This window comes from Methanobrevibacter sp. UBA212 (genome assembly GCF_905233225.1).
Lineage (GTDB): Archaea > Methanobacteriota > Methanobacteria > Methanobacteriales > Methanobacteriaceae > Methanocatella.
On record NZ_CAJODJ010000015.1, the window covers coordinates 1 to 52,290 of the forward strand.

The window sequence follows — 52,290 nt, forward strand, 5'->3', positions numbered from 1 at the left end:
TTCAGTATCAGTTTCAGGAAGTGTCAATGACAATTTGAGTTGAGGTTCAGGTAACTTTTTCAAGTCTGTTTTTCCGTTTGGAGTTTGCGGCATCTCATCTATTTGCATGAAAACCGTTGGAATCATGTATTTTGTAAGCTTATTTTTAAGATATCTTCTCAAGAGATTAATATCGATTTCATCTTCAGCTGTCAAATAGGCACACAGGTGTTCGTTGTTGTTGATTTCCTTGATTACAACAACGTTTTGTCTGATATGCGGGAATTTAGCGATATTTGCTTCAATTTCACCAATCTCAATTCTTAAACCTCTTAATTTGATTTGGTTATCGATTCTTCCCTTGATGTCGATTTCACCGTTTGGAAGCTCAATTGCATAATCTCCACTCTTATAATAAGGAATATCATTGATGGTAACGAATACCTCTTTGGTTTTATCATCTAGATTATAGTATCCTCTACTTACACCAACACCGCCAATGTATAACTCACCCATTACACCTTTAGGCAGCAGTTTACCGTCTATATCGCGAACATCAGTAACGTAGTTGTGCAATGCTTTTCCTACAGTAATATTGTCCGGACTGGTAATGTTTATTGAGTTACATGTTACTGTGGTTTCTGTCGGTCCGTAAATGTTGAATATGTCAGTATCTGCATTATCCAAAATTTTGGATACAACATCCTGCGGCAATATTTCACCGCCGACTGCAATATATGAAAATGTGGACAATTCTTCTGCAAACTTGTCATATTCAAGGTATTGCCTTATTCTTGATGGAGTTGTAAATGTAAGAGCATCCGGCTTTTGCCTGCGGATTAATTTAGTCAGCTCCCCAATATTTTTAACTTCACTATCATCCGCAAGAACCAATTCCAAACCAAACGTCAAACTCATAAAATCAAGCAGGAATGTATCAAAGGACACTGTAGTTATTGCCAATGCCTTCTTCATTTTTGAATATGCATTATAGATGATATTATCGTCACTTTTGGCAAATAAATTAGTAATGTTTTTATGACTGATCATTACACCCTTAGGATTACCGGTAGAACCTGAAGTATAAATCATATAAGCCAAATCATCCGCTCCAACATCAACATTAGGATTTTTGGCATTACCTCCACTAACCAGCTCATCAATGTCCAGGAAGTTTTCTCCTGATTCATTGGAAATGATATAATCAGCCTGACTATTTTCAAAGATATAATTTATCCTGCCCTGAGGATATTCAGAATCAATCGGAATGAAAGCACAACCCGCCTTAAGGATACCTAAAATAGAAGCAACCAAATTACTGTCCCTTGAAAGCATAATCAAAACATTACTTTTTGGCTTAACTCCCATGTCAATTAAAGAATTGGCTATGACATTTGCCTTTTGGTCCAATTCACGATAGGTCAATGTGGCATCACTAGCAACGAGAGCGATTTCATCAGGTTTTTCATTTGCCTGTTTTTCAAATCGTTTGTGAATCAAGGGCATTTCAACTTCACTAAAAGCAATATCTTCATTTTCACACACAAGGGCAATGTCAGAAATATTTGTTTTATCCAAATCAGAATCAATTATTTCATTGATGATTTTCTCAAGGCTTGACAGGAATAAATCAATGAAATCTTTTGTGTATAATTCATTATTGTAAAATAAAGACAATGAAACGGTTTTATCATTTTCAACAATGCTCAAATAATTTGAATATTCCAAATCTGACTTTAAATTATCATTGAAACTGTAATAGAATTCCGGCTTCAAAAGAAGGTCCCCTTCATCTACATCTTCGTCGAATCCTAAAGTCAGATTATAATTTTCATGAATCTTTTGTAAGAATTCTTTAATAGAGATTTCCCTGTTTTCAAATTTAGTGGCAAAAGGAACATTCTTCTGGTTAAAAATCAAAGTTTCATTTGAAAAATTAAACTTATTAAGCGTTAAAGACAAAGCTGCCAAAAAAAGATCGTTGATTGAAATTGAATTGGATTTTACAAATTCAACCAAATTTTTCTTTTCAAATTCATATTCAGATTTATCAATTAATCCGTTCTGCTTTTCTCCAATCTTGTTGGGAGAAATTAAAGTTGATTCATCAAAATCTGTCCACAATTTTGATAAATACTCATTTAAAGAAGTTTTTATTTTAATGCCCATAATATCAAACTTAAATTTTTATTAATAATATTATTTTTAACATTGTTAATAAAATTTGTTAAAACATTAAAACTATGCATTTTAGCGATAATTTAACTTTATTGTGAACAATTAACCCCCCCTACAAAATTGGGAGAGGTTCAAAAATTAAATTAAACTCGAAGTTGAACAAAACAGGAGTGAATTAAAAGAATTATAATAAAAAAAAGAAGGTAAAGGGAATCATCTGATTCTTATTATGCTTTTCTTGGAAAGAATAACATTCTTATTGCCAGACATTACCTTTACATTATGTTTACCATAGCTAAGTCTTTTAGTATTGAACTTGGCCACACCCTTCTTATTGGTTTTGACAGTGTAGGTCTTGTATTTCTTGCCTGTGTATATCTTCAATTTAAGCTTGATACCACTCATTGGCTTTTTGGTGCTTTTGTGTTTGAGGGAGACCTTGAAATATTTGGATTTTTTGTATTTGAACTTGACTTTAGGAGCCTTCACGATGGCTTTTGTCTTTTTGACCTTAAGAGTAGTTGTTGTGAGGACACCTGGAACCTTGACGTACCTTTCATCACCAGGATCAGCGCCAGGAATGCAGAATGCCTCATAAACTGTTATCTTGTATTTGCCTGCATTCAGTTTGGATGCCTTTATTGTAGCTATCCCTTTGGAGTTGGTCTTGATTGGAATGGAATATGTTTTCTTGGATGATTTTGCAACTGCAAGAAGTAGAATCCTCACAGCAGGCTTACCAGATGGTGTGACGACCTTGATTTTTATGGTCTTTCCGGAGTAGTATGTTGTAACCAGCTTTTTTGAAGTCACCTTGAGAAGGACGATCGCATTCATATTGTTGTCAAGCGCCTTGTTTTTGAATGTTTTTGAATTGTCGAGAATGATTTTTGGGGATTTGACTGCTGCCTCCTCGTTGGAGGTGAACTTGCATTGGGTTATCTTAAGCAATCCAGGCACGTAGTCATCTTCGCCCACGTCATTGTCAGCAAATATAGCTCCCACAAGGTTGGCAGTGTTTTTGTCAAATGAACAGTTTGTGACATCAACATTATATGCGTAAATTGCTCCTCCTTTACCTCCATTGTATCCGGCTGAGTTGCTTGTGAATGTACAACCAATGGCATTGACAGTACCTGCATATACTGCACCTCCACAATAATCAAAGGAATCACGGATGAGTTTAACGTAATTGGACTCAAAGATTGTGTTTACAAGGTTGAGCTTGGTTCCATAAATCGCCCCACCGGCGTTGGCGTAATTTCCCTTAAAGAAGCAATCCGTAATTTTTGCACTTTCTTCAAATGATATTGCTCCCCCACAGCTTTGGGCATGGTTATTGATGAAACTGCAGTTTACTGTCTCAAGATTATATGCATAAATCGCTCCTGCATCAGAACTGGGATGTTTTATATTTTTTCCAGGTTCTTTAACATAGTTGTTTGTAAAGTTGGAGTTTGTAACCTTGCACAATCCTGAAGTGAACGCATAAATGGCAGCCCCACTCCAGTCCCGGTAATTGTCTTTGAAGCTACATCCATCGATGTTCACTTTGACTGGAACCCTCTCAACATATCCCTCTGAATCGGCGAATATTGCACCATCTTTTGCATTTATGAATGTTATGTTGTTGAAGTTTACTGTGACCTTCTTGGTAATGTGAAATATTCCTGAAAGCTTTTTGGCATCAAGTGTGGCACCGTTTACGCCGTTGAAGGTCAATGATTTTTTAACGGCAATTGTCTTGCCTGAACTTGTGTATGTGCCGTCAAGCTCTATCACATCCCCTGCATTTGCGTTGTTTACTGCAGTTTGGATATTGGCAAATGTCTTGCCGGACGGCTTGACTGTGGAAGTCAATGGCCCGTCATCACTTGCCTGTGTTAAACCTGTCCCGTCATCTGAAGCGGACAAATCTTCACTGTTTTCCACCTCCAGTGAACTGTCCGAAGTGTTATCGGATGCATCATACAAGTCAGAAGCCTGTGAAGCAGAAGCAAAACCTATAGTGAGCATCAGCAGCACAAGCATTGAAACTAAAAATAGCTTGTCTTTAAACATTATTTTCACCTCTTGAAATATTATAATCTGATATATAATTATTGTACCTACGACTATATAATACTGTAACATAATTCATACATTCGTTGACATTCCGAGAAAATATAAAAATTTATAACAATGAGATTAGATAATTATATTAAACGGTGATATTATGGCTAATACCGGTGCAGTGCTTATTGGATTTATACTGACAATTGTTGTAAAATTATTTTTTGCACCCTATGAATTTATAGGATTATTGATTATAGGATTCATTACAGGATATCTTGCTCATTCCGGAGCATTAGGCGGCCTTTGGAATGCTGCACTTGCAGGATCATTAGGTACAATCATCAGTGCACTATTATTTATTTTGGTTGCAACATTTGGAGGAAGTTTTGCAGGCCTCTTTGGAGGATTGACCGGATTTACCATTTCCGGAATTACAAGCCTGCTTGCTGTGATTGAAAGTTTAATTTATTATGCAATTGTAATGGGAATTACAGGAGCAATCGGAGGAGCATTAGCTCCTAAAGACAACTAGTTTGGAGATATGAAATGAACAAATTTACAGATTTTAATTTCAAGGCTTTAGTGTTTGGAGCGGCAATAGCCGGAGCATTCATATTATTCGGATGGCAGATTAATGATTGGCTTTATCCATTTGCATCTATCGGACTTTTATATGCAGGATACGGTCAGAACAATTGGAAAGAAGGAACATTAAGCGGTGCGCTTGCATCAACACCTATCATTGTCTTGACATTCCAGGGATACATGGGCCAATTCGACGGATTTTTCCTAACTCAAAATGGAATGATTGCTTTAGCGGCAATGATATTTATTATTGGTGCATTCGTCGGTTTTGTTGGTGCATGGACAAAAAGAAGTCGTGAAAAAGCATTAGAACAACAAGCCAAAATTGGTAAAAATAAAAACAAAAAGAAAAATAAAAACAAAAAATAATAACAATTTATGTTATTATTTTTTCTAATTCATCTCTTTCTATACCGTTTTTGATTTCAAGAGCAATTCTTCTTCCCATACTCATTGGTTTACCGTAGGTAAGGTATGAGTAAGGAGAACCGTCCATGAATGTGTTTGTACCACCGTCGGTTCTTGCACTGATTTCAAAACAGATTACTTCCAGATTATCGTTCACTAATGTTTGCATACAGAACGGTCCGTTCAATCCAGGAGCAACTAATTTTTTAGCACTTTCAGTTAATTTATCAGCAATGTCAAACACTTGTGGAAGCAAGGATTCACGAATTACAGCTGGGTGGTTACCAGTTACAACATAAGATGGGCTTAAATCAATATCCAGTTGATCTTTTGCTGGCATTCTGACAAAACCGTCAATGCTTGATTCGTATCTTGTATCCATACCCATCAATTCAACCGTATCATCAAGAGCTGAGTAGAAATAGTGGATACAATAGTTACAGCCTGAAACATATTCTTCAATGTGAGCTGCCTCTACATCACTGTCCTCTAACCATCCACGAGCTTTCATAGCTTCAATTTTTGCGTCGAATTCTTCGGTAGATGATGCTACAAAGTAACCTCTTCCACCTCTTGCGCCTGGGAATTTGACCATTACCGGACGGTCAATTTCTGAAGGGCTGTTGTATTTGAAAGGTATTCTTACACCACCTTCAACAAGCAATGCTCTTTCCTTGTCCCTTTCAGCTTCCCATCTGAGCACGTCCCTGTTTCCAAACATCGGGACATTGAACTTATCTTCCACGTTATCAAGACCGGCATATGCAACAAAAGATCCATGAGGAACAACGATAGCATTCATATCTCTGAGTTTTTGTTGAACATCCTCGTTGACAATGTCTTTGAATTCATCAACAATGATGTATTCATCTGCAACGCCAAATCTTTGATATGGAACTTCTCTTCCTTTTTCACAAACGATAGCGGTTCTAAACCCTTCTTCTTTTGCACCTTGCAAAATATGTAAAGAAGTGTGACTTCCGAGAGTAGCTATTGTGATTTCACTTTTGTCATAACCAGCCAAAATTTCTAAAATATCTTCCTTTTTAACTTCTCCCATTTTATCTTCTCCTAAAAGAACGATGTTTAAATATATGTTTTTAACAATTAATAAAGTTTTTTTAATTAATTTTAATAGGCATAATTAACAAAAGATTATATTAATAATTAAGGAATGAAAAAAAATGTTGATTGGTTTAATATCAGACACCCATATACCGGACAGGGCAAGAATATTGCCTCAAAATGTGATTGAAGCATTCAGCGATGTGGAACTGATTCTGCATGCAGGAGACCTGACTTCACCGAAAGTCATAGATGAGCTGGAAGAGATTGCTCCGGTCATGGCGGTTCAGGGAAATATGGACAGGGCCCATGGAATTGACCTGCCGAAGGCAAAGATTGTTGAAGTTGAAGGCCTTAAAATCGGAGTCATACATGGAGAAGTCTATCCAAGAGCGGACAGCGACCAATTACTGTATCTGGCCAAGGAACTGAATGTCGACATCCTTGTTTCAGGACATTCCCATCAGCCCAAAATAGAGCAGAAGGAAGGGATTTTGCTTTTAAATCCCGGAAGTCCCATTGTTCCAAGACTAGCGGACAGAACCGTGATGCTTCTTGAAGTCGACAACAGGGCAGTTGATGTGGAAATCGTAAAGATCGGCTCACCGGTATGCAGCGCACTTGATTTTGACCAGTACAAGAGGGATTGAAATGGGAAGCAAATGGCAAATGGAAAAACATAATGACCCATATTATAAAAAAGCTAAAAAAGAGGATTATCGTTCAAGAGCATCATATAAGCTCAAACAGCTTGATAAAAAATATAAACTCATCAAACAGGGAAATACTGTAGTGGACCTCGGTGCGGCACCCGGCGGTTGGTCACAGGTCGCCCTTGAAAAGGTAGGCGAAGAGGGAATCGTCGTTGGGGTTGACCTTAACAGGTTCAAGAAGTTCCATGAAGAGAACTACTATGGAATCAGAGGGGATTTCACAACACCCGAAGTCCAGGAAAAGATCATGAAAATAATCGGAGGAAAGGCCAAGGTAGTGATGTCAGACGCATCACCTTCACTTTCAGGCATCAAAAACATCGACCAGCTCCGATCCATCGACCTGACATATGCAGTTATCGGAATAGCTGAAAATATCCTTGAACCGAAAGGCAATCTTGTCATGAAGGTATTCCAGGGTCCCGAATATAAGGAAATGCTGGATTCACTTAAAGGCAAATTCAGACATGTCAGAACCACAAAACCAGCATCATCACGTAAAAAAAGTTCTGAAATGTATGTGGTCGGGCTTGAATATATGCCTAATAAAAAAAAGAGAAAAAGAAAATAATTAAAGTTCCTTGTAGGCATCAGCAGCTGTTTTAAGTTTTTCTTTAGCAAAATCAATCCTACTGTCAACTTCATTTGATGGCTTGCCGGCATCCAAAGCACTTTGGACATTCTGAATAGCCGAATCTGCCCGTGACAGCTCTATTTTTGCATCATTGTAAACCTTGACATCATCAGCACCCTTAGCATAATAAGTTGCCTTGATATTATCGAATTTTGCAGACAGATTGTTATATGAAGATCTTAACTCTGCAAGTTCATCATATTGAGTTCCAGATGATATCTCATTTGTAATCCCATTGGAAACAGTACTATAACCTACATATGCCACAACAATAATTGTTGCGATAATCATAATGACTCCAACAACAGAAATCAGCATTGAAGTGGATTTGAATAAGCTTAATCTAGATTTTCTCATATTAACCTCAATAATAAGTAGATTAGTTAGTAATATATTGATTTTACTATATTAATGTTACTTATCAAATGCTCTTAGGCAATGTTTTTTAAGTATAAAAAAATAATATTATGACAATGAACTCTACTACCAAAACACAAACATCAACTGCAAAATTTGAAGAATTTTTTGCAACATCATATAAGGATGACGTATTTAAAATACTTGAAAAATATCCTGATGACAGATCACTGACCGTAAACTATCAGTCATTGGAAATGTTTGATCCTGAATTAGCTGATTTGCTGATTGAAAAGCCTGAAGAGGTTATTCAAGCGGCACAAATGGCCATTAAAAATATTGACCCACTGGTGAAAGACGCAGACATCAACATTCGTTTTGAAAACCTGAGCAACATCATCCAGTTAAAGGACCTTTTAAGCAAATACATTGGAACATTTGTGGCTGCTGACGGTATTGTGAGAAAAACAGATGAGATAAGACCTCGTATTGAAACCGGTGTTTTTGAGTGTAGAGGATGCATGAGACTGCACGAGGTCGAACAGACATCTGGAAATCATATTATTGAACCTTCATTATGTAGCGAATGTGGCGGAAGATCATTCAGACTGCTCCAGGAGGAATCAAAATACATTGACACCCAAACAGCAAGAATGCAGGAGCCGCTGGAGAATCTATCCGGAGGAACCGAACCTAAGCAAATGCTGATGATTTTGGAAGACGATTTGGTCGATGATTTAAATCCCGGAGACAAGGTGAGAATCACAGGCACATTGAAAACATTCAGGGAAGAAAGAAGCGGCAAGTTCAAAAATTACATTTACGTCAATCATATTGAACCCTTAGAGCAGGAATTTGAGGAGCTGCACCTTTCCGAAGAGGATGAGGAAAAAATCATTGAACTGTCAGAGGATCCTCACATTTACGACAAGATTATCAAATCCACAGCACCATCAATCAGAGGATACAGGGAAGTCAAGGAAGCCATTGCCCTGCAGCTCTTTGGTGGAGCTGCCAAACAACTCGAAGACGAAACCAAACTAAGAGGAGACATCCATATTCTCATTGTCGGGGACCCAGGTATTGGTAAATCCCAGATATTGAAATACGTTTCAAGACTCGCGCCAAGAAGTATCTATACAAGCGGTAAAGGTACAAGTGGTGCCGGTTTAACTGCAGCCGCAGTCAGAGACGAACTTGGAGGATGGTCTCTTGAAGCAGGTGCACTGGTACTTGGGGACCAGGGTAACGTTTGTGTTGACGAACTGGACAAGATGAGGTCCGAAGACCGCTCAGCGCTTCACGAAGCACTGGAACAGCAGACCGTAAGTATCGCAAAAGCTGGAATCATGGCAACATTGAACTCACGATGTTCCGTTCTTGCAGCTGCAAACCCTAAATTCGGTAGATTCGACAGATTTAAAGTCCTTGCAGAACAGATTGATTTGCCTGCACCAATCATTTCCCGTTTCGATTTGATATTTGTAATTGAAGACAAGCCAAGCAGGGAAAAGGATTCAGACCTGGCAAAGCACATTCTGGAAATACATAAGGAAAATACAGTCAACTACGAAATTGAACCTGAACTGCTTAGAAAATATATTGCATATGCCCGTAAGAATGTCAATCCACGCCTGACCGATGAAGCCAATGCCATCCTGAGGGAATTTTATGTAAATACAAGAAACAGCAATCCCGAAGAGCAGGGCGCCGTTCCGATTACAGCAAGGCAGCTGGAAGCTACCATTCGTCTGGCGGAAGCAAGTGCAAAAATCAAACTCAAGGATAAAGTGGAAGCAGAGGATGCAAATAAAGCTGTGAAACTGACAATGTTCTGTCTTAAGGACATTGGTGTTGATCCTGAAACCGGTGAAATCGACATTGACCGTATCGGAGACGGAACACCAAAATCCGACAGGGACAAGATTCAAAGGGTTACCGAAGAAATCGCACTCCTGGAAGAAGAGTTTGCCGGCGATGCACCATTGAATGTGCTTCTTTCAAACATGAACGAAAAATATGGTGTCAGTGAAGATAAAACCGAACAAATCGTTAGAAACCTCAAGCAAAAAGGAGTCATTTACGAACCTAATACAGGATACTTCAGACGTGTTCTCTAAAATATACAAATTATAATTTTGAAATGCTCCTCATGTACATATTTCCGATGGCATAATTATGTGACGTTCATAACATTATATTTAATAGTAATTAAAGACAAATATAAAGTCATTATGAGAAAATTGCTGTTGGTTGTTTTAATCTTATTTTTGGTTATGGGTGCTGTCAGCGCCCAGAATAACGCAAATGGTACTGCAGACCATGTGCTCAAAGATAGGGAATACAATACAGACATCGACGATGATGGAGACCCTATGCTGGTCGAAGAAAACGGTTATATACCAGTTGATGTCAATGTTGAGGAGGCTTGGAGTCTTAATGTTTATATTGACAGACAGGACTCTGCAATAAATGATGAACTTGACAATGTGACCTATAGCCATGTTGATATTCCTGCAAGCGTGATGAATGGTGATGATGAAGTGCCTCTGGGCTTGGGAGAGCATAGCATAGTCTATGAATTCAAATTCGCCAATACCACTTCAATATACAGTCCCGATGCATATATCAGTGAGTCAGGAGTATATTTCGACTTTAACTTTATCCGCAGCAGCAAAACCCCCCAGGATTCCATCTACCGGTTCACATCACAATTCAACATCATCCCACCTATAGAACCAATAGTGAAAACATTAACCCCCGATGATTTTGACATGACATATTCCGATACTCTTTCATTCTATTTCAAGGGATTGAGTTCATCAGAAGTTGACATCTATCTTGACGATGATTTATTCACCTCATTTGAAGTCGACGAAAATCCCTTTGATGAGGAGATTGACACCTCAAAGCTGGCAATAGGATCATATAATTTTGTCTGCATAGTGAAATCGGAAAATGTCTATGCTGAGTATAACGTTGATGCGAGCACCTCAAACTCAATGGTTCGCATTGATTTCGTCAAATCAAAAGTTGTCAAAACACCAAACAGATACATCACAATAATAAATACCACTTTAAACGTTTGTGACTTTCCAGAATTAAATCCGATTTATATAAATGCCCCTCCGATTGACATAACCTACACCAGAAGCATTCCAATGCGCTTTGAAGGACAGGGAGATGGGGATTTTAAAGTCTATATTGACGGTGAAAAGGTTTATGACAACAACATTATGCTTTCATGGGAAAATACCATCTATGCGCCTACCAAGGACAACAGCGGAAATTACTTTGATGTTGGAGCCCATGACATCTCATTCGAATTCACATCATCAGACAAGTATGTTCTTTTCAATCCAGAAATAACCCTAAGCAGCAATATCCTAGTATTCAACTTTGCGGATGCACAGCAAAGCGGATCCTTTTTAAATGACAAGTATATCGCAAATACAACACTGAACATAATCGACAAGGGCACACAGTTCATCCCAATAGAATCAGATGCCGTTGTAAGAATCGTTCATACAGATGACATAAATCTTAAAATCGACACCTTGCCTTATGCATATAATCTGACCGTTTTTGTAGACGATGTTGAAATCTATGACTCATACACTACTGAGGAAGCAATCAGCATCAAGACATTCTTTGGAAGGTCCTCCATTTCAGAGACAAATGAAAGGGACATCCAGACAGGCACCCACAAAATAAGGTTTGAGTTCAAGGCATCATACAAATATGACGTTGACGCATCATTTGAGGATGGCGTGCTTAATTTCAAATTCAAGCAAACCGGTTCCGGCATTGAACCTAAAGGAGTCTATCAGTTCAACACTTCACTAATAGTTACCGAAAAGGAAAAGACAGTCCATATTCTTAAAGTGAAAAACCATACCTATTTTGACGATACCGAATTCATTGTCAAGATGGATGAATATGAACCGGAAACCGACGACGACTGGGATGATTTGGATGATGATGAGGAACCTCCGATAGGCACACAGGATGTGGGAATCATAATAAGCAATGAAAACGGAGTGGTCTACACCGGCGATGAGCTGATTAACGTTTACGAACATCTGGATTGGAACTACGAGTTTGAAAACGAAGAGCTGCCTAAGGCCGGAATATATACCATGAAAATCATCAACCTGGCAGACAACACATATGATACTGCAAAATTCGAAGTCAAAAAGGCAAATAGGATTTTCAGCAAAAAATACATATCAGATGATTTCAATGTTCTTTTCACACTTGACTTTTCATCATGCAGGTCAGATTTGAAAAGCCCATGCACAATTACCCTGGACAATGAGAAAAAGACAATCAACGTCAAAAAGGGCGCAAGTAAAAGCAAATATGAAGTGCTCTTTAAGGACATAGATCCGGGAACCTACACCGCAACATTTACCCTCAAGGGAAATGACATATACAATGACGTTACATTAAAGTCAAAGGTCACCGTGAAAAAGGAAGCTCCGAAAATCACTTATCAGAAAAGCGGCGGAAATAAGCTTGAGCTGACCATAGACATAGGCAAATCCAAAAGCAATGCTGTTCTTACCGTAAGTGCAGGAGGCCAGCAAAAGAAATTTACAGTAAACAAGAATACAAAACATCTTACAGTTGAATTCAACAGTCTGCCGACCGGCAGCTACGATGTTGAAATAGATTTCAACGGCAATGAAAGGTACACTTCCAAAACACTGAATACCGCAATTGAAATCTCATATTCACAGCCTTCAGCTCCAGAAACAATCCCTGATGACAATACCGATCCGGGAAAAGGCTTTGGAAACAACAAGGGCGGAATAGGTACTGGAAGCGGTGACTCCAATGCGCTGGGCAGCGGAAACGGCACATACAACGGAAAACTGTCCATGAACGGCAAGGGATTCAATGGAGATTTAGGCTCCCAGGGAAGCGGACACGGCGATGGTGCCAAAAGCTATGAAATAACCAAAAACATCAAACTCGATGAAGGCTCAAATACATTGCTGATATTTCTGATTATAGCGTTCATTCTTCTGATTTTAAGTTTCCTATATGAAAGACGCGAAAAGGATGACCCCGAGGAATACTAGTTTCCAAGTCGTGTTGACATTGTGATTAAAAAATCAATTATCTTTTTTTTTCAAAATCATTTATAATTTAAAAAAACACTTAAACTGTTCGCAGATTTCAATTTTATATATCAGTTCATTCAGATATAATATTATATTCTCTTATGAATATTGTAGTGAAAACATAGAGTTGTTTAATTATGAAAATAAAAATGATAATGCTTATAACGTTTCTGTTATTGGCAGTTTTAGCAATAGGTGCCGTCAGTGCGGCTGATGATGCTGCATCAGACAACATGACGGTCAGTGATGATGCGGATGTCATCGCAGAAGATGATGACGATTATTATGGCATCGAGATAAATGATGAGAAAATAGACATTGATGACGAAACGGAATATGTTGCAGACATAACATTGCCCAAAATCACCAAAGGCAGTTTCCAAATCTTAAATGGTGAAGAAGTGGTTACACGTTTGGATGTTGATGATGCGGTAATTGCACGTTTAGATGATGACGATGGTGATGAACATTGGGAGTATGATGAAGATTATGGATTTGAGGGCACTATCTACATGGAAGACTTTGATTTAACCAAAGTTAATGATGGTGATATACTCTCCTTTAAATTCTTTAAACTCGTTGGAGGAAACTATGATGAAGAAGAAAGTTATACAAAAATGTGTAACGTTAGCTTGACCAGTTCAACAATGAGATTAATTGATTGGAATAGCGATAGTGAAATTGATGGTGAAATTCAGATTAGTGAAATTGACCTCAACAATCCTGATGAAAATTTCGCATATGTCAATGTCACCCAAAAGGATTGTATTTTCAGAATAACCCTTGAAACTGATGCTAGGGAATTTGAAATATTAAATGAAAATTTAAATACTACTGGAAGAAGATATACCGAATTCAACGATGAAGAAGGAAATCACTATTATATTTTTTCTTTCTCATTAACAGACATAAACAATTACATCGCTGAAATGTATGATGGAGATTCATTAAATGGTTTTATTGACAAGAAAATTATGTCCACCGGAGATGACATGAATTTCGAACTCATTGAAGATGATGAAGACGAAACTGAAATAGATTCCATATTAATGACTATTACCCTTAAGGACGGAAAGGTCTTATTTGATGATGAAGATGATGTTGACGTAGATTATGGTAATCTAGACATCATCATGTACGATGGTTGGCAAGAAACTGAATTGCTTGTGTTTGAAGTTATGGCAGATATAGACGGTAAAATCGTGATTTATCTCAATGAGAACAACACCCCTTCATTTGAAAAGGACATAACTGAATTAGAACCAAGCGAAGATTCTGATGAAGATTACAACTATTATATTATCCGTGTTGGTGATTTAAACATAAAGCAGGCAGGAACATATGTAATACGTGATTACTTCTATGATGACGACGGAAAAATGATATACTCATGTGATGAGGAAGACCCTGAAGTTTTAATCTTATATGAACCTCAAACAATGACCGTTGGCAATGTAACAATCGATGTTAATCCAATTCCTGCAACAATCACCGGCAATGAAAGTTTGATTACAATCAATGAAAATGCCAGTGCAGATGATACGGTATTGGTGTATGTTGATGGAAACGAAACTCCAATCCAAATCAGGGTTGGTGGCTGCGAAAAAGATGAAGATGGAAATTATGTCATAGGTGCCAAGGAATTAGGAAATCTTGGAGTTGGAGAACATAATTTGACAATCTCATACAAGGGATCTGATTTAAACGCTACAGTTACTTTATTCTCCCACATTGTAATCGAAATTATAGAGGAAGACCCCGTTTACACCACTTTTAATGATATTTTTGTTTTCATCGGCTTAGATGATGATGAAATGGACATTCGCAAAATTGAGGGCACAATTAATTTAACCCTTACAGACAAGGACGGAAAAATCATACAATTTTCAGATTATATTGAAAATTTATATTACTATGGAGAGGATAATGCTTACGTTATACGCACTGGAGACCTTGATACTGAATTGAATGGAACATACGCCGTTGTTGTAAAGTATTTCAACGATAATGAGGGAACAACTCAATCTGAAGGCAATGTAACCTTCAAATCATTCGACCCTAAAGAGTACGGAACATCAATTAAAGACATCATCAAAGATGGAAATGATTATGCAATCACATTCACAGATCTTCCTCTTGACTGCGACATTCTAGTTAAATTTGATGGAACTACCACTAAAATAAGCGAGTCAGATTTACGCAAATGGATGAACGTGACAACCGGAACATATTACATAAAATACAGCAGGCTAAATGGAACTTCAGACGGACCTCATTCAATAAGCGTATACCTTGACAATGCTCAACAAACAGAGCTTGCCAGTGCAAATGTCTTCGTTGATGTCGAAGAAAACTTTGATCTTGGATTAACAATAACCGCTGCAGACATCGAGGAAGGAAAAATCGCCAATGTGGAAATCACAACCAACTCCACATTCACCGGAGACATCCTGGTGCAGGTTGCAAATCAAAACCGCACCGTCAATGTCGTTAACGGAAAAGGCAGCCTTTCACTAACCGGCCTAAAGGCAGGCACTTATACTGTAACCGCAACATACAAATCAAATGGAATATTTGCTGACAGCACCAAGACAAAAACATTCAAAGTGACTTCCAAACCGGTTACACCTGCCAAAAAGGCGAATGTCATTAAATTGACTTTAAAAAAGGTCAAAATCAAGAAATCCGCCAAAAAGCTTGTCCTGAAAGCTACCTTAAAAATCAACGGCAAGGCCGTTAAAGGCAAAAAGGTCATCTTCAAATTCAAAGGCAAAAAATACACCGGAAAAACCAACAAGAAAGGTGTTGTAAAAGTCACCATCAAGAAGAAAGTATTGAAAAAGCTCAAGGTTGGCAAAAAAGTAACCTACAGCGCAAAATACTCTACCAAAACCGTCAAAAAAACAGTTAAAGTCAAAAAATAAGGATTCAACTCCTTATTTTTCCTTATTTTTTTAAAACTCTCCAAATACCATCTTAAAATTCAAGTGAATATCCTGCCTATCCATATTCAGATTTTCATAATCATTATGCAATCTGATTTTTTAAGTTTTAAAAAAAGCCTAAAACTGCCAATAACAAATGTTTATATAAGATTAAAGATAATAAGATTAAATATTATTTTAAAATATAGTTTAAAATTACCGAAAAAGGAGGAATAAATAATGAAAACTAAATTAAAAATATCTGGAATATTTGTAGTTTTCATTGCAATGCTACTTTTGATGGGTGCTGTTTCAGCATCTGACGAATCCATTAGCAATCATACAATATCTGAAGTAGAAACTACAGAATTAAATGCTGATGAAAGCGTTTTAAGCTTAGAATCAGTCGATGACAATATTATTAAGGAAAAGGAATCCACACAGGATTCAACTATAACTCAAACTAATGACAATGCTTTAGGAAATTCAACTGGTGAAAACACCACAACCGAAGGCGTCATTACAGCAAGCGACCTTAAAACCGAGTACCATTCCGGAAAAACAATCAAAGTAACAGTAACAGATAAGACAACAGGAAAAGGAATAGCAACTACCCTTAAGGTCCAATATGTACAAAACGGCAAAATCGCCAAAGAAGCAAGTTATAAAACCGATTCCAATGGGGTAGCACAAATTACAACCGCACTCCCTGTAGGAAAATATGTCTTTAAAATCAGCCACGATGACACCAAGGACAATGTGACTGCAGCAACTGTAAGCAAAGTCCTGTCAATCGTAAAAACCACTACAAAAGTGACTGCAAAAAAAGCTACCGGATATAAGGGAAATAAGATTACCCTAAAAGCGGTACTGAGCAAGACAAAAGACGGCAAAAAGGTTAACGAAGGAAAAGTTAAATTCAAAATCAACGGAAAAACCTACACAGTCAAAGTTAAAAACGGAGTTGCAACCAAAAAGATCAAATTGACCAAGGTCAAAACATACAAATACACTGCACAGTTCCTCGGCAATAAAAACATCAAAAAATGCAAAGTTGCAAGCGGAAAGGCAGTTGTTAAAAATACATACGCAACCAAAATTGTTGTAAACAACATAAGAGGCCAATCCGGAGACAAAGTGAAATATCAAATCCAAGTATTAACAAAATCCGGCAAGAAAGTTACTTCCGGACAAGTTAAAATAACCTGGAACGGAAAATCACTCGTCTGCAATGTCACAAATGGAGTAGTGAAACTCATTGGAACCCTTGGTGGAAACTTCAAAAAAGAAGTTAAAGGAACCCAATATTTCTATAAACAGTTCACTACAAAATTCAAAGCAAAATACATTCCAACATCCTTAAAATACAAAGGAAGTTCAGCGAAGTATAAAATGGTTTCAACCTACAAATGCAGCGTATGTGGCAAAACAGATTCACACACCCATATTGTAAATGGAACCTCAACCAAGATTGTGGTATCTTAAGAGAATTCATTTCTCTTACCCTTATTTTTTTTAAAAATTCAACCTGAATTTTTCATCCTCGCACCCGATTAGCAATACATTAATAAATGATTAAAACCATATTTAATATATTATACTTATACTAATTTTATAAGGAGAGATAATTATGGACAAATATGAAGATTTATTAGAAAGAGCAATAGACCAATTACCTCCTGAAGTATTTGAACACAAAAGATTCAAAATCCCTAAAGCTTATTCAGATATCCAAGGTAATAGAACATTCATTAAAAACTTTAAAGATGTTGCAGAAGGCTTGAACAGAGATCCACAACATTTATTGAAATTCTTGATGAGAGAATTAGGTACTGCAGGAAACATTGAAGGTCAAAGAGCAATCCTGCAAGGTAAATTCACCCATTACCTGATCAATGAAAGAATTGAAGACTATGTGGATAAATATGTAATTTGCCACGAATGCAACAGACCGGATACAAGAATTATCAGAGAAGGTAGAATATTCCTGCTTAAATGTGCTGCATGCGGTGCAACAGCACCTTTAAAAACATTATAATTCTACTTTTTTACTTATTTTTTTAAAGATACAATGTTTTGTCCAGAGTGCGGAAGTACAGATAAAGAAATGGTCGGAGATGTCTGCATAGACTGTTTTTTAAAAGAATTTCAAATGATCGACATTCCGAAAAGAATTGAAGTTCAGATATGCAGTCACTGTAACAGCAAACTCGAAGAAGGAAAATGGAGTGATGAATTCATTCCAGAAGAGGAAATCATTTACCGTGCACTTGAGAGAAACATTGAAATCGCCGATGAAGTGGAAAATGAAATAATCAACCTTGAAATAGACCAGATCAAGGGAACAATAGCCGACTGTTACGTTGAAGTTGTCGGGGAAGTGCGAGGAACACAGATAGATGAAACCCACGACTGTGAAGTCAAGATACTTAAAACCGTTTGTCCGACATGCAGCAAAATACAGTCAGGATATTATGAAACCGTAGTCCAGTTCAGGGCAGATTCAAGAGAAATAAAAGCCGAAGAGTATGCCAAAGCCGACGAGATTGTGGAAAGGACATTGCTGAAACAGTCAAAAAGCGACAAGCTGGCATATTGTCCTCAAATTGCAAAGTTGAAGGAAGGCTATGACTACTATATAGGCTCATTCAAATCAGGCCACAAGGTTGCAGAAGCTTTGAGCGAGGAGTTTGGAGGAATCATAAAGGAATCCCCAAGGCTTATAAGTGAAGACAAGTCCACCGGAAAGGGACTTTACAGGGTCTGGATTTCACTCAGAATTCCTGAATTTGAAATTGATGATTTCATAAGCTTTGAGGGTAAAATCCTTCAGGTGACCGGCATCGGCAAAAGCAGCGTTGTTGGAGTTGACATTTCAACAAGCAAAAAGCATAACATTCCAATGAAGAACATGGAAAACATCCGCCTCGTTAAAAAATCAGAGGACATTGAAACTACAACAGTCATTTCAAAATCTCCACAGTTCCTGCAGATTCTGGATCCAATCGACTATTCTGCATTGGACCTGAACATGAAAGAGGAATACGATGAATTGAATGTTGGCCAAGAAGTGAAACTTATTAGAATTGACAATAACGTTTATTTATTGATTTAAGTGATAAAATGAATATTGATGAAAAAATTCAATTGATTGAAGAAGGAACTCTGGAAGTTATAGACACAGAGGAATTAAAAGAAGTGCTTGAAAAAGAACAACCTATAGCTTATACCGGTTATGAACCTTCAGGCAAAATCCATTTGGGACATGCAGTAACCGTGCAGAAATTAAAGCAACTGCAGAAGCTAGGTTTCAAAATCAAAATCCTTTTAGCTGATTACCATGCATTCCTGAACGGAAAGGGAACAATTGAAGAAATTGCCGAAACCGCAGAATACAACAAGAAGTGTTTCCAGGCACTGGGCCTTGACGAAACCACAGAATTCGTTTTGGGATCCTCTTTTCAGTTAGAACCCGATTACACAGATAAAGTTTATCAGCTAGCCACCATGACCACCCTAAAAAGGGCTAGAAGAAGTATGGACCAGGTAAGCCGTGCAGACGACAACCCTAAAGTGGCCAGCGTAATCTATCCGATTATGCAGACAGTGGATATGGCCGCATTGGAAGTCGATGTTGCCCTTGGAGGAATGGAACAGAGAAAAATCCAGATGCTTGCACGTGAAAACCTGGAAAAAATTGGCGAAAACGTTCCGGTCTGCATTCACACCCCGTTATTGCACGGCCTTGACGGTGACGCAAAGATGTCTTCAAGCAAAGGAAACTACATTGCAGTGGACGATTCCGTTGAAACAATCAACAAAAAAATCAAGAAAAGCTTCTGTCCTCAGGGAGAAGTTGAAGGAAACCCTATGATTGAGATTGCAGAAACATTCGTATTCCCAAATCAGGATACTTTACTTATCAAAAGGCCTGAAAAGTTCGGCGGAGACATCGAGCTTACTCACGACGAGCTTATTAAAGACTTCAGTGAAGGCAACCTGCATCCGATGGATTTGAAAAATGGAATTAAAGACTTCTTAATTGAATTCTTTGCTCCTGTCAGAGAATTTATGGAGGAAAACTAATGGTAGAAGAAAAAGAAGAATTCGAAATGGGCATACCTAACGGCGTCGGCGAACAGATGCTTGCACATGCCTTTGAAAAATTCGACATCAAATTGGAACAAACCGAATTCGGCCCTAAAATCATCGGCGAATACGATGAGCTTGTAAAGGCAAGAGAATTTCTGGAAAATGCAATTCGCGAAAGACTAGAAGAACTTGAAGGGAAAAAATAGTTTTTCCCAAACTTATTTTTTATTGATTTCAGTTACGGGATGCAGTCAGGACATATTCCGAGATACGGCGCAACAGCCTTTTTAATGTCTGAAGACACCTTGTTTACACCATTTGTGGCATCAATTATCTCACAGGTGTAATCCTTGGAGAAATTCAGATAGTTTTCCCTGACCTTGGTTAGAAACGCCTCGTTTTCAAAGGTATCCTCGCCGGAGGTCCTTGCAACAGATGTCTTGACGTCCAGGTCAAGCAGAATCAGCAAATCGGGCCTTTTGGCATATTTGTTTAGAACCCCAACCCATTCTGCATTGTCCTGATAGGCCAAAGATGAAATGAATGACCTGTCTGAAATGATAATCTTTGATTCATCCGATAGCTTATCCATTATCATCATCCTGTCAGCGGCAAACAAAAGCGCCAGAAGGTTTTGGACATTGTCTGTCTGTGCATCGGGACGCTGCAAAATCCTGTGAATCAAATCCCCGACTTCAGACTCTGTCGGTTCCACTACCGTTTCAACCCTGAACCCGTTGGCTTCAAGCCAGTCCTTCAGCATTTGGATTTGGGTTGATTTACCTGCACCATCAATTCCTTCAAAAACAATATACATATGATAGAATATGTTTTAATTTAATATATAATTAATTACAAAGATATGAATGTATAAAAAATCAAGGTGTAATTATAAAATGGTTTTGGAAGAATTATTAGCTCCCGCAGGCTCACCTGAAGTGTTGACAATTGCAGTCAATGCAGGAGCCGATGCGGTTTACATTGCAGGGCAAAAATATGGTGCCAGGGCATACGCTAAAAACTTTAGCTTCGAAGAAATTGAAAAGGCTGTGAATTATGCTCATATGAACGGCAGCAAAATCCACGTGACAGTCAACACGCTGGTCAACAATTTTGAAATAGTCGATGTTTTGAAATATCTCTTTAAGCTATATCAGATTGGAGTGGATGCTGTCATCGTGCAGGATTTCGGACTGATCTGGCTTTTGAAGACATTCATTCCGGATTTGGAGGTTCATGCATCAACACAGATGGGCCTGAACAATTACTCATCAATCAAATGGGCTGCCAAAAACAATATAAAAAGGGTTGTGCTTCCAAGGGAGGTCACAATCGAGCAAATAAAGCAAACTACAGAACAGCTCAAAAAGGACAACATTGACATGGACATTGAAGTGTTCGGCCACGGGGCGCTGTGCTATTGTGTCAGCGGAAAATGTTACATGTCATCATACAACAGCGGAAGAAGCGGAAACCGTGGAGCCTGTGCCCAGCCATGCAGACGGGAATACCGCCTGAAATACAGAGGATACAATATAGGAAACGGATATCTCCTCTCAACACACGACCTTGCAACATACAACAATCTGAAAGCCATTGAGGATGCCGGAGTCAAATCCCTTAAGCTGGAAGGCAGAATGAAATCCGGAGACTATATAGGAACCATCGTAAACAGCTACAGGAATCTTATCGATGGAAATCCAGGAGACTACAAAAAGGACCTGCACCTTGTTTTCAACAGGCAATTCACAAACGGATACATGATGGGAGACAAGCCGGGAGACGTTATGGGCAGAGGCCATTCCGGCCATGAAGGACTCTACATCGGAGACATCACAAACATTGAGGACACCAAGGTTACAATCGAGATCAAAAACAAGGAAATACCTGTCATTCTGGAACCGGGAGACGGAATCGCCTTCAAATACAACGGCAAAATCAAGGGAATCTATCTTGAAAACATCATCAAGCAGGATGAAAATGAAATCATCATAGACACCACACGCCTTGTCAAGGTCGGAACCGAAGTGTTCATCAGCTATTCCAAATCCACTCACGATTACTTGAAACAGTTCGAAAAGGAGACAATCAAGAACAATGTGGCGATTAACCTGTCCCTGACATGGGATGAGAACCTAAATCTCTTCACAAAAGTCGAATACCGCGTTGACGGAGAGCTCATCAATTTCAGACACAAGACATTGGACAAGTTCGAAAAGGCCAAAAACAAGCCCGTTACAGAGGAAGTCATTGAAAAGCAGCTCAAGAAAACCGGAGGCACACCGTTTTACATTGATGAAATCAGATTCAACAACATGCCTAAAGACATCTTCATACCAATCCGTGAAATCAACCAGATCAGGCGTGAAATACTGGATACGGCAACCGAATTTCTAATGAACCACTACACTCCAACCAAAAAATCAGTGAAAGCGGTTCGAAAGAATCTGACCGAATTCATTGAGGAGTATGAAAGCTATCCGGGCAAAGCCAAAAGGAAAACTCCAAAACTGTCAATATTCATTGATGACATTTCACAAATCAAGGCAGCTTCCGGATTTGACCTTAAAAGAATTTACTTTGACGGAAACTGCCACTACAACAATCCTGACGACTACTTCAAAAACATAAAGGAAACCTTAAAGAGAGGAAGCCTTATGGCAGCACCTACAGAATTCGTTTGGGTTTTATCATCATTCATATCCGAAGAGGACGCCGTCAGATGCCAGGAAATAGTCAAGGAGCTTCAGGATGAAGGAATCATCATTTCAGTGATGGGAGATTTCCCTGCCATGAACGAAATATTTGACTGCTCAATCCATGGAAACCATAATTTAAATGTATGGAACAGCTTTTGCGTGCATAACCTGAACGCATCAGGATTCAAATCACTGATTCTCTCATCAGAGCTTTCAGGTGAAGAAATTAGGGAACTGGTATTGAGAAACCATGACAGAAACATTGACCTGGAGATGATAGTCAACGGAAACCTTGAAGTCATTGTGAGCAAGGACGACTTCACCAACTTAAATGACGGGAAAGACTTCATAATATCAAATGATGCGGATTATGCGACCCTGGAAGACAAAAAAAGGAAAAAATTCAAATATAAGATATTTTTCGACTACAACAGACAAAGCCACATCATCAACAAGGACTGCCTGTGCCTGATTGAGGAAATGAATGAAATCAAGGAATTGGGCCTTGATTCACTGATTCTGGATTGCAGATATTCAAATGAAAAGTACACTTCACAAATACTGTCAATTTATGCTGAAAGCCTTAAGAACAAGACACAGGAAGAATTAACCAAATATAAATACCGGATTATGGATTTCTCACAATCATACATCAACAAGGGAAATTATATTGAAGGAAGACTGCACGAGGACAAACGATGAGAATTCCAGAATTGCTTGCACCGGTCGGATCAAAAGACCACCTGAAAGTGGCGATAAATGCAGGAGCCAGTGCAGTATATCTTTCGGGAAAGAATTACGGAGCCCGAAAATTCGCAGACAACTTCACACTTGATGAGATTGAAGAGGCAATAGACACTGCACATATGCATAACGTCAGGGTTTACGTCACCGTGAACACCATAATCAAGGAAAGCGAACTTGAAAACGTCATGAATTACCTGTCCAAGTTATATTCGATGGGTGCCGATGCGGTTCTGGTGCAGGATTTAGGTCTGATTGAATTAATCAACAAACATTTACCTAACCTCAAGGTCCATGCATCAACACAGCTGACCTGTGAAAATCAGCTGAAGCTGAACTATCTTGAAGGCAAAGGAGTGAAAAGGGTTGTGCTTCCGCGTGAGATGAGAAAAGAGGAAATCAAAAATCTCAAGACCAATATGGAACTTGAAATATTTGTTCATGGAGCCTTGTGCTATTCATATTCAGGACAGTGCCTGATGAGCAGTTTCAAGGGCGGTCGAAGCGGAAACAGAGGAACATGTGCCCAGCCTTGCCGTCAGAAATACAGAATTTCTGGAATCAAACGGGAGGATTACTACCTGTCACCATGCGATTTGTCACTGTATGAGCATTTAAGGGAAATTGCGGAGGCAAACATTCGCTCGATTAAGATTGAAGGAAGGATGAGGTCCAAGGAATACCTTGCGATTGTCGTAAGCAATTACAGAAAGGCCCTCAACAAACTGAAAAGCGGAAAGACATCAACTTCCGAAGAAATAAGTTTGGTGTTCAATCGAGGATTCAGCGAAGGGCAATTTTCAAATACATCAAAAAGAAGCATACGGGCAGGCCATGTCGGCTTAAAGATAGGCAGAGTAATCAAAAGCGGCAAAAACCAGCTTGCAATACGGCTAAACGATTCTATAACAACAATTCCCGAAAGGGGTGATGGCCTGCTGATTGTCAAAAACGACAACGACTACGGTTTTGAAATATCACAGGACCCATTAATAACAACATTTAATCATTTCAAGAAAGGCAAAAACAAGCCGGTAAAAGATTTGACCCGAAAGGACAAGGTTCTGATTGTCAAAAAGGTATGGCAGAACAGGGATGCCGACTTTAACCTGAATGAATCCGAAGCGTATCTGACAAAAAGAAACAGATTGGCCAAAAAGGTTAAAGAGATTGAAAACAGTGGCTCAAGCTATGTCAAATCCAAACTGATATTGACATTTTCCCTTAAAAACAAGCTTCCCATCCTAAAAGGAAGGCTGACACTTGCCAACCGCAGGGAAATAACTGCAGAGGTGATTGGAAACACACCTTTCGAAAAGCCCCTTAAAAAAAGCGTCAGCACAGACACCATTAAAAAGCAGCTCATGAAACTTGACAAATACCCGTTTGAGATAACACAGATTAACATCAATTATGACGGGACACTGTTCATCCCGATAAGCAAGATAAATGAACTAAGAAGGAATTTGCTGGAAAAACTGGAAAATGAAACCATAAAATCATACAAGCACAAAAATAAAAGAGTCAAATTGGATGAAGAGAGAATCTCCTCAAAAGGAGAAGCAAACATTTCATTTTACACCAACAATCTGAATCATCTGAAAAATATCGAAGGAGTCCGAAGGGTTTATCTGGAGATTCCTCCACAGGACGATTCCCTGACTCTTAAGGATGAAAACTACAACCTCAACTACATGGTAAGCTTCATCAAGAATGCCGTGGAAATCTCATACGGCAAGGACTATGAGCTGATTTGGAAATGGCCCGACATCACCCATGACAAACTAATCCGGGCATTGAATAAAGTGCGGGGAATACTGAACAAGATGAACTTCTCCCTTCCAATTATGAGCGCCAATTTCAATGCGCAATATGGTCCATATTCAATGAATATTGCAAATAATGCCGGCATCAACAGCCTTGAAAACTATAAGATGGTGACAATTTCACCGGAACTTAGAAAACAGGACTATGAGGACATCATAACCTCCAGTCAAAATCCGGACAAGATTGAAATGCTGGTTCAGGGTTCCGTTGAGCTTATGAAGACAAGATATTCCATTTTGTATGGAAATGAAAATAAAAAGGATTATGAAAACTATCTGATTGACAGCAAAAACAACAGACATCCTATTCATAAAAGCATTTCAGGCGAAGAGCTGATCATCTTTGATGACAGCGAGCTTTCACTACTCGAAGAAATCAGTCACCTTAAAAATCTCGGATACTCTAATTTTTCAATTGACGGGCGATATAAAGATGATGAATACTGCAAAGTGATTAACATTTACATACAGGCATTGAATGGAAATATTGACAAAAAGGAACTTAAAAAATTCAGTCCCAAAAATACCGTTGCCAACTATTAATATTAGTTTTCAAATGCTCTCGGCAAAATCGAATATATATTAAAATATAGATTATGTATACAAAAGGGTTTGGTAAAAATGTGTGGAGAACGAATTACATTGCAAAACATTAAAGGGATAGGAGATAAAATCTCTGAAAAGATACTTAACAGCGTTGGAGGCGAAGAAGAACTCCAAAAAATAGTTGATAATGTTGATGTTGAAAAGATATCCTCAGTAGATGGCATCAGCCAAAGGAAAGCAGTTGAGATAATGAATCAGCTACTTGGCAATCCACAAGAGGATTTCATAAAAAGCGACAGGGCAATGGAGCTTTATGACGACATCATAAACAAGATTTTGGCTTATTCAAACACTTCATACTCTAAAAACAGAATATTGCTGCTTTCTCCTACAAAAGACATTGATAAAATAGACTCCAACCTTGATTTTGTAATGAATGCCAAAGAGCATGTTTCACAGCTTCCAATCATCAAATTGCGAGGCCTGATGAAAAACCTGAAAGAAGTTGAAGAGGCCAAACCCGAGTATGACCCCAGCAAAGCCATCATTGTCGAATCCGAAGAGGACAATTCCTATCTGACAGATTTGGGATTGAATCAATATTATCCAATTATTACCGCAAGCGATTCCCCGCTTCTTAAGGAAGAACTGATGAATTATGATTTGGTGTTTTATGTTTACTCACAGGGAATACTTGATTTTGAAGGAATGCCAAACCTTATAATGATTAATATCGATGAGAATGATTATGAAATCGTTCCGGAAAAGATAATTAATTTCTTTATTCAAAACAAGGATTTATTTTTAAGAGTTCATGAAATACAAAAGATCAGAAACAAGGACAGTGTTTTAGGGGAAATCATCCCAATTATTGATGAGCTGAATATTATTGATAAAAGGGAAGTGAATATTGAAGAACTTGTATTCTCTCTAAAAGATGATATGGATGACGAGCTTGAAAAATCCATAAAGAATGTAGATCTTGAAGGAGATGAAATACTCAACTTATTAAATAATAACTTCCCGCCAAAGATTAGCAAAATATTTGACGAAATTATCAATAAAAGGAAAGAAATTATTCGTGAAAAAACCGGATTAAGTTTTGACCCATACCTCAGGACATATCCGATTCAAATTGACGAAACTGAAATACAAAGGGTGACTCTTGAGCAGTCATCCAGAAAGGAAAACGATATTTTCGACATTAAGAAAAGTGCCGCAATTGAGCTGAACTCAATTAAAGAGCGCGCCATCAAAGAAGTCGAAGATACTATCAAATTCGACTATGAATTCAGTTTGGGCAGTTTTGCATATGAATACGGATTATGCAGACCGGAATTTTGCGAAGAAATGAAACTGAAAGGAGCATTACACCTGGAACTGGCACTTGAAAAGGACAAGGACTATGTTCAAAAAGTGGATTATCAATTAACCCCTGAAGAAAACATTGCACTTCTAACAGGAGCAAACAGTGGAGGAAAAACAACATTGCTGGAAACCCTAACACAGATTTCCCTCATGGCACAAATGGGCCTTCCTGTAAGTGCCGACAGCGCCGAGATAAAATTATTTGATGAAATATATCATTTCTCAAAGAAAAGATCTCTTGATGCAGGAGCATTCGAATCATTCTTAAATGTGTTCATACCAATCGTCACCACAAATAGTGAAAAGTTAGTATTATTAGATGAACTCGAAGGAATAACAGAACTCGATGCAGCCGTCAAAATCATATCCACATTCATCGATATGATTAAGGAATCCAATTCTTACGGTGTGATTGTCACTCATATGGCAAGGGAACTGATGAATTACACCAACATTCGCGTAGATGGTATTGAAGCAAAAGGATTAGATGAAAACTATAATCTGATTGTTGACAGAACCCCAAAAATGAATTTCCTTGCAAAAAGTACACCGGAATTAATTCTAAAAAGAATATATGAAAAATCAGATGATGATTTAAAAGCTGTATATGCTAGAATTTTAGAAAAATTCTAATCCATATACTACTTTTTGCTATTTTAAAATGATTTTTGCCGGATAATATGCTAAATATCCTGTGAAACATATCTAACTCTACTTAAAACCAATAAGATTATTGAAGACAAACCCAACAATATAACTATACCCAGCATTATTTTGGATGAAGTTAAAAATGAATGAATATTCTTATTCAGGGTATTTGAAGCTCCTAAGACAAAACCACATATTATGGAAAACAATGACAGACTAACGCTTTTTCCAACATCTTTGCTTGTGGACAACATTGCTGATGCATCAGCCAGGTCCTTTTTATCCACAATCGTCAATACAAAACGGTTGTTTGGCGATGAAAACAATCCATGCCCGATTCCTTGAAGGACACATGCAATCAAGAGAACGTAAAGCGGCAGGCAGTCCATGAAAAATAGAATGACCACATCCACCAGAATAAATGTTAATGCAATTGATGAAATTGTGCGCTCATCCCTTTTATCAGACAGTTTTCCGGCAAATGATGAAACCAGCACCACAGCAATCGGAGTTGCAAGTAAGAACAGTCCTGCAAAACGAGAATCGTATCCTAAAGCATTCTGTAAATAGAAATTCAATATGTATGATGCTATGAACGTCATGAAATACATTACAAATGCCGAATAATTACCTAAAACATATTGAAAATTTTTTAAAAGTCCCAAATCATAGACGGGAGGTTTCTTACTCTTTTCATATCTTAAGAATACGATTAGAATGATGGCGCTTAATATCAATACGAAAATATTGTTGTTGTCCAATTTCACAATACCATATAAAAAGAGCCCCATGAAAAGAGCATACAAAATGGAACCGACATGGTCTATCTCTCTAACGTCCTCAGTATGCCATTCCTTATTTAATTTGATTAATATTCCTAGCGTAATGGCATATACCGGAATCAATATCAGGAACACCGCTCGCCATGAGAAGTAATAAACAACCATTCCGGATACTGTATTTGATAAACATAATCCTATATACCCGCAGGAACCCATTATTCCCAGGGCATAGCCCAGCTTGTCTGAAGGAAGCTGTACTGCAACAATAACATACATTGCCCCATTAATTATGGCTGTTGCAACTCCCTGAATGACTCGAGAAATCAGAAGGGTGTTAATATCTGTTGAACAGGCTGAAAGCAATAGCCCTACGCCCATCAATACAATACTGCCTTTGAGGTATTTTCCAATCCCGTATTTTGAAACATATTTTCCGAGAGGAAGCATCAGTGATACTGACGTTATCAAAAAAACTAAATTGATGGCATTTAACATTTCCACATTTAAATTCAAATCCACTTCTATTGTGGGGAGTGCCACCGTAACCATATTGGCTATGAATTGGACACAAAATAAAAGCAAGCATCCAAGAACAATAACCCATTTGTTTTCAACTTCTTTTTTCATAGATAATTAAATGTTAGGCACAATCCATATTTATAGTCTTTTGATTAATGCCTTAATTTCATATTCTAATCTTACAGTATCCTTATATCAGTATTTGACAAATTTTCAATGACGGTTTCTACATGACTTCATTATAACTCCACCCTTGCAGCCATTTTGCACAATAAGAAGAACACGAAGCCACACAAAAGGATCATCAATATCAGCTCACCGGTATCGCCACTGCGAGCAACAGAAGCAAATACAATAGTTTTGATTGTGTTTTATGCCATACATCCACTCGAACTGATTAATCAATATTATTGAAAATATGGCTAAATTATACAAAAAATATTTACTGCTTTTAACTTAACATGCATCAAATACACTCCATTTTTAACATCAACATTCAAAGTTTGTTTTTTTAAAATATTCCAGATTAACAAAGCAAAAATAGGTGAAAACTTTGAAAAAATTAAAAGGATGTAATAACTAATGCTTAAGATATTAATTGACAAATTGACCTAAATCTTACTCATTTTACAGTTTCAATTACACTTTTTACAAACTCTTTTTTCTTTTCAATATGGATTCCGTGGCCGCAGTTGAAATATTCCACCCTAATATTTTTGATTAGGTCTGTTACCTGTTGAAGATCTTCATCAGTCAGGGCCCCCATAATAATACCATCATCCCCAATTTTGGTATTTGCCTTCATGAATAATGTTCTGCAGGTTATTTCTGAAAGTAGTTTGCTGTAATTGATGTTGCAGTTGAATGTGTCATTGTAGAAGTTCTCTCCGAAGTAAGGATCATATTGCTCCATTCCGTTGAATGCTTCTAGGAATTTTTTAGGCCAAAATCTGATTTTCAGTGGCTTGTCAGGATGTTTTTTCCTATATTTCAGTGCAGATTTTCCAGATTTGTTTCTGATTTTTTCCCTTGAATTTTCAGGAAAGAAATTCCACATGTACTGATTCATGAAGTAATAGTACACAAAATCCTCTTCTTCATCTTGATTGATGAAATTGTGACAAATCGTTGAAAGGTCATTGTAGTTGTAGTAATTGAACCTTTTTTCACCTACGCTTGAAAAAAGTGGAGGGTCTTCAAGTATCAGATTATCGCAAAGATTTGATTTTGAAGCGATATAACAGGCAATGAGCCCTCCGGAGGAATGGCCCAATATAGATATTTTTTCATCAGTTTTATGCCGAATAAATTCGATTAAATCATCGCCCTGGCTGATTATATTATATTTTTCCTTGTTATGGGAACTTTTCCCATGCCCATAGCAATCAATTATAATTAAATGGAATTTTTTGGACAATTCCTTGATTACACCGGAATAGCTACTTGAGTTTGCACTTTGGGCATGTATTATCAATAGTATGGGATTGTTGCTGTCAGCTTCATAATAGTTGATTATGTTATTGTCATGTGTTTTGTATTGGTAATTTTCAAGTTTCATTTTCATTTACCTCAGGGTTTAATATTATTTGCTTTTTTGAATCTGAAGATTATCATATATTGCATTCAAATGTTTATTTAGAAACTCTATTTTTTTATATCAAAAATTATTACATTAACACCTTTTTCAATTGTTTTGTCAGATAATCACCTATTCAATATATTGAATGATACGATTATCATCAATTACTGTTAACCGCCGATTTTTTGAATTGGAATTTTATTGACTAAAGCCATTTTCAGTTTATTCTGAATCCATACTGCAATGAATATTGAAGGATATGACAATATCCAAAGACACAGAATAGTTAAATAAACATTTGTTCCTATTAACGGATTAAGTAAAAGGAAATAAATTTGCATAAACGGACAATTCAGCAGATAAATATTCATGGAATGAGATTCACAAAAATTATAAAATCTTGACTGATTGAGCTTATCAGAAAAGGAAGTTCTTGAAACTGCCATGAATATGAAATAAAACAATAATGCACCTGAAATCTGCTCAATATAAGAAACTACAGTATTATCAATATTTAAATAAACGAATAACCCCAATACTGCAAACAGAGCTAATGAGATTATGCAGTATATTTTTAAATTCCATTTCTCAATTTTTTCATTGAAATGATATAATAAAATTCCAATAAAAAAAACAACTAAGAAAGGACCGGATTCTGCTATACAATAATAATGAATATCTGCTAAAAATAATTCAACGCATACTGCAGCAATAACTGATAGAGCACTAGCCACAATCAATTTTTTTCCATCCAAAAGATTTCTTATAATTATGAAAAATAATGTTGCCCAGAACAATGGCAATAAAAACCATAAATGATCCGTAAAAAGTCCCATACACATTGCTAGAAAACCGCTTACAAAATCAGTATGTAAAGGGCGACCCATAGTAGGTATATCGAAAAAGGTATATAACGGAACAAGCCAAAGTGCACCATATATAAAATAAGGCCCTATTAATCTTTTAACTTTATTTTTAAGCATCTTCCATCTACTACGGGGATGATTTCTTGTAGACAAAAGAAATAGAAATCCGGAGCATAAAGCTAAAGAAGGCACTAAACAGGCACCAAGAAATGCGGATAATGCAATTACACCTGGTGAAGCAATGCCTGCATTTAATGGCCAGACAATAGTTGGATTTCTATAAAAAAGCATACAATGATAAAAAATAACCAATAGAATAGCAAATGTTTTTGTTTCAGATATGGCGATATTTTTTGTATACTTATTTGATTTACCCATATATTATAATTGGGACTGTTCATTATTTAAATTTAGTCTTTATTTAAGCATGGGGCGGTCAACGGTTGTGTTGCAATTTTACAAAAATACCTCAAACAATTTTTTAAAGAAAACAAAATAATAACAATTATAATAATGAAATGTTTGACATGAATTTTTCATATCTGCGTATTCTTCAGAAATAACTGCTGTTGTGCCGGAAATACAGTTTTTCACATTTTCTTTTTTGCCATTCTAAATGTTTTTTAATATTATTTTTAAAAGTATTATAAGAATTTTTTTATAAATAGAAGAATAAATAATGAATAATTAAACTATCACAAGACCCAATATAAGTTTAAAACAAAAAAAAGCAATTATAAGACCCTAACAAATAATACAAAGTCCATAAACCATTGTAAAAGTTTGTTGCCCGTATACTATGCAAAATATAATGTACTTATAGCTCCTACACTAAAATATTTAATTTTTAATACTTAAAAACACCGCAATACACATAATATTTTAAAGGGATTTTGCCCATATACAATACAAAATATAATGTAATTTTAGTTTTGAATTGTACTATTTAATATTATTGCTCTTTATTATTTCAGCAACTTTAATATTAGGATTGAGATATCTTTCATCAGGATTGGCTTCCTGATTTAAATTTAAAACATTGTTCTTGCAGTGATGAACACAACCTAGACAGAATTCACAATTGTCTCCCAGAACAGGTTTTCCTTCCGTTAATTCAATGTTGCCCCTTGGACATACTTTTGTACATATCTGGCAATTGGAACATTCCTTGTCGACAACAATCTTGAATTTTTTAGACATTGTGGATTCCAAGACTTTTTCAATGAATGGCACAGTAGTAAACATCTTTTTAGAAAGTTTAAATTCTTTTTTCATCAAAATATCATCTTTGATAATACTGATTGCATTTAAAATATCATTTTCATCTTTGATTTCCTTTTCCTTAGCCATGTCAAACATAGGCAGGTAATTGTCCACCATCAAAACGGAATTTGTATAGTTTACTGCCATCCCCTTTTTTCTAATGTTTTAGTCATTATCCTTAAGGCATTCTGGTCACCGTCGGATCCATAAGATGCAATTAAAAACAGATAGTCAGTAGTAATATTGACTTTTTTGAGATATTCCCTCAGAATTTTAGGCGATGTTGCATAATATACTGGAAAAACAATGCCCACCACATCATCTTCAATGTCAAAGATGTTGTCATTAACCAATTGTGGAATGCTTAAAAGTTCTCCACCCAAATTCTGTGCAATATACAAGTTGTTTCCGGTGGATGTGAAATACAATATTTTCATTTTAACCAAAAAAAGTAAAAAAAAGCATTTATTTTGGATAAATGCTTTCTGGAGGATTTTCCAAATCAATGACACTTTTATTTTCAAGGTTTTCATGACCTAACGGAGTGTGTGTAGACAGATATACTGTAGGCTGATTTTTGACAAATTCCCTGACATTGTCAAGGGTTTCCCTTGCTTTTTCGATATCTTCAAAAACAACTGACAACTTGTTTGCATACAATGCCTCATCAGTATATGTGACATCACCGTGGAACATGTAGAATAAATCATCGTTCTTTGCAATTACAATGCTGTTGCCTGTAGTGTGGCCGATTGCTTCAATTAAATATACATCATCCACTATTTTTTGTGACTTTTCAAAGTTATAGAAAGGGCCGTCATCAAATTCGACAGGCACAATGTTGTCGCCTTCGAAATTCAATTCCTCAGCTTCAGTTTTAGAGAGGTATACCTTAGCATTAGGAAATTGCCTTATCTCTCCGGTATGGTCGGCATGCTTATGAGTAATCAGTATTTTGGTTACATCATCCTTGTCATATCCCATCTCTTTAAGGGCAGAAAGATAATCTGAAATCCTTGTACCCATGGACAGTGGAGTATTCTCATCCACTTCCTGAGGAGGCATCTCTGAAGGCATGTCAGTATCAATCAATATCACATCATCGCCTGTGTCAATCAAATAATTCTGAATGCTTGATCTGTATTTGATTGATGCATCAAATTCTCCGCCTTCACCGCCAAAGGCAAAGGCTTGTGTCATGAAACCGTTTTCATATGTTTTTACTGCTTTAATTTCCATTTTGATCATTTATTAATAATTGTGTTAAATAATTCTGTTTGCCAATCATTTTTACAAGGTCCAATTGCTGTTCGCTCCAGTACATATCCTCTTCTTCGTCTTTAAGGTAGACCTTCATCAAATCATAGGTTGTTGCATCAAAAATGCCTGAGTCCATGACTTCATTTAAAAATGCAATTCCTTCCACAGACACATTGTAATCCGCTTCAATGAATTCAATTATGTCAGTGTATATTGGTTTAGCTTCTTGAGCCTCCTGCTTTATTTCACCGCCCAAATCCAATATGCGGTCCATGAATTGTTCTACAAAGTCCATTTCTTCTGTTGCATGTGTTGCATACTTATCACCAAGGGATTGAAATCCCAATCCTGCAAATACCTTGGATTGGATTCTGTGTCCAAAGGAATTTGCTGATAATCCAGTTACAATTGCCTGCAGTACTTCAATAGTTTTTTCTTTATCGGCCATAATATCACCATTCAAAGACTTAAGTAACTTAAGTCATTATATGACCTTATATTAAAACGACTATTTAAATTGTTCTAATGAGTCAATTGTTTTTTGAGAATAGTCATAAATCATCTTTTTGAACTTTTCAACATCTTCAGGAGAATAATCTTTAAAGAAATTCCCCTCCCACTCATACATTTCCTTTATTAGTTTAAATACTATTATTTTACCCTCATTAGTTAGGTTAAGAATCTTACGGCTTTTGTTTTTTTCATCAGGATTTCTTGTAATAAATCCATTTTTTTCCAATTTTTTAATAATTTGAGTGACATTTGACTCTGAAACAAAAAGCAATTCCGATAAATCCTTTTGGGAGCAATTGGGATTATAAAAAATGTTCATCAGATAAGTAACATCAACAGGAGCAAGATTTTCATAATTCTCAATCAAATACTCCCTGTGAAGAATGTGAATATAATCAACATAAAGAATAAGCGGAGTAAAATTAATCCTTTCATCTTCAAAATTTAAACGAGACATTCATTTCACCATATACATTACTTATTAAAAGAATTATTGATAAATTTAGCCTATATACTATACAAAATATTTGATAATTTTAGCTCCACACATACAGGCCTTATTCAACATCAAAACCCTTTTTTATCATGCTGTTTTTAAGAATTTCCATTGCTTTTATCGTATCCTGTCCTGAAACCCTCTTAATCATGCGATTGTTTTCATTAAACCTTCCGATAAAATAATCCTGCTGTTCCTTACTTACTAAGTCCAGTCGAGTATAGTTTGTAAGGCATTCGAGAAGGGCGAATACACCTCGGTTTAAAGCCTTTGCACACGGATGATTTTTGACAATTTCTACAACATCACTGCTTATGATATAAGCTTCCCCATTTGATGTTACATGGTCCTTAATCGGATCCATTTTTCTAATGTCTGTAACATCACAAATGACATATGCTTCTGCATTTTTCAATATTGCCAAGTCATCATCATCTGTAAACTCTTCAATATCCAGGTTTCCGATTGTTGAATTTACAAAATTTATAGGGTCAAAAGTGATATTTACAACATATCTGCGTGTTTCCATAATATTTTTCAGGGTTTGGGTGCCGACAAATAATCTGCATCCAAGTTTGTCTTTGCCTTTGCATACAATTCCTATTGGCGCTGCATTTTTTACACCGTCCTTGCTCATGGTAGTGTAAATCCCTTCATATTTCTGTCCTTCTTCAATTCCGATATCTGTCAAATCAATACCCATTCTATCATCCTTATTAGTTACATCTTCAATATAATGTCTATTCATTAATCTAATTAAAAATTATTGTCAAAACATTTTAAAATTCACACCAAAAAAATAGTTTTATTTTTTTAATGTATTAAGAAATGTTGATGTTTAGTATTAACCAACACCATACATAATATAAGCACCCTCCTAAAAAAAGCAATAAAAAATAATTATTAAAAAAAACTCTTTTTATGGAAATAAGAATGAATAATGATTGATTAATCCATTTAATAACCAATAGCAAGTTATTACGTGCTGAAATAAATATTTAAGTTTAATAGATATTATAAAAGGCCATGAATCATTTAAAAATCTTGTGGCGCGTATACTCTAGAAAATATAATGTACTTTTAGCTCTTACAGTATTTTTATATCAGTATTTGATAAATCTCCAATAACAGTTTCATTACATGACTTCATTATAACCCCATCCTCACAGTCATTTTGCATAATAAGAAGAACACGTAGCCCTGCAGAGGACACATATTCTAGTTTAGAACAGTCAATAAACACACTGTTGAGAGTATTATCTTTCTTAATCTTCTCATAATTAGCAAGAAGCTCAGGTGCACTCAATGTATCAAGATTTCCTGACAAAACCAAATTAAGCCTGTCACCATCAATTGATGCATCCGCATTAAATGACTCTGCCCCGGCATCAGAAATGTCAACATTAACTGATTCATCAACTGTAATCTTCCAGATACAAACTCTCTTAAAACCTTCCCTAATCTGAGCTGCAATCTTAGGATTTGCCTTTTCTAAACTTTTAAACTCAGGCACATGGTCAGCATACGGAAGCCTCTCCAACTTAAATCCCTTGGATTTAATATAATTCATTGCATTCTTCATATTTTCCTGAACATCACCTCGGACGCTAATGGTTATTGTATTTTCTATAGCATTTACATCAGATTTGTCATCTATTCTATACTTAGACTGCCACATAATCTCCCGTGTTCGCTCCCCATAGAATGATTTTACTATCAAAAGGTAGAGAAGAGACATCTCAGGGTCAAGAGTAATCCAATATCCACCATGCTCTGCAAGAATCTTTTTAATATTGTCACACAGGACATCCATCTCGGAATCTGTAAGATACATCAGGAGTCCTTCTGTTGTTATACATACCTCCCCCTCAATCTTATCAAATGCAGACTTAAGCGATTGATAATTAGTTGCATCTACACCCTCGAAATTAACAAGTTTTTTCTGTTCTTCATCTAGAAGTGACATAATAGCCGGTTCAACTTCATTAATGGTTGCGGGAAGATCCATTCCAACAAATTTCCTGCCACTTTTTGCAAATTCAATGGCTCTAGGTGTGAAACCACATGGCAAGTCAACTTCAGTAAAACCTGATTCTTTAGCTATTTTTCCATTAGTAACATATCTTACTTCCATAACCACACTGTTAATGAAAAGGTCATCTTCATCGGCCTTAACTGTTTTACTATCTTGTGTATCTTCCCGAGTAAGATTCAACTTTTGAGCTATATCCTTGGCATCATCATGACCTGCAGCAGCCAATTGAAAAAGAGTCATTCTGGCAGTGTTAAATATAGGATTTGTTCTTTCCAATAATTCTTGGTCAAGTTCTATTCCTTCAAAATTAATCATATTATTCATAATATCCCTATTATACAAATATTCCGCCAAATATCATTTAAAAGAAAAAAATGAATTTAATACCCATATTATCCATTTTTATTTAATATAATTTTATTTTAGTAGTTAGTATATTAAAAAGGTAATCTATTTTTGATGAAATTGAACAACCTCACCTTATAGAAGGTGAGGATTCATAGATTTTGTTTTTTGCTCAATGGGTTAATTGAGTCTTTTCTAGGCAATCCTAGTGGAACCCTCGGTTCAATCATTATGTGATTGTTATATAGTAATTTAATTACAATAATATTTAATTTTAAAGAGAGAGCATTTGAAAAGTACTCTCAATTCCATTTATGCAATTCATCCACGACCCTGAAGAGGTCATGGTATTCTTGCATTATTTAGATAAAAACAACACCAACCATATATCATATTACTATTTTTAAAATTAGATATTTTGTCTTAAAACTATTAAAATTTCTTATTTTTAAAAATGAGCAATGATTTCATAAAATTATAATTGTTTTAGGAACATGGATTAATACACAACATTGACATTCACTATTACTTATTCAAAACTACATTATTGAAACTCTTTCATATATATTCTATTTTAAAATCAGATTTTATTTACAATATTGCATCCGTTAATGTTAATGTCAAATCATTAAATCGAATCTAAAAAAGTAGCTATTGTAGATAACTGTATGATTTATCATAGGTGTTACAGCATGTGAAACTGCACTTAACTCTATCAAAGACACACTTTTCTCTGCCACTGCAGAATATTATGGCCGGATGAAAAATGGAAATTCTGTTAATTACCATGGATAATTTGTAAAATAAGTGTAATTAATTAGATTAGCAGTTTAAGGAGTATTAAATGCAAGTGTTAAGTTGATAATGAAATTTTTAAAATAAAGGTGTCCGATAAAATTAAATTTAGGTTGACTTGTTGATTTTTTTAAAATATAGTTACATCGAGTTTAATTGATTTAGTGAAGGTACTTCCCAATAATCTTCTAAATTTTACATTTTAGCGTAATGAAAAACATTATTCCAAGAATAATATGTTGGTGTAGTTGCATTCATGATAAATAAGATTACATACCAAAGGCCATATGTATATTGTCCTTAGATAAATCATTTCATAATATCATCTAGAGAAATATATAACAATTCAACTAGATTGCACCATTTTTAATTTTAATAATTGTTTTTAGCATAGGCGCAATATTACCATGTTATATCTTGAAAAAAGTGAAACCCCATTATACTATTTTTTATTATAAAAAATAGAACTTATTTAATAAAATAAATTATTTAAAAGATTTTGCCTGTATACTATAAAAAATAGTTACTACTTTATCTGCGATACCCTAATATTTGACTCAATACCATATAAATTTTAAACTACATGTTTCAAACATCACATCCTCCCCTTATTAGAAACATAATGTGAAACATATTTATATTAAATAAAAATAAAATTTTTAATGATGAATGAGAGAATTGACATGGTTTCACTGCCTAAAAAATCATTTTGGCAATTAAGCATACCAATAATCGCTTTTTGTATTTTTGATGCAATTTATGGTATTGTCGATATGGCCTGGATATCACAAATAAGCGTTCATGCTTCTTTTGCAGTAGGTGTTTCAATACCTTTTGTCTCTCTTATATTTTCATTCGGCGATTCAATTGGGCAAGGAGCAAATTCTCTGATGTCTCGTTTTATGGGAATTGATGATTATGAAAGTGCATACAATACATTAATTCATGGAATAATTCTAACAAATATAATATGGATTTTTATAGTAATATGCGCTTTATTCGCTCAGGGAATATTATACAGTGTAGACCAGGCAGACTCATATATTTTAATTTGGGATTATTTAATTCCAATTATAGCTTTTGCATATATATTCATGTTTGTTAATTTTTTCTCTGAAACTTTATAGGCAGAAGGAAATTCGAGAATACCAACCATATTCATAATTTCATCAAATGTTTTAAATATAATATTGGATCCTATTTTTATTTTTAATTTGAATTTGGGAGTTAAAGGAGCGTCATATGCCACTGTTTTATCTTCACTAATTCCTTTTATTGTTTTTGTATTTCTATATTTGACTAGAAGAACAAAAATTCCATTATCTAGAAAATACTTTAAATTCCGCATGTATATACTTGTTGAAATTTTCAAAGTCGCATTTCCTAATTTCTTGGATGATGGATTATGGGCTTTCTCATCATCATTTATTAATGGCATATTAACAATAACAATGGGACCTATTGGACCAGTACTTTATTCCGCATCAAATAAACTTAAAAATTTATTGAGTGCACCTGTTAAGGGTTATGGTAGGGCATTAATGAGTGTTACAGGACATTTATTCGGTGCACATGAATTCGATGAATTAAATGAAATGTATAAATATACACTTAAAGTATCTCTTATAACAACAGTTGTAGTGATGACAGCATTCATAATTTTACGCGATTTAGCATTCAGCTTTTTTTCAATTACGGGAATGCAAACAGAAATATATTGGATATCGATTTTGGGAACAGTCATAATGCTTTCAATTCCATTTTCCATTATTTCTTCAAAAATGTTAGATGGTTTTGGAAAAAGTATGTATTCACTGTTATTCACTTGTATCAAAATTGGATTGATAACCTGTTTAATATATGTATTGAATAATATGCTGTCTAATGGCAGCTGTGTCCTTATTGGAATAACAATTGCTGAAATAATATTCGCAATTGTATATTATGTATTCTTAAGATACTTGTTAAATAATTTTGATGAAAAATATGAAAATAAAGAAGTCGTTAAAACGTTCAAATCTGATAATGAACTCGAATTTTTGAAAGAAGATGCAAAAATCAAAGATAATGGGGCGAAAAAAAATAAGACTCTAAAAAAAATACTGTTAAATATAGCATTAATAACCCTGATAATTGGAGTAATATGGATTGTGCTTTCACCTATTTCAGTTAATAATTATCCTATATTCATATGTGGAATAATTTGTTTAGCTATCTGTACAGTCAGCATCTATCTAATAACAAGATTAAATCGACCAATAATTTCTTTATTTGGATTTATTGTCTCTGCCGTCATACTTTTCACATTCATGCATAGTCATGGTAATGAATCCATTCTTTGGTTTATCCTTGCTGAGATTTTTATAGTGTTTATTATCATAATTCTAAAACGTTGATCTGACACGGTCACAACACATATCAATTGATGTGAAAAAAATATTCTCAAAAAAAGTAAAGATGATTAAATGGATTAAGTCATCCATCCCTATCAATCTTTTTAAAAGCTAAAGGATATATGGCAAGCATTATGAAAGTACATAGAGAATGCACAATACATTTAACCAGGTCAGTATTGCCTGCAAATTTCGGGATTAAGACAAAAAGCAGTATAAACAATATGACTGCTCCAACAATCCTGACTATTGCATCCCTTCTGCTTTTAGGATTTTCGAAGTTTACATATTTTTCCTCAACAAGAAAACCTAATGAAATTCCCAAAGCCAATGCCACATACTTAACAATACACCAACCAAAGACAGAGCGCAAATAGACAAATAAAGATATGCCCTATTTTCAATCTTATCGTAAATACGAGACAATATTAAGATTATTGCCAAAGCAATGATGAACCCTACAATAGTATCAGTCGGAAAGTGAACGCCTAATCCGACCCTTGAAAGAGCAACAATCAAAACTCCAACCAATCCAATAGATATATATTGAATATTCCTGACGTATATCGGAATTGCCAAAAACAGGTTGGTTGCCATCATCGTATGTCCACTTGGAAACGAATATCCCTGTATTTTAAAATCAAGAGGATTCTGATCGGCCACATCGGCACGAATGCACTTGATTGTATCAACAGCAGCATATGGCCTTAAACGTGCAACTGTCACCTTGACAAATTCACAGCACACACCAGCCACGCCCAACGAAAGCAATGTGAATTTACCCCAATCCTTGTTGTATGCCAAATAGATTAAAATGAATAACAATGCAAGGACATTTTTAGAGACCGCCTCTGCAATAACTTCAAAAAATCCTAATACGAAACCTGGAAGAGTACTTTGCAAGAATATTATCAGAGAAACTTCCCACGGAAAATAAAAAACTGTTTCAAACATACTATTGAATATATTTGACATTTAATAAAAAGATTACTAACTGGAGAACTAATTAAAAAGGATTTTGCCCGTATACTATACAAAATATTTATTGCTTTTAGCTCTTACAGTATAATATTTAATATATCATCATATAAATACTATCAATAATATTTGGTGTTTTTAAAGTGGAAATAATAATATTAAACTATGTGTAAAAAAGGAAGCTATAAAACACATATTAAAGCTAATTGTCATTTAAATTGTCAGTTTATCAAATTAGAAAATTTCGGATGAAATCCAACTAGGCTTCCAATTCGACATCATAGATTGTTTTACATTAACAAGTTAATGGCCAACAATACATAGTAACTTGCTAGGAATAAATAAGAGATAGCAAGCACCATATTTTCAACTTGATTGGAGTGTTTTTAATTGAATGCTCTTTCCAATTCATTAAAACACCAGTAGATATGATTATTATATTAGTGTTTTAGAATCAGATATTTTCTTTTAAAACTATTTATAATTTCTTATTTTTAAAAATAAAGATTGATTTAAGAATATAAAATTGTTTTTATGATGAAATATTGCTTTAATATAGAAATGAGTAATAAATGAAACTTTTATATACTTTGAGGTTCATAATATTGTATAACATCTTAGGATGTTTGGCCGGCACAGTATCGACCAGTAGATATGATGTTGAATGAGGATGTGTCAAAATTTGTTTAACAAATTTATCCTTATTCAATCTTAAAAAAAATCTATTTTTACCCAATTTATTAAATAAGAAGACTAAAACTCCAATAGATTAGATGAAATGAATCAATTATTCTCTTTTAACAATTGCACTATTCGGACAATTTTCGTAACATAATCCGCAATGCAAACAATGTTCCTGTGGAATTTCAAACTTATCTTCAACAAAAACTGGAATCTGCTGCGGACAACTTGCCTGACAAGTCCCGCAAGCAATACAATCATCAGTTATCTCAAATCCCTTAACTGTTATTTCAGCATCACCGAATTTGAAGGATTGTCTGAAAATCGGCTTTTGTGTCAAATCAAAGAATTCCATCTCATAATCCTCAATGCAAAAAGGCTCAAGAATATATCTTGCATTTCCGGGATAAACGTTATTCATGAATGGATTGTTTTCAAATATCAAATCTATCCAATATTTTTGGTTGTCTAATTTATGGGCCTCACCGCTAATTCTGATGGATTTATTGTCCTTCAAGCTTAGATAACTGACTTTGGGATGATTCATGATTTCCGAATAGACATGCTTACCCCTGCCGGTTAAAAAATATATCCTGTCATCTTCAATATGCATTATATCAATAATTCTTGACTGAGGATTGCCATTATCATCAACAGTGGACAAAACTGCATCAATCACTTCCCCCAACTGTTTAAAACATTCTTCTTTAGTAACCATATAAACTACTCCAATTTAAATATAATCTTTCCCTGAGCCATGTTTGACTCCATCAAAGCATGTGCCTTTCCAATATCTTCCAAATTATAGAATACCCTTGAAATTTCAGGTTTAATGTTATTTTCAACAATGAAATCAAATAGACTGTCCATTATCTCCTGTGTCGGATAATTGCTGAAAAAAGAAGTGAGGTAACAGCCATTTGGAATAATCTTGATTGGATCGAATTCATCCATATACTCAATACCTCCCAAAACGCCTGTAACGCAGCATATTCCTCCACTGTTAAGGCATTTCATTGAATCTTCAAGAGTTTTAGGACCAATCAGTTCCAATACTTTATCACATTTTAATTTTTCAGCCAGACAACCATCATCAGCAAAGCACTCATCAGCATCGTTTGACTTTAATTTGTCAAATCTCTCCTCGCTTCTGGATGTTGCAAATATTTCACATCCCATTTGTTTTGCAAGCTGAATTGCAGAAAGTCCCAGTGCAGATGTTGCTCCTCTGATTAATAGAGTATCCTCCTTTATAAGATTAAGTGACATTAAAGACCCGTAGGCAGTGAAATAAGTTTCAGGAATTGCTATTATTTCCTCCAATGCCAATTTGTCAAAAACCTCTTCATCAATTTTAAAGACAATTTTTTCAGGAAGCAAAACATATTCGGCATATCCCCCGTCAAAGCTTCTTCCCATTCCACCCATAAGTGCAGCTATCCTATCACCGTTTTTAAATCGAGTATTTGATGAGTCAACTACTTCACCAACGCATTCAATACCCGGAATTACAGGCAATTCAATATAATCCTCATCAGCTTCATAATCCCTTAAAATTACTTCAGCCCTATTAATTCCAAAGCCTAGAACCTTAACCAAAACCCAACCATCCTTAACTTTAGGAACTTCAACTTCGCTAACTTCCAGCTCATCCGCATTACAAGTTTTCTCCAAAACAACTGCTTTCATCATAACACCTCTTTCCAGCATTGAGGATCTGGCGAATACATATCATGGGTTGTTCCATAGCTTACAGCAGGACAACCCCTGCAGAATCTCAGCAATTCGCATCTGCTGCATTTTTCAAATTTTTCAAATTGTCTGTATTCGTCCATATCATCACCCATGAAAATATCATATACTGATTCATTTAAGGCATTTCCAACCTTGCTGTCCATTCTGCGACATGCAAAGACATCGCCGGACGGCAAAATTGTCAAATGACTGTTTGCACAATTGCATCCGTCATAGACAACATCATCATTCAAATTTTCCGGAATCTCATATAACCCTTTTTCATATAAGAATAATGTCCATAGATGATCCTTTAGTGTAAAAAATGTTTTGCTGTCTTTATATTCATTGTATTTTTTCCATACCTTTTCCAAAAGGTTCCTATATTCTTCAGGAGTCATTTGTGTCGCCTTTTCAAGGCTTGTCGGACAATATCTTGCAAAGCTGAATAAACCTGCATTATTTTCAACAACAACATCAATCAAATCAGGAATTTCATCAATGTTTGTCTTGGAAACTGTGGTCATGATGCTGGCCCTGACTCCCGCATCCTGCAGGGTTTTGATTTTATCCAATGTAATGTCAAACGAACCGGGTTTTCTAAAATAGTCATGGGTGTCCCTTAGGCCGTCCAAAGACAGTTGATATTGTCTGCAGCTTAAGCTTTTAAGTCTTTTTGCAACTTCATCAGTAATGTGAAATGGGTTTCCCAGTATTGAATAATGAATCTCCTTTTCGTGCAACATTTCAAGCAATTGCCAAAAGTCAGGATGGAGAATCGGATCCCCTCCAGTAATACTGAAATATGGTGTCCTGTTTGTTTTCCGGCAGAATTTTAAGCAGTTATCCAAAACAATCTCCATATCCTCATACTTCATTGTTATTAATTCCTTGTCGTTTTCCTCTGAAAAGATATAGCAATGCTTGCATCGCTGATCGCAATCATCAAGGATATGCCATTGAAATGCAAAAAAATCGGCCATAAAAAACAACTCCTCAAAAAATAGTATATAAAAAAATAAAAGATTTAAGATTGAATCAATCTTAAAATCTGTCAGAACCACAAGCTGTGGTGATATCTGATCCGCATGCAGTGTTAATGTCAGAACCACAAGCAGAAGCAGTCACATCACTGCCACAAGCAGTGTTAATGTCAGAACCACAAGCAGAAGCAGTCACATCACTGCCACAAGCAGTGTTAATGTCAGAACCACAAGCGGTAGAAATTACATTTTGTGCGATTTTTGATGAGAAAAATTTCTCATTATCATTCCATGCATTAAATTTCATAATTTATCACCTTAAATTTCAATAAAAGTCAAACTTTTATTTAATCATAATATATTTTAGCAGGTATAAAAAGAATAAAGTTACTTCCAGGTTACTTAAAACTAATTAATATTAAGAAATAAACATTATAATAATTTAGGAGACATTAAATGAACAGTGATAAAAAAGCAGGAAAATGTCCAATGGAACTTGCAATGGAATTAATCAGCAGAAAATGGGTTATTCAAATCTTAAGAGATATGTTTTTTGGAAAAAAACGTTTCAATGAATTTAAAGAAGGAAAACCTAATCTATCCAATAAAGTTTTAAGCAATTGCCTAAAAGAAATGGAAGAAAACGGACTTATCTCTAGAAAGAGCGATGAAAATAACCAAAGTATTGAATATACATTAACTGATAAAGGGAAAAAACTTAATAAAGTAATTTATGAACTCGCAATGTTTACATTAACAACCGATTTGGGCAATGACTTCTATGATGATGAAACTAAAATCGAATTAGAAAACATATTCAAAAATACATTTATAAAGAATTAGGTGATGGAATATGCAATACCATCATTACCATTAAAAACCAAAATCCATATAAAGTTAATGTTATGCCAATACCATACAAAATATAGCACCCATCTAAAAACAGCCAAAACATTTATAAAAAATAATTAATTAAAAAACTGTTTTTATGAAAATAAGTATGAATAATAATTTATTAACCTATTTAATAACCGATACCAAGTTATCATCTGCTGAAATAAATATTAAAGTTTAATAGATATTATAAAGACCATAAATCATTTAAAAAGGATTTTGCCCATATACTATACAAAATATTTATTGCTTTAACTCGAGTGAATTAATTTAAAAAAAATTATTATTAATTAGTGTATGCACTAATTCCAGTGAGTTTTTCAATATCGGGAAAACTCCAATACTTATTTTCCCAATGGAAATAAACATCTTTTCTTTTTTTGAAAATCCTAAATGGAACATTTGTATTGTTATATATATGGACAATATCTTATATTTCAACCAATTCAGGAATCAAAGATAGTGCCTTGAAATATCTTGATTTGATTTTTTCTTCATAAACACTGTGTCCACCCATTGATTCTCTAATATAAACACGTATTTTATTGATTTCAGGATTTGATGTGAGGACATAAATGCATCTTAGAAAGTATCCTTTATCTTTGGCTTTCTACTGTAGATAACCCTGTTTCAAAAGTGAAATCTTTATTTTGATTAAGCATAGACTCCCTAAGTTCTTCATCTTTCAAAACAGCCTCCAAATCACTGCAAGAATTAGATTTTTTTATGTCATCAGCGTTAATGTAGACACCAACGGTTTTAGCCATACGAGTTATAGTAGTTTTTCCGCTGCCATTCGGACCTGCAAAAACAATGACTTCCGGAAGCCTATTTTTCATTTGGATATACTCCCCTTCAATCAGGATACTCAATGTAGGGACTATCTAATTCATCATCATATCCGGCAATAGGAAGTCCTTTAACTTTACATATTTCTGGATCAATTGTAATTGATTCTTTAAACCTTTCAGTGAGCTCTTCATCGGAAATTCCATAAGTAGAATCCAATTCATTGCCTTCAGTCAAAATAATTCCTCCTATTTACTCGCATTATAAGATATTTCATTGATAATAAATATTTTTGAAGTGTGACCTTGTGGCTCTTTCAAAAACTTTGTTGATTTCAAAAACATGCCATCTCTTCAGAATTCAACATCATTTTCTAAAGTAATTTTAATTCAAAAGCAGAAATTAATCATTCGAAATAAAATTATTAATCAAATCCTTCGATAATCATCTGTTCATCTTTAAACAAGCTCATGACATGTTCCATTGAATATGCACATATTTTATCTTTGATATTTAAATTTACATCTGCCAACGCATTATCATCAATTATTTCAACCAAATTTTTAGCCAAATCATCAGATATTGAAATCAAATCCAGATAATTCAAAATGAAATTGCAAATATCAGTAATTTTTACCTGTAGGGCATATAATTCCCGGTTTTCCTCAGTTATTTCAATGTTTTCCCGTACAACATTGCTTAAAACCAATAATGTTGTTTTTTTATCAGGTCCCGTTGCCATGCATTTCTGTTTAACCAAATCGATTGACTGTTGATTTAGTATATAAGATGTTTTCAGATTGTTCTTTGTTTCAATTTCAACAGAATAAGGCAGGAATTTATAATTGAATAATGTGACAACTACAACTGCAACAGTTACCCACAATATCTTCAATTCCATTGCTTCAGGTGGTGGAATATACATCAGTGCAGTCATGACTGATATCACAGTAGTGACAATTGTCAAAATCAGTTTATCCTCCAATTTAATGACCATTATAAACATACAGACAACCATTACTGCAACAGAAATTACGTTAAATGAAACGTTAAGATAAGGGACAATTATGAGAATTGCTGCAAAAACAAAAACTCCGATAAATGTTCCCTGAAGTCGTGACTTTGCAGAATATGCAACATCATTAATATAAGGTAACATTAACGAGATTGTAGCGAAATATAGCCATTTTGTAAATGGCAAATTAAACATCAGCGTCAGCAGCTGCCAGACAAACATTAAAAAGGCCATTTTAAATGCAAAAGTAAACTTGACAGATCTGAAACTGAAATACTGTCTGATTAATGATTTGAACTGGGTTTTTAATGTGTTTTTATCTGGAAGCATTATTTCATCGGTTAAATCTTTTCTGATTTCATTTGAAATTATCTCCAAATTTAATAAAACAAGATACATCACTTTTGATTCTATTTCAATACCGTCAAATATGTCCTCCAAATCAATGTGTTTGATTTGAGACAAAACACTCCTTATGTAAAGCAGTTCCTTATTTGACAAATCATGCTCAGATATAATCTTTCCAATGTATTGAAATGATTTGACAACATTCAAAACGGATTTGTGAATTTCAGATGGGAAATATTTATACTCGGACCTGTTGAAAATACTCAAATAAAATCCGTTGATTGTACGGAAATTATCCGAAAAAACATCTTTTCCATCCAATTTCAAATCTATAGCTTTGTCTAATTCAGAAATTAACATGTCAATAGTTGCTTTTGACAGTTTATAATCTTTTTTCCTGTTAATTGCCATATTCAATCCAACGATGAAAACCGCACCGAAGACAAGAGACAAAAGCCTCATCGGCAACATTTCAACAGAAACTGGAATTCCAACCATCATAAAATATATCATCAGGTACGGTAAATAAACATGGGTACCAAAAAGATTATAGGACGTGAAAGTAGTTGCAAAGACAACAACAAAGGTAAATATGCATCCAAAGATAGTCAATGGATTATTCAAAAACGATGCAATGCCTAACACCAAGAGCAATAACAGTATTTTAATAAAAGAAGATTTTGCTTTAAATGACAAATCATTACTCAGATTCATGAACGCCGCCATGACCACCATCATACCGATTACAGCATTCTTACTTCCAAATATCACCATATAAAAAATCATGAACAACATCATTGAGACAAACATGATAATTTTTGATTTTAATGCCCTATTCATAATTACTCTAATAATATATTTTATTTAGAATTAATATAAGTTAACTATTTTTAAACAGAATAAAAAAAATTTCAAATCAACAAAATTTTTGAAAGATTGGACTTTGTGAAAAAACGAAAAAAATGATAATGAATTATTCTCCAATTCTATTTAGCAATATTTTTTGATAAATTAAAAAATGGGAAACTAAAAAATAAAAACAATATTAAAAAAAGCATGAAAGAATAAACTCTCATGGTCTTTTAATCTTATTATCATCCAACCTGAACGTCAAAGCAAAAACGATCGCCATAATGATGGCCGTTATCGTCATAACGAATCCCATTGACTCCTGAATAATGATATCAGCAGCATTCACAACAGTACTGTTCTCTGATTTAATCTCATCTATATTCCCTACCTTCTGGAAATAATCAAAGACATCTTGATAAACTTGTTCATCATATAAATGTTCAGGCGCATAAAGATCAACCGCATACACAGTACCCCAGATTACTCCAAGAACAAGGATTATACCAATAATTGCAGTACCCATTGACTCACCCAATGTCTGATATGTTGTAGTTATGCCAGATGCATTATTTTGACTTTCATCAGGAATATTAATTAATGCAATGTCCATGCTTAAGGCCATAATAAAACCAATACCTGAACCCACTATGAACATTCCCGGCATTAAATCCAACATTGTGATGTCCATTTTAAATTGAAATCCTAAAATCACACATCCAATGATTGCCATTACACTCCCTATTGCCATAATGGTCTTGTGACTCAATTTTCCAGTTAAACTTGGAGCCGCCACTGAAAAAATAAGCAAGCCTACAGTCAGCGGAAGTGTGGTCAAACCAGTATCAAATGCATTTAAATTCAATACTGTTTGCAAGAACAGGGAAACTACAAACAATCCCCCGCCCATAACAATATAAGACAATAATATGATAGTAGAGCCTATACGTAAATTCTTGTCTTTAAACAAGTCCATATCAAGCAATGGCACCTTACCTTTTCTTTTTCTTCTGATTTCAAACGATGAAAAGATAGTCAATGCAATTATTCCCAAGATGATTACGACTATGCTGGTTATGGTATCCTCACTCAACATCAAAATACCTAGAACAAATAAGACAAGACCTATAAATGAGATTATAGTACCTGTAATATCCAAATCGTCTTTAGATTCAGTAGGTGTAAAATCAGGTATTTTCTTATGCATAACTAAAATAAAGACAACAACTATCAATTCACATGCAAATCCATATCTCCAGGAGAGAAATGTAGTCATGATTCCGCCGAAAAGCGGACCGATAGCCGCCGAAAGTGCAACCATTACGCTCTCAATTGCCAAAGCGAATGTACGTTTTTCACCGGAATATGTTCCACTTATTATGGAAACTGTAGCAGGAGTCATTAATGAGCCAGCAACCCCTTCTATCACTGCCCATCCTATAAATAGCATTGTGTCACTCTGACTTACTGCAGCAGTGGAAGTGCCTATCCCATAAAGCACAGCACCAATTAAAAACAGCTTCTTTTTACCAACTATATCCTGAAGCTTGGCACCAAGAAGCATGAATGCAGCAGTAATGAGGGTGTAAAATGACATGATTAGTTGAATAGTAGTCACATTAGTATTCAAATCTGCAACAACCTGCGAAATACTAACGTTCATGAATGTAGAATCCAACGTTATAATAAAGGAAGCACAAGCCACCAATACTAATGGAATCCAAGAGTGTTCCCTAATAGTTTCATTCATTTATTACCCTCCACTAATTTAAACATATAATCAAAAGGACTAAATTTGTCATATTTTTAGACACACTAATATCATTATACCCTATTCATTTCATTAATGATAAATATTTTTAAAAATACATTATGTTGAAGCAATGTTAAATGATGAGACTCAATGCCTACGGATATGACTTTTAATTTTTTGATATCCCTCAGCCATCACTACTGAAAAAATTATCACAGCTAAAAACGTTAAGATACGCAAAATCATATTGCTTTCAACATCAATAAACTGATTGATGTAAGTTAATGAAAGAATTAACGCCCATTGAATCAAATATATGGAGGTTACATTTTTACTTGTTCTTGTAATGAAATTGTTAATTTTAGGCGATGCCCTTTTAGATAGGAAATAGAATAGTGATCCTGCCAGAAGTATGATTACAATCAATAATATGATGTCCTGCGTGGACAGATGCAAATATGACAATTTTTCAGGCACGGTTCCGCCAGTAATAGCAAACATTCCCTCTCTTGTGATGAATCCCAATATCAATAAAATAATTGTGGTTATGGAAGTGTACCTTAAAATCAGTTTATACAATTTATCCTTATCATTGCACCTTTTCAAATCATTTCCGAACAGCATTCCCGCCGCAGGTATGATAAACCAGTTTAAAAATGGAAAACAACTAACAATGTTCTGCCCAGTTGTTTCAATGAAATTGCCCAAAAGCTGATTTAAATACATATTATGCAATGTAACGTCAGGATGATAGGATACAATTAAAGATAATGAAATACCAACCAGCAGCATCTGAGTATAGCTCAGGCCAAGTTTTTTAAATATTCCAACCACTATGACAGTAATTCCTGCAAATTGCAATATGTCATTTGCCAAAAAGGACAGCAAGGAGTATTCAAGAGGAACCCCTGCAGCATAATTTGACAAAAAATACATCGTATTTATTACCAAACCCAACAACAGTAACTTAATTCCCCTAACTATAAATTCCTTTGTGGAATCATGTCTGGTGTACACCATTCCAATTCCCATTGCAAACATGAATATCGGTGCAGAGGATTGAGTCAATATAAACAGATATTCCTCAACATATCCATAATCTATTTGACTGAATGTACAGAACGCAAGAAAATGAACGAAAATCATTGCAAAAATTGCAAAAACCTTTGCATAATCCCATTCTATCTGTCTTCCATCATTGACATCGATATTGCTAAAAAGCTTACTCATGAAAATAGATATATTCATTCACTATAATAAATATTATTTATATAAATCTATTCAAAATCAGTTGTAATTTCCAATATAGTCTCACATTTGCTCAGAATTCTAACCAATCTTTCATCCAAGTCTGCATGATTGTCCTGATAGTCAATTTCACCAAATTCCGCTCGAATTGAATATGCAAGACATTCCTCATCTAAACTAAAACGTGCATTGATATTTTCTTTATTTCCTCGAGCATCAAGT

Annotated in this window: 44 protein-coding genes and 1 pseudogene; 18 read left to right on the forward strand and 27 right to left on the reverse strand. The window is 35.3% G+C overall.

From position 1 onward, the window contains the following. Both QZ138_RS05065 and QZ138_RS05070 read right to left on the reverse strand, forming a co-directional pair. A partial coding sequence (locus QZ138_RS05065) for an amino acid adenylation domain-containing protein (protein ID WP_292887002.1) occupies nucleotides 1–2,148 on the reverse strand: 2,148 nt, incomplete at its 3' end. A 222-nt stretch (nucleotides 2,149–2,370) separates the two neighbouring features. Then, entirely contained in the window at nucleotides 2,371–4,218 is a 1,848-nt protein-coding gene (locus tag QZ138_RS05070; RefSeq protein ID WP_292887005.1) for a hypothetical protein, read from the reverse strand. A gap of 154 nt (nucleotides 4,219–4,372) precedes the next feature. Between QZ138_RS05070 and QZ138_RS05075 the strand changes: the two genes are divergently transcribed. Further along, the gene (locus QZ138_RS05075) at nucleotides 4,373–4,744 is read left to right on the forward strand and encodes a DUF5518 domain-containing protein (RefSeq protein WP_292887008.1); all 372 of its coding nucleotides are present in this window, start codon (nucleotides 4,373–4,375) and stop codon (nucleotides 4,742–4,744) included. Between the two features lie 14 nt (nucleotides 4,745–4,758). Then, nucleotides 4,759–5,166, forward strand: coding sequence for a hypothetical protein (locus tag QZ138_RS05080; protein WP_292887011.1), 408 nt, complete (start codon nucleotides 4,759–4,761; stop codon nucleotides 5,164–5,166). 7 nt (nucleotides 5,167–5,173) lie between these two features. Here the strand turns inward: QZ138_RS05080 and QZ138_RS05085 are convergent, their stop codons facing one another. Beyond that, nucleotides 5,174–6,265 carry a formate--phosphoribosylaminoimidazolecarboxamide ligase gene (locus QZ138_RS05085; protein WP_292887014.1) on the reverse strand — a complete coding sequence of 364 codons (1,092 nt, stop codon included), beginning with the start codon at nucleotides 6,263–6,265 and terminating at the stop codon, nucleotides 5,174–5,176. 124 nt (nucleotides 6,266–6,389) lie between these two features. Here QZ138_RS05085 and QZ138_RS05090 point away from each other — a divergent pair, with 124 nt between their 5' ends. Both QZ138_RS05090 and QZ138_RS05095 read left to right on the forward strand, forming a co-directional pair. Continuing rightward, a complete protein-coding gene (locus QZ138_RS05090; protein WP_292601328.1) occupies nucleotides 6,390–6,920 on the forward strand; it encodes a metallophosphoesterase in 531 nt (176 codons plus the stop codon). Nucleotide 6,921: 1 nt separating this feature from the next. After that, complete coding sequence (locus tag QZ138_RS05095; protein WP_292601330.1) at nucleotides 6,922–7,554, forward strand: RlmE family RNA methyltransferase; 633 nt, start codon at nucleotides 6,922–6,924, stop codon at nucleotides 7,552–7,554. Here QZ138_RS05095 and QZ138_RS05100 read toward each other — a convergent pair whose 3' ends face one another. Continuing rightward, nucleotides 7,555–7,974, reverse strand: coding sequence for a hypothetical protein (locus QZ138_RS05100; RefSeq protein ID WP_292601332.1), 420 nt, complete (start codon nucleotides 7,972–7,974; stop codon nucleotides 7,555–7,557). A 116-nt stretch (nucleotides 7,975–8,090) separates the two neighbouring features. On the opposite strand from QZ138_RS05100, the gene mcm reads away from it, so the two are divergent. The 8 genes from mcm (at nucleotide 8,091) to QZ138_RS05140 (ending at nucleotide 20,325) form a co-directional block, all read left to right on the forward strand. Then, a complete protein-coding gene (gene mcm, locus QZ138_RS05105; RefSeq protein ID WP_292887101.1) occupies nucleotides 8,091–10,094 on the forward strand; it encodes a minichromosome maintenance protein MCM in 2,004 nt (667 codons plus the stop codon). A gap of 114 nt (nucleotides 10,095–10,208) precedes the next feature. Further along, nucleotides 10,209–13,061, forward strand: a complete 2,853-nt coding sequence (locus QZ138_RS05110) for a hypothetical protein (RefSeq protein WP_292887017.1) — start codon at nucleotides 10,209–10,211, stop codon at nucleotides 13,059–13,061. Between the two features lie 179 nt (nucleotides 13,062–13,240). Continuing rightward, nucleotides 13,241–16,027, forward strand: coding sequence for an Ig-like domain-containing protein (locus tag QZ138_RS05115; RefSeq protein ID WP_292887019.1), 2,787 nt, complete (start codon nucleotides 13,241–13,243; stop codon nucleotides 16,025–16,027). Nucleotides 16,028–16,267: 240 nt separating this feature from the next. After that, nucleotides 16,268–17,512, forward strand: coding sequence for an Ig-like domain repeat protein (locus QZ138_RS05120; protein WP_292887022.1), 1,245 nt, complete (start codon nucleotides 16,268–16,270; stop codon nucleotides 17,510–17,512). 145 nt (nucleotides 17,513–17,657) lie between these two features. Further along, on the forward strand, nucleotides 17,658–18,065 hold the full coding sequence (locus tag QZ138_RS05125) for a translation initiation factor IF-2 subunit beta (protein WP_292606299.1): 408 nt from the start codon (nucleotides 17,658–17,660) through the stop codon (nucleotides 18,063–18,065). A gap of 33 nt (nucleotides 18,066–18,098) precedes the next feature. Next, on the forward strand, nucleotides 18,099–19,142 hold the full coding sequence (locus QZ138_RS05130; protein ID WP_292887024.1) for a 60S ribosomal export protein NMD3: 1,044 nt from the start codon (nucleotides 18,099–18,101) through the stop codon (nucleotides 19,140–19,142). An 8-nt stretch (nucleotides 19,143–19,150) separates the two neighbouring features. After that, complete coding sequence (locus tag QZ138_RS05135; RefSeq protein WP_292603682.1) at nucleotides 19,151–20,113, forward strand: tyrosine--tRNA ligase; 963 nt, start codon at nucleotides 19,151–19,153, stop codon at nucleotides 20,111–20,113. Beyond that, nucleotides 20,113–20,325 (forward strand): hypothetical protein, encoded by a 213-nt coding sequence (locus QZ138_RS05140; RefSeq protein ID WP_292603684.1) that lies wholly within the window; start codon nucleotides 20,113–20,115, stop codon nucleotides 20,323–20,325. The genes QZ138_RS05135 and QZ138_RS05140 overlap by 1 nt, the downstream gene beginning before the upstream one ends. Before the next feature lie 32 nt (nucleotides 20,326–20,357). On the opposite strand, the gene tmk is transcribed toward QZ138_RS05140, so the two are convergent. After that, a complete protein-coding gene (tmk, locus tag QZ138_RS05145) occupies nucleotides 20,358–20,936 on the reverse strand; it encodes a dTMP kinase (RefSeq protein ID WP_292887027.1) in 579 nt (192 codons plus the stop codon). Nucleotides 20,937–21,015: 79 nt separating this feature from the next. On the opposite strand from tmk, the gene QZ138_RS05150 reads away from it, so the two are divergent. The 3 genes from QZ138_RS05150 to QZ138_RS05160 all read left to right on the forward strand — a co-directional run bounded on the left by QZ138_RS05150 (nucleotide 21,016) and on the right by QZ138_RS05160 (nucleotide 27,935). Continuing rightward, nucleotides 21,016–23,520 (forward strand): U32 family peptidase, encoded by a 2,505-nt coding sequence (locus QZ138_RS05150; RefSeq protein ID WP_292887029.1) that lies wholly within the window; start codon nucleotides 21,016–21,018, stop codon nucleotides 23,518–23,520. Next, entirely contained in the window at nucleotides 23,517–25,931 is a 2,415-nt protein-coding gene (locus tag QZ138_RS05155; RefSeq protein WP_292887031.1) for a U32 family peptidase, read from the forward strand. Before QZ138_RS05150 ends, QZ138_RS05155 begins: the two co-directional genes overlap by 4 nt. 78 nt (nucleotides 25,932–26,009) lie before the next feature. Then, nucleotides 26,010–27,935: a helix-hairpin-helix domain-containing protein gene (locus tag QZ138_RS05160; RefSeq protein WP_292887034.1), complete on the forward strand. Its 1,926-nt coding sequence runs from the start codon at nucleotides 26,010–26,012 to the stop codon at nucleotides 27,933–27,935. 50 nt (nucleotides 27,936–27,985) lie between these two features. On the opposite strand, the gene QZ138_RS05165 is transcribed toward QZ138_RS05160, so the two are convergent. The 10 genes from QZ138_RS05165 to QZ138_RS05210 form a co-directional block, all read right to left on the reverse strand. Then, nucleotides 27,986–29,359 carry an MFS transporter gene (locus tag QZ138_RS05165; RefSeq protein WP_292887037.1) on the reverse strand — a complete coding sequence of 458 codons (1,374 nt, stop codon included), beginning with the start codon at nucleotides 29,357–29,359 and terminating at the stop codon, nucleotides 27,986–27,988. 514 nt (nucleotides 29,360–29,873) lie between these two features. Then, nucleotides 29,874–30,809, reverse strand: a complete 936-nt coding sequence (locus QZ138_RS05170; RefSeq protein WP_292887041.1) for an alpha/beta fold hydrolase — start codon at nucleotides 30,807–30,809, stop codon at nucleotides 29,874–29,876. Between the two features lie 191 nt (nucleotides 30,810–31,000). Beyond that, nucleotides 31,001–32,074: an acyltransferase gene (locus tag QZ138_RS05175; RefSeq protein WP_292887043.1), complete on the reverse strand. Its 1,074-nt coding sequence runs from the start codon at nucleotides 32,072–32,074 to the stop codon at nucleotides 31,001–31,003. A gap of 564 nt (nucleotides 32,075–32,638) precedes the next feature. After that, nucleotides 32,639–33,106 carry an EFR1 family ferrodoxin gene (locus QZ138_RS05180; protein ID WP_292887045.1) on the reverse strand — a complete coding sequence of 156 codons (468 nt, stop codon included), beginning with the start codon at nucleotides 33,104–33,106 and terminating at the stop codon, nucleotides 32,639–32,641. After that, entirely contained in the window at nucleotides 33,097–33,396 is a 300-nt protein-coding gene (locus QZ138_RS05185; protein ID WP_292887048.1) for a hypothetical protein, read from the reverse strand. Before QZ138_RS05185 ends, QZ138_RS05180 begins: the two co-directional genes overlap by 10 nt. Nucleotides 33,397–33,424: 28 nt before the next feature. Next, entirely contained in the window at nucleotides 33,425–34,198 is a 774-nt protein-coding gene (locus QZ138_RS05190) for an MBL fold metallo-hydrolase (protein WP_292887051.1), read from the reverse strand. Continuing rightward, a complete protein-coding gene (locus QZ138_RS05195; protein ID WP_292887053.1) occupies nucleotides 34,188–34,667 on the reverse strand; it encodes a bacterioferritin in 480 nt (159 codons plus the stop codon). Before QZ138_RS05195 ends, QZ138_RS05190 begins: the two co-directional genes overlap by 11 nt. A gap of 60 nt (nucleotides 34,668–34,727) precedes the next feature. Further along, a complete protein-coding gene (locus QZ138_RS05200) occupies nucleotides 34,728–35,189 on the reverse strand; it encodes a MarR family winged helix-turn-helix transcriptional regulator (RefSeq protein ID WP_292887055.1) in 462 nt (153 codons plus the stop codon). A gap of 100 nt (nucleotides 35,190–35,289) precedes the next feature. After that, nucleotides 35,290–35,976, reverse strand: coding sequence for a DUF447 domain-containing protein (locus tag QZ138_RS05205; RefSeq protein ID WP_292887058.1), 687 nt, complete (start codon nucleotides 35,974–35,976; stop codon nucleotides 35,290–35,292). 339 nt (nucleotides 35,977–36,315) lie between these two features. Further along, nucleotides 36,316–37,587, reverse strand: coding sequence for an STAS domain-containing protein (locus QZ138_RS05210; RefSeq protein ID WP_292887060.1), 1,272 nt, complete (start codon nucleotides 37,585–37,587; stop codon nucleotides 36,316–36,318). A gap of 1,478 nt (nucleotides 37,588–39,065) precedes the next feature. On the opposite strand from QZ138_RS05210, the gene QZ138_RS05215 reads away from it, so the two are divergent. Beyond that, a complete protein-coding gene (locus QZ138_RS05215) occupies nucleotides 39,066–39,530 on the forward strand; it encodes an MATE family efflux transporter (RefSeq protein WP_292887063.1) in 465 nt (154 codons plus the stop codon). A 93-nt stretch (nucleotides 39,531–39,623) separates the two neighbouring features. Beyond that, nucleotides 39,624–40,799 carry an MATE family efflux transporter gene (locus QZ138_RS05220; RefSeq protein ID WP_292887066.1) on the forward strand — a complete coding sequence of 392 codons (1,176 nt, stop codon included), beginning with the start codon at nucleotides 39,624–39,626 and terminating at the stop codon, nucleotides 40,797–40,799. A gap of 79 nt (nucleotides 40,800–40,878) precedes the next feature. Here QZ138_RS05220 and QZ138_RS05225 read toward each other — a convergent pair whose 3' ends face one another. The 6 genes from QZ138_RS05225 to QZ138_RS05250 all read right to left on the reverse strand — a co-directional run bounded on the left by QZ138_RS05225 (nucleotide 40,879) and on the right by QZ138_RS05250 (nucleotide 45,479). Beyond that, nucleotides 40,879–41,133, reverse strand: coding sequence for a hypothetical protein (locus QZ138_RS05225; RefSeq protein WP_292887069.1), 255 nt, complete (start codon nucleotides 41,131–41,133; stop codon nucleotides 40,879–40,881). After that, on the reverse strand, nucleotides 41,106–41,750 hold the full coding sequence (locus tag QZ138_RS05230; RefSeq protein ID WP_292887072.1) for a phosphatase PAP2 family protein: 645 nt from the start codon (nucleotides 41,748–41,750) through the stop codon (nucleotides 41,106–41,108). Before QZ138_RS05230 ends, QZ138_RS05225 begins: the two co-directional genes overlap by 28 nt. 811 nt (nucleotides 41,751–42,561) lie before the next feature. Beyond that, a complete protein-coding gene (locus tag QZ138_RS05235; protein WP_292887076.1) occupies nucleotides 42,562–43,173 on the reverse strand; it encodes a 4Fe-4S binding protein in 612 nt (203 codons plus the stop codon). Between the two features lie 5 nt (nucleotides 43,174–43,178). Then, a complete protein-coding gene (locus QZ138_RS05240) occupies nucleotides 43,179–44,144 on the reverse strand; it encodes a zinc-binding dehydrogenase (protein ID WP_292887079.1) in 966 nt (321 codons plus the stop codon). Next, a complete protein-coding gene (gene acgM, locus QZ138_RS05245) occupies nucleotides 44,144–45,172 on the reverse strand; it encodes a radical SAM/SPASM domain protein, ACGX system (protein WP_292887082.1) in 1,029 nt (342 codons plus the stop codon). The genes QZ138_RS05240 and acgM overlap by 1 nt, the downstream gene beginning before the upstream one ends. Nucleotides 45,173–45,233: 61 nt before the next feature. After that, complete coding sequence (locus tag QZ138_RS05250) at nucleotides 45,234–45,479, reverse strand: hypothetical protein (RefSeq protein WP_116592020.1); 246 nt, start codon at nucleotides 45,477–45,479, stop codon at nucleotides 45,234–45,236. Nucleotides 45,480–45,628: 149 nt separating this feature from the next. On the opposite strand from QZ138_RS05250, the gene QZ138_RS05255 reads away from it, so the two are divergent. After that, entirely contained in the window at nucleotides 45,629–46,015 is a 387-nt protein-coding gene (locus QZ138_RS05255) for a helix-turn-helix domain-containing protein (RefSeq protein ID WP_292887085.1), read from the forward strand. 647 nt (nucleotides 46,016–46,662) lie between these two features. On the opposite strand, the gene QZ138_RS05260 is transcribed toward QZ138_RS05255, so the two are convergent. From QZ138_RS05260 to QZ138_RS05285, 6 genes and pseudogenes are all read right to left on the reverse strand, one after another. Continuing rightward, complete coding sequence (locus tag QZ138_RS05260) at nucleotides 46,663–46,905, reverse strand: hypothetical protein (protein WP_292887088.1); 243 nt, start codon at nucleotides 46,903–46,905, stop codon at nucleotides 46,663–46,665. A 16-nt stretch (nucleotides 46,906–46,921) separates the two neighbouring features. Further along, the gene (locus tag QZ138_RS05265) at nucleotides 46,922–47,092 is read right to left on the reverse strand and encodes a hypothetical protein (protein WP_292887091.1); all 171 of its coding nucleotides are present in this window, start codon (nucleotides 47,090–47,092) and stop codon (nucleotides 46,922–46,924) included. A gap of 187 nt (nucleotides 47,093–47,279) precedes the next feature. Next, nucleotides 47,280–49,004: an FUSC family protein gene (locus QZ138_RS05270; protein WP_292887093.1), complete on the reverse strand. Its 1,725-nt coding sequence runs from the start codon at nucleotides 49,002–49,004 to the stop codon at nucleotides 47,280–47,282. 286 nt (nucleotides 49,005–49,290) lie between these two features. Next, nucleotides 49,291–50,817: an MFS transporter gene (locus QZ138_RS05275; RefSeq protein ID WP_292887096.1), complete on the reverse strand. Its 1,527-nt coding sequence runs from the start codon at nucleotides 50,815–50,817 to the stop codon at nucleotides 49,291–49,293. 150 nt (nucleotides 50,818–50,967) lie between these two features. After that, nucleotides 50,968–52,050 carry an acyltransferase family protein gene (locus QZ138_RS05280; protein ID WP_292887098.1) on the reverse strand — a complete coding sequence of 361 codons (1,083 nt, stop codon included), beginning with the start codon at nucleotides 52,048–52,050 and terminating at the stop codon, nucleotides 50,968–50,970. 47 nt (nucleotides 52,051–52,097) lie between these two features. Further along, nucleotides 52,098–52,290, reverse strand: a pseudogene (locus QZ138_RS05285) (transglutaminase); the annotation flags it as partial.

What these genes read in the sequence shown, in the direction of transcription:
- QZ138_RS05280 (WP_292887098.1), bottom strand. Translation starts at nt 52,050, where the DNA reads ATGAGTAAGCTTTTTAGCAATATCGATGTCAATGATGGAAGACAGATA.
- QZ138_RS05100 (WP_292601332.1), bottom strand. Translation starts at nt 7,974, where the DNA reads ATGAGAAAATCTAGATTAAGCTTATTCAAATCCACTTCAATGCTGATT.
- QZ138_RS05275 (WP_292887096.1), bottom strand. Translation starts at nt 50,817, where the DNA reads ATGAATGAAACTATTAGGGAACACTCTTGGATTCCATTAGTATTGGTG.
- QZ138_RS05125 (WP_292606299.1), top strand. Translation starts at nt 17,658, where the DNA reads ATGGACAAATATGAAGATTTATTAGAAAGAGCAATAGACCAATTACCT.
- QZ138_RS05150 (WP_292887029.1), top strand. Translation starts at nt 21,016, where the DNA reads ATGGTTTTGGAAGAATTATTAGCTCCCGCAGGCTCACCTGAAGTGTTG.
- QZ138_RS05205 (WP_292887058.1), bottom strand. Translation starts at nt 35,976, where the DNA reads ATGAATAGACATTATATTGAAGATGTAACTAATAAGGATGATAGAATG.
- QZ138_RS05085 (WP_292887014.1), bottom strand. Translation starts at nt 6,265, where the DNA reads ATGGGAGAAGTTAAAAAGGAAGATATTTTAGAAATTTTGGCTGGTTAT.
- QZ138_RS05130 (WP_292887024.1), top strand. Translation starts at nt 18,099, where the DNA reads ATGTTTTGTCCAGAGTGCGGAAGTACAGATAAAGAAATGGTCGGAGAT.
- QZ138_RS05070 (WP_292887005.1), bottom strand. Translation starts at nt 4,218, where the DNA reads ATGTTTAAAGACAAGCTATTTTTAGTTTCAATGCTTGTGCTGCTGATG.
- acgM (WP_292887082.1), bottom strand. Translation starts at nt 45,172, where the DNA reads ATGGCCGATTTTTTTGCATTTCAATGGCATATCCTTGATGATTGCGAT.
- QZ138_RS05140 (WP_292603684.1), top strand. Translation starts at nt 20,113, where the DNA reads ATGGTAGAAGAAAAAGAAGAATTCGAAATGGGCATACCTAACGGCGTC.
- QZ138_RS05270 (WP_292887093.1), bottom strand. Translation starts at nt 49,004, where the DNA reads ATGATTTTTTATATGGTGATATTTGGAAGTAAGAATGCTGTAATCGGT.
- QZ138_RS05170 (WP_292887041.1), bottom strand. Translation starts at nt 30,809, where the DNA reads ATGAAACTTGAAAATTACCAATACAAAACACATGACAATAACATAATC.
- QZ138_RS05200 (WP_292887055.1), bottom strand. Translation starts at nt 35,189, where the DNA reads ATGTCTCGTTTAAATTTTGAAGATGAAAGGATTAATTTTACTCCGCTT.
- QZ138_RS05180 (WP_292887045.1), bottom strand. Translation starts at nt 33,106, where the DNA reads ATGGCAGTAAACTATACAAATTCCGTTTTGATGGTGGACAATTACCTG.
- QZ138_RS05075 (WP_292887008.1), top strand. Translation starts at nt 4,373, where the DNA reads ATGGCTAATACCGGTGCAGTGCTTATTGGATTTATACTGACAATTGTT.
- QZ138_RS05165 (WP_292887037.1), bottom strand. Translation starts at nt 29,359, where the DNA reads ATGAAAAAAGAAGTTGAAAACAAATGGGTTATTGTTCTTGGATGCTTG.
- QZ138_RS05080 (WP_292887011.1), top strand. Translation starts at nt 4,759, where the DNA reads ATGAACAAATTTACAGATTTTAATTTCAAGGCTTTAGTGTTTGGAGCG.
- QZ138_RS05110 (WP_292887017.1), top strand. Translation starts at nt 10,209, where the DNA reads ATGAGAAAATTGCTGTTGGTTGTTTTAATCTTATTTTTGGTTATGGGT.
- QZ138_RS05260 (WP_292887088.1), bottom strand. Translation starts at nt 46,905, where the DNA reads ATGAAAAATAGGCTTCCGGAAGTCATTGTTTTTGCAGGTCCGAATGGC.
- QZ138_RS05215 (WP_292887063.1), top strand. Translation starts at nt 39,066, where the DNA reads ATGATGAATGAGAGAATTGACATGGTTTCACTGCCTAAAAAATCATTT.
- QZ138_RS05190 (WP_292887051.1), bottom strand. Translation starts at nt 34,198, where the DNA reads ATGGAAATTAAAGCAGTAAAAACATATGAAAACGGTTTCATGACACAA.
- QZ138_RS05090 (WP_292601328.1), top strand. Translation starts at nt 6,390, where the DNA reads ATGTTGATTGGTTTAATATCAGACACCCATATACCGGACAGGGCAAGA.
- QZ138_RS05095 (WP_292601330.1), top strand. Translation starts at nt 6,922, where the DNA reads ATGGGAAGCAAATGGCAAATGGAAAAACATAATGACCCATATTATAAA.
- QZ138_RS05115 (WP_292887019.1), top strand. Translation starts at nt 13,241, where the DNA reads ATGAAAATAAAAATGATAATGCTTATAACGTTTCTGTTATTGGCAGTT.
- QZ138_RS05230 (WP_292887072.1), bottom strand. Translation starts at nt 41,750, where the DNA reads ATGTTTGAAACAGTTTTTTATTTTCCGTGGGAAGTTTCTCTGATAATA.
- QZ138_RS05250 (WP_116592020.1), bottom strand. Translation starts at nt 45,479, where the DNA reads ATGAAATTTAATGCATGGAATGATAATGAGAAATTTTTCTCATCAAAA.
- QZ138_RS05120 (WP_292887022.1), top strand. Translation starts at nt 16,268, where the DNA reads ATGAAAACTAAATTAAAAATATCTGGAATATTTGTAGTTTTCATTGCA.
- QZ138_RS05235 (WP_292887076.1), bottom strand. Translation starts at nt 43,173, where the DNA reads ATGGTTACTAAAGAAGAATGTTTTAAACAGTTGGGGGAAGTGATTGAT.
- QZ138_RS05160 (WP_292887034.1), top strand. Translation starts at nt 26,010, where the DNA reads ATGTGTGGAGAACGAATTACATTGCAAAACATTAAAGGGATAGGAGAT.
- QZ138_RS05255 (WP_292887085.1), top strand. Translation starts at nt 45,629, where the DNA reads ATGAACAGTGATAAAAAAGCAGGAAAATGTCCAATGGAACTTGCAATG.
- QZ138_RS05155 (WP_292887031.1), top strand. Translation starts at nt 23,517, where the DNA reads ATGAGAATTCCAGAATTGCTTGCACCGGTCGGATCAAAAGACCACCTG.
- mcm (WP_292887101.1), top strand. Translation starts at nt 8,091, where the DNA reads ATGAACTCTACTACCAAAACACAAACATCAACTGCAAAATTTGAAGAA.
- tmk (WP_292887027.1), bottom strand. Translation starts at nt 20,936, where the DNA reads ATGTATATTGTTTTTGAAGGAATTGATGGTGCAGGTAAATCAACCCAA.
- QZ138_RS05240 (WP_292887079.1), bottom strand. Translation starts at nt 44,144, where the DNA reads ATGAAAGCAGTTGTTTTGGAGAAAACTTGTAATGCGGATGAGCTGGAA.
- QZ138_RS05175 (WP_292887043.1), bottom strand. Translation starts at nt 32,074, where the DNA reads ATGGGTAAATCAAATAAGTATACAAAAAATATCGCCATATCTGAAACA.
- QZ138_RS05195 (WP_292887053.1), bottom strand. Translation starts at nt 34,667, where the DNA reads ATGGCCGATAAAGAAAAAACTATTGAAGTACTGCAGGCAATTGTAACT.
- QZ138_RS05135 (WP_292603682.1), top strand. Translation starts at nt 19,151, where the DNA reads ATGAATATTGATGAAAAAATTCAATTGATTGAAGAAGGAACTCTGGAA.
- QZ138_RS05210 (WP_292887060.1), bottom strand. Translation starts at nt 37,587, where the DNA reads ATGAATAATATGATTAATTTTGAAGGAATAGAACTTGACCAAGAATTA.
- QZ138_RS05185 (WP_292887048.1), bottom strand. Translation starts at nt 33,396, where the DNA reads ATGAAAATATTGTATTTCACATCCACCGGAAACAACTTGTATATTGCA.